Source organism: Leptolyngbya sp. FACHB-321 (assembly GCF_014695975.1).
GTDB lineage: Bacteria > Cyanobacteriota > Cyanobacteriia > Leptolyngbyales > Leptolyngbyaceae > Stenomitos.
Genome location: NZ_JACJPI010000081.1, coordinates 115343 through 173013 on the forward strand (window position 1 = coordinate 115343; position 57671 = coordinate 173013).

Annotated in this window: 54 protein-coding genes and 1 riboswitch (2 of these 55 running past the window's edge); of the genes, 27 read left to right on the plus strand and 27 right to left on the minus strand. The window is 51.0% G+C overall.

Annotation, left to right across the window (positions count from 1 at the left end; all coding sequences use genetic code 11):
- A protein-coding gene (locus H6F76_RS23930; protein WP_190512040.1) for an alpha/beta hydrolase crosses the window boundary here: on the plus strand, positions 1-274 show its 3' end. 527 nt of this gene lie to the left of the window's left edge; the window shows 274 of its 801 coding nt (coding positions 528-801); its start codon lies beyond the left edge, outside the window; the stop codon is at positions 272-274.
- Positions 275-278: 4 nt separating this feature from the next.
- Here the strand turns inward: H6F76_RS23930 and H6F76_RS23935 are convergent, their stop codons facing one another.
- Complete coding sequence (locus H6F76_RS23935; protein ID WP_190512042.1) at positions 279-1103, minus strand: pantothenate kinase; 825 nt, start codon at positions 1101-1103, stop codon at positions 279-281.
- Positions 1104-1344: 241 nt separating this feature from the next.
- Here H6F76_RS23935 and H6F76_RS23940 point away from each other — a divergent pair, with 241 nt between their 5' ends.
- The 4 genes from H6F76_RS23940 to H6F76_RS23955 all read left to right on the plus strand — a co-directional run bounded on the left by H6F76_RS23940 (position 1345) and on the right by H6F76_RS23955 (position 6568).
- A complete protein-coding gene (locus H6F76_RS23940; protein ID WP_347276106.1) occupies positions 1345-2256 on the plus strand; it encodes an EamA family transporter in 912 nt (303 codons plus the stop codon).
- A gap of 59 nt (positions 2257-2315) precedes the next feature.
- Positions 2316-3041, plus strand: a complete 726-nt coding sequence (gene nfi / locus H6F76_RS23945; RefSeq protein WP_190512044.1) for a deoxyribonuclease V — start codon at positions 2316-2318, stop codon at positions 3039-3041.
- A gap of 154 nt (positions 3042-3195) precedes the next feature.
- Complete coding sequence (locus H6F76_RS23950) at positions 3196-5169, plus strand: family 10 glycosylhydrolase (protein ID WP_190512046.1); 1974 nt, start codon at positions 3196-3198, stop codon at positions 5167-5169.
- 265 nt (positions 5170-5434) lie between these two features.
- A complete protein-coding gene (locus H6F76_RS23955; RefSeq protein WP_190512049.1) occupies positions 5435-6568 on the plus strand; it encodes an AAA family ATPase in 1134 nt (377 codons plus the stop codon).
- A gap of 85 nt (positions 6569-6653) precedes the next feature.
- Here the strand turns inward: H6F76_RS23955 and H6F76_RS23960 are convergent, their stop codons facing one another.
- From H6F76_RS23960 to H6F76_RS23970, 3 genes are read right to left on the minus strand one after another with little or no spacing between them, the layout of a single operon-like run.
- Entirely contained in the window at positions 6654-6899 is a 246-nt protein-coding gene (locus H6F76_RS23960) for a hypothetical protein (RefSeq protein WP_190454027.1), read from the minus strand.
- Positions 6900-6930: 31 nt separating this feature from the next.
- A complete protein-coding gene (locus H6F76_RS23965) occupies positions 6931-7719 on the minus strand; it encodes an ABC-2 family transporter protein (protein WP_190454424.1) in 789 nt (262 codons plus the stop codon).
- Positions 7720-7760: 41 nt separating this feature from the next.
- The gene (locus H6F76_RS23970) at positions 7761-8744 is read right to left on the minus strand and encodes an ATP-binding cassette domain-containing protein (RefSeq protein WP_190512051.1); all 984 of its coding nucleotides are present in this window, start codon (positions 8742-8744) and stop codon (positions 7761-7763) included.
- A 165-nt stretch (positions 8745-8909) separates the two neighbouring features.
- On the opposite strand from H6F76_RS23970, the gene H6F76_RS31615 reads away from it, so the two are divergent.
- Positions 8910-9899 (plus strand): GNAT family N-acetyltransferase, encoded by a 990-nt coding sequence (locus tag H6F76_RS31615; protein ID WP_199322361.1) that lies wholly within the window; start codon positions 8910-8912, stop codon positions 9897-9899.
- Between the two features lie 198 nt (positions 9900-10097).
- A complete protein-coding gene (locus tag H6F76_RS23980; RefSeq protein ID WP_190454022.1) occupies positions 10098-10844 on the plus strand; it encodes an SIMPL domain-containing protein in 747 nt (248 codons plus the stop codon).
- A gap of 80 nt (positions 10845-10924) precedes the next feature.
- Here H6F76_RS23980 and H6F76_RS23985 read toward each other — a convergent pair whose 3' ends face one another.
- Entirely contained in the window at positions 10925-11290 is a 366-nt protein-coding gene (locus tag H6F76_RS23985) for a single-stranded DNA-binding protein (protein WP_190454019.1), read from the minus strand.
- A gap of 659 nt (positions 11291-11949) precedes the next feature.
- Here H6F76_RS23985 and H6F76_RS23990 point away from each other — a divergent pair.
- From H6F76_RS23990 to H6F76_RS24030, 9 genes are all read left to right on the plus strand, one after another.
- Entirely contained in the window at positions 11950-12951 is a 1002-nt protein-coding gene (locus H6F76_RS23990; protein WP_190454419.1) for a rod shape-determining protein, read from the plus strand.
- A 127-nt stretch (positions 12952-13078) separates the two neighbouring features.
- Positions 13079-13873, plus strand: coding sequence for a rod shape-determining protein MreC (mreC, locus tag H6F76_RS23995; RefSeq protein WP_190512053.1), 795 nt, complete (start codon positions 13079-13081; stop codon positions 13871-13873).
- Positions 13870-14427 (plus strand): rod shape-determining protein MreD, encoded by a 558-nt coding sequence (mreD, locus tag H6F76_RS24000; protein WP_190454014.1) that lies wholly within the window; start codon positions 13870-13872, stop codon positions 14425-14427. Before mreC ends, mreD begins: the two co-directional genes overlap by 4 nt.
- Before the next feature lie 176 nt (positions 14428-14603).
- On the plus strand, positions 14604-14906 hold the full coding sequence (locus H6F76_RS24005) for a hypothetical protein (RefSeq protein ID WP_190512055.1): 303 nt from the start codon (positions 14604-14606) through the stop codon (positions 14904-14906).
- An 85-nt stretch (positions 14907-14991) separates the two neighbouring features.
- Positions 14992-15414, plus strand: coding sequence for a heavy metal-responsive transcriptional regulator (locus tag H6F76_RS24010; RefSeq protein ID WP_190512057.1), 423 nt, complete (start codon positions 14992-14994; stop codon positions 15412-15414).
- A 113-nt stretch (positions 15415-15527) separates the two neighbouring features.
- Positions 15528-16691 (plus strand): GuaB3 family IMP dehydrogenase-related protein, encoded by a 1164-nt coding sequence (locus H6F76_RS24015; RefSeq protein ID WP_190512059.1) that lies wholly within the window; start codon positions 15528-15530, stop codon positions 16689-16691.
- A 168-nt stretch (positions 16692-16859) separates the two neighbouring features.
- On the plus strand, positions 16860-17240 hold the full coding sequence (locus H6F76_RS24020; protein ID WP_190512060.1) for a translation initiation factor: 381 nt from the start codon (positions 16860-16862) through the stop codon (positions 17238-17240).
- Positions 17241-17660: 420 nt separating this feature from the next.
- A complete protein-coding gene (locus H6F76_RS24025) occupies positions 17661-19775 on the plus strand; it encodes a serine/threonine phosphatase (RefSeq protein ID WP_190512062.1) in 2115 nt (704 codons plus the stop codon).
- Positions 19776-19844: 69 nt separating this feature from the next.
- A complete protein-coding gene (locus H6F76_RS24030; RefSeq protein WP_190512064.1) occupies positions 19845-21155 on the plus strand; it encodes a protein kinase in 1311 nt (436 codons plus the stop codon).
- Between the two features lie 213 nt (positions 21156-21368).
- On the opposite strand, the gene H6F76_RS24035 is transcribed toward H6F76_RS24030, so the two are convergent.
- Both H6F76_RS24035 and H6F76_RS24040 read right to left on the minus strand, forming a co-directional pair.
- Entirely contained in the window at positions 21369-21590 is a 222-nt protein-coding gene (locus H6F76_RS24035) for a DUF4327 family protein (RefSeq protein WP_190454416.1), read from the minus strand.
- Positions 21591-21841: 251 nt separating this feature from the next.
- Positions 21842-22429 carry a GNAT family N-acetyltransferase gene (locus H6F76_RS24040; RefSeq protein WP_347276107.1) on the minus strand — a complete coding sequence of 196 codons (588 nt, stop codon included), beginning with the start codon at positions 22427-22429 and terminating at the stop codon, positions 21842-21844.
- 99 nt (positions 22430-22528) lie between these two features.
- Here H6F76_RS24040 and dprA point away from each other — a divergent pair, with 99 nt between their 5' ends.
- Entirely contained in the window at positions 22529-23659 is a 1131-nt protein-coding gene (dprA, locus tag H6F76_RS24045; RefSeq protein ID WP_190512066.1) for a DNA-processing protein DprA, read from the plus strand.
- Between the two features lie 84 nt (positions 23660-23743).
- Here the strand turns inward: dprA and H6F76_RS24050 are convergent, their stop codons facing one another.
- The 6 genes from H6F76_RS24050 to H6F76_RS24075 all read right to left on the minus strand — a co-directional run bounded on the left by H6F76_RS24050 (position 23744) and on the right by H6F76_RS24075 (position 29464).
- On the minus strand, positions 23744-24829 hold the full coding sequence (locus H6F76_RS24050) for a sll0787 family AIR synthase-like protein (protein WP_242036827.1): 1086 nt from the start codon (positions 24827-24829) through the stop codon (positions 23744-23746).
- Positions 24826-25431 (minus strand): MSMEG_0567/Sll0786 family nitrogen starvation N-acetyltransferase, encoded by a 606-nt coding sequence (locus H6F76_RS24055; protein ID WP_190453992.1) that lies wholly within the window; start codon positions 25429-25431, stop codon positions 24826-24828. The genes H6F76_RS24050 and H6F76_RS24055 overlap by 4 nt, the downstream gene beginning before the upstream one ends.
- Before the next feature lie 74 nt (positions 25432-25505).
- Positions 25506-26603, minus strand: coding sequence for an MSMEG_0568 family radical SAM protein (locus tag H6F76_RS24060; protein WP_190512068.1), 1098 nt, complete (start codon positions 26601-26603; stop codon positions 25506-25508).
- A gap of 90 nt (positions 26604-26693) precedes the next feature.
- Positions 26694-27704: a Nit6803 family nitrilase gene (locus H6F76_RS24065; RefSeq protein ID WP_190512070.1), complete on the minus strand. Its 1011-nt coding sequence runs from the start codon at positions 27702-27704 to the stop codon at positions 26694-26696.
- Between the two features lie 93 nt (positions 27705-27797).
- The gene (locus tag H6F76_RS24070; protein ID WP_190453983.1) at positions 27798-28280 is read right to left on the minus strand and encodes an MSMEG_0572/Sll0783 family nitrogen starvation response protein; all 483 of its coding nucleotides are present in this window, start codon (positions 28278-28280) and stop codon (positions 27798-27800) included.
- Positions 28281-29017: 737 nt separating this feature from the next.
- Positions 29018-29464, minus strand: a complete 447-nt coding sequence (locus tag H6F76_RS24075) for a hypothetical protein (protein ID WP_190512072.1) — start codon at positions 29462-29464, stop codon at positions 29018-29020.
- A 394-nt stretch (positions 29465-29858) separates the two neighbouring features.
- Here H6F76_RS24075 and clpS point away from each other — a divergent pair, with 394 nt between their 5' ends.
- Together clpS and H6F76_RS24085 are read left to right on the plus strand one after the other, a co-directional pair.
- Positions 29859-30140 carry an ATP-dependent Clp protease adapter ClpS gene (gene clpS, locus H6F76_RS24080; RefSeq protein WP_190512074.1) on the plus strand — a complete coding sequence of 94 codons (282 nt, stop codon included), beginning with the start codon at positions 29859-29861 and terminating at the stop codon, positions 30138-30140.
- A gap of 14 nt (positions 30141-30154) precedes the next feature.
- Positions 30155-31042, plus strand: a complete 888-nt coding sequence (locus H6F76_RS24085; protein WP_190512076.1) for a CPBP family glutamic-type intramembrane protease — start codon at positions 30155-30157, stop codon at positions 31040-31042.
- Between the two features lie 68 nt (positions 31043-31110).
- On the opposite strand, the gene H6F76_RS24090 is transcribed toward H6F76_RS24085, so the two are convergent.
- Entirely contained in the window at positions 31111-32046 is a 936-nt protein-coding gene (locus H6F76_RS24090; RefSeq protein ID WP_190512078.1) for a J domain-containing protein, read from the minus strand.
- Between the two features lie 660 nt (positions 32047-32706).
- Here H6F76_RS24090 and H6F76_RS24095 point away from each other — a divergent pair.
- Together H6F76_RS24095 and H6F76_RS24100 are read left to right on the plus strand one after the other, a co-directional pair.
- Positions 32707-33102 (plus strand): SHOCT domain-containing protein, encoded by a 396-nt coding sequence (locus H6F76_RS24095; RefSeq protein ID WP_190453967.1) that lies wholly within the window; start codon positions 32707-32709, stop codon positions 33100-33102.
- 70 nt (positions 33103-33172) lie between these two features.
- A complete protein-coding gene (locus tag H6F76_RS24100) occupies positions 33173-33709 on the plus strand; it encodes a ComEA family DNA-binding protein (protein WP_190453964.1) in 537 nt (178 codons plus the stop codon).
- A 59-nt stretch (positions 33710-33768) separates the two neighbouring features.
- On the opposite strand, the gene lepB is transcribed toward H6F76_RS24100, so the two are convergent.
- The 4 genes from lepB to rimI all read right to left on the minus strand — a co-directional run bounded on the left by lepB (position 33769) and on the right by rimI (position 39368).
- On the minus strand, positions 33769-34380 hold the full coding sequence (lepB, locus tag H6F76_RS24105; RefSeq protein ID WP_190512080.1) for a signal peptidase I: 612 nt from the start codon (positions 34378-34380) through the stop codon (positions 33769-33771).
- Between the two features lie 134 nt (positions 34381-34514).
- Positions 34515-35222, minus strand: a complete 708-nt coding sequence (locus H6F76_RS24110) for an FAD-binding oxidoreductase (protein ID WP_190512081.1) — start codon at positions 35220-35222, stop codon at positions 34515-34517.
- Between the two features lie 31 nt (positions 35223-35253).
- Positions 35254-35477: riboswitch (cobalamin riboswitch) on the minus strand.
- Positions 35478-35909: 432 nt separating this feature from the next.
- The gene (locus H6F76_RS24115) at positions 35910-38384 is read right to left on the minus strand and encodes an ATP-dependent Clp protease ATP-binding subunit (protein ID WP_190453957.1); all 2475 of its coding nucleotides are present in this window, start codon (positions 38382-38384) and stop codon (positions 35910-35912) included.
- A gap of 231 nt (positions 38385-38615) precedes the next feature.
- Complete coding sequence (gene rimI / locus H6F76_RS24120; protein ID WP_190512083.1) at positions 38616-39368, minus strand: ribosomal protein S18-alanine N-acetyltransferase; 753 nt, start codon at positions 39366-39368, stop codon at positions 38616-38618.
- A 96-nt stretch (positions 39369-39464) separates the two neighbouring features.
- Here rimI and lysA point away from each other — a divergent pair, with 96 nt between their 5' ends.
- The 3 genes from lysA to uppS all read left to right on the plus strand — a co-directional run bounded on the left by lysA (position 39465) and on the right by uppS (position 42830).
- Positions 39465-40940: a diaminopimelate decarboxylase gene (gene lysA, locus H6F76_RS24125; protein WP_190512085.1), complete on the plus strand. Its 1476-nt coding sequence runs from the start codon at positions 39465-39467 to the stop codon at positions 40938-40940.
- A 146-nt stretch (positions 40941-41086) separates the two neighbouring features.
- Positions 41087-41977, plus strand: a complete 891-nt coding sequence (cdaA, locus tag H6F76_RS24130; protein WP_242033744.1) for a diadenylate cyclase CdaA — start codon at positions 41087-41089, stop codon at positions 41975-41977.
- Between the two features lie 103 nt (positions 41978-42080).
- On the plus strand, positions 42081-42830 hold the full coding sequence (gene uppS / locus H6F76_RS24135; protein WP_190453949.1) for a polyprenyl diphosphate synthase: 750 nt from the start codon (positions 42081-42083) through the stop codon (positions 42828-42830).
- Positions 42831-42847: 17 nt separating this feature from the next.
- On the opposite strand, the gene arfB is transcribed toward uppS, so the two are convergent.
- Complete coding sequence (arfB, locus tag H6F76_RS24140) at positions 42848-43261, minus strand: alternative ribosome rescue aminoacyl-tRNA hydrolase ArfB (RefSeq protein WP_190512086.1); 414 nt, start codon at positions 43259-43261, stop codon at positions 42848-42850.
- Positions 43262-43503: 242 nt separating this feature from the next.
- On the opposite strand from arfB, the gene H6F76_RS24145 reads away from it, so the two are divergent.
- Positions 43504-44181 (plus strand): ATP-dependent Zn protease, encoded by a 678-nt coding sequence (locus H6F76_RS24145; protein WP_190512087.1) that lies wholly within the window; start codon positions 43504-43506, stop codon positions 44179-44181.
- Positions 44182-44395: 214 nt separating this feature from the next.
- Here the strand turns inward: H6F76_RS24145 and H6F76_RS24150 are convergent, their stop codons facing one another.
- The 5 genes from H6F76_RS24150 to H6F76_RS24170 form a co-directional block, all read right to left on the minus strand.
- Positions 44396-45292: an alpha/beta hydrolase gene (locus H6F76_RS24150; RefSeq protein WP_190512088.1), complete on the minus strand. Its 897-nt coding sequence runs from the start codon at positions 45290-45292 to the stop codon at positions 44396-44398.
- Between the two features lie 95 nt (positions 45293-45387).
- Complete coding sequence (lexA, locus tag H6F76_RS24155) at positions 45388-46023, minus strand: transcriptional repressor LexA (RefSeq protein WP_190453934.1); 636 nt, start codon at positions 46021-46023, stop codon at positions 45388-45390.
- Positions 46024-46272: 249 nt separating this feature from the next.
- Positions 46273-49293, minus strand: a complete 3021-nt coding sequence (locus H6F76_RS24160) for a CHAT domain-containing protein (protein ID WP_190512089.1) — start codon at positions 49291-49293, stop codon at positions 46273-46275.
- Between the two features lie 696 nt (positions 49294-49989).
- The gene (locus H6F76_RS24165; protein ID WP_190512090.1) at positions 49990-50220 is read right to left on the minus strand and encodes a hypothetical protein; all 231 of its coding nucleotides are present in this window, start codon (positions 50218-50220) and stop codon (positions 49990-49992) included.
- Positions 50217-52001, minus strand: a complete 1785-nt coding sequence (locus H6F76_RS24170) for a S8 family peptidase (RefSeq protein ID WP_190512091.1) — start codon at positions 51999-52001, stop codon at positions 50217-50219. Before H6F76_RS24170 ends, H6F76_RS24165 begins: the two co-directional genes overlap by 4 nt.
- A 301-nt stretch (positions 52002-52302) precedes the next feature.
- On the opposite strand from H6F76_RS24170, the gene H6F76_RS24175 reads away from it, so the two are divergent.
- Together H6F76_RS24175 and H6F76_RS24180 are read left to right on the plus strand one after the other, a co-directional pair.
- Positions 52303-52716, plus strand: a complete 414-nt coding sequence (locus tag H6F76_RS24175; protein WP_190453924.1) for a hypothetical protein — start codon at positions 52303-52305, stop codon at positions 52714-52716.
- 147 nt (positions 52717-52863) lie between these two features.
- Complete coding sequence (locus H6F76_RS24180) at positions 52864-55239, plus strand: hypothetical protein (protein ID WP_190512093.1); 2376 nt, start codon at positions 52864-52866, stop codon at positions 55237-55239.
- 49 nt (positions 55240-55288) lie between these two features.
- Here H6F76_RS24180 and H6F76_RS24185 read toward each other — a convergent pair whose 3' ends face one another.
- The 3 genes from H6F76_RS24185 to H6F76_RS24195 all read right to left on the minus strand — a co-directional run.
- Positions 55289-55843: a hypothetical protein gene (locus H6F76_RS24185; protein ID WP_242036828.1), complete on the minus strand. Its 555-nt coding sequence runs from the start codon at positions 55841-55843 to the stop codon at positions 55289-55291.
- Between the two features lie 64 nt (positions 55844-55907).
- Positions 55908-56615 carry a hypothetical protein gene (locus H6F76_RS24190; protein ID WP_190512095.1) on the minus strand — a complete coding sequence of 236 codons (708 nt, stop codon included), beginning with the start codon at positions 56613-56615 and terminating at the stop codon, positions 55908-55910.
- A 158-nt stretch (positions 56616-56773) separates the two neighbouring features.
- On the minus strand, positions 56774-57671 hold the 3' portion of the coding sequence (locus H6F76_RS24195; protein WP_190512098.1) for a fatty acid desaturase. It continues 152 nt past the right edge of the window; 898 of the gene's 1050 nt are visible here — the last part of the coding sequence; the start codon falls outside the window, past its right edge — the gene reads right to left on this strand; it ends in the stop codon at positions 56774-56776.

Genomic DNA, 57671 nt, shown 5'->3' on the forward strand with positions numbered 1-57671 from the left:
GCTCACATTTCCCGTTGCCTGCAAGCTCTTGTTTCAACGACGACGCGCCGAAATTCGCGCTGAGCAGCTTCAGGAACGGTTGCAATGGCTGAAGGTGCCGATGTTAGTGCTGCAAGGTGACCATGACAAACCTGCGGTGTCGCTTTTGGGACAGACGTACGCTCAACTGGCTCCCGATGCAAAGCTGCAACAACTTCACAGCGACAACAGCACGCCGGAAACCCAAGCCGATGAAGTTGCTCAGGCAATTCGAGTGTTTGTTGAGAACGGCTGAATTTTTAGCCTTCAGCCTTTAGACTTTCCCCTCTCACCGATCGCATTCCCCAAAAAATCAACTGCGGTTCAACCGTTAGCTTGCTTGCCATTGCAGGCATTGTAGCGGTGAGATAAGCATAGAGGCGATCGCGGTCTCCGCCCGTTAGCAACACAGGGCTAGCCGGAAACTGTTGCCACCAATCGTTCACAAATGCTTGTAGCCCTGCTACCAGGGTATAGATAATGCCACTAGCGATCGCGTCGGTTGTGTTGAGTGCCCAACGAGGCGGCAAAAGCTGGGGCGCAACTCGTTCTTCGCTAGCAGGAAGGGCTGCGGGAAGCGCATTCGGAAGGGCTGCGGTTGCTTGCTGGAGCGTCTGAAACTGTAGCCCTAATCCCGGCAGAATCGCGCCACCGATCAACCGTGCGCTATCCACGCTAGTGAATGTGAGCGCAGTACCCGCATCAATTACGAGCACGGGACTATGCATGAGCGCGATCGCACCCAGGGCAGCTAGCGCTCGATCGATGCCTAAGGTTGGATATAGTCCTGCTAACGGCACTTGCTCTAATGTGATGAAGGTTGCGGCATCATACTTCTGCCAAAGCAAACTTTGCTGGGAGACAACAGAAGCAATCCACAAAGGCATGTGAGCACCGTCAGCATTATCGTGGAGCGAGGGATGAAACGCGCTTTTTGTAAACTGTGTGGCGATGAGTTGTTGTACGTCAGTGGCAGACAAATGTGGTGTGTCCCACGTCTGCTGAAGATCATTGCCGCTAAACTGTGCCCAGTGCAAGCGCGAGTTGCCGATCGACAGTGCTAACCAGCGATCGAAACACGACATAACGTTTGCTTCCTTGAATTAATTGCACCAAAGGTAATGCTGTCTACTACTTCAGCAATGGTTAGTAGCGCTTAGGACCTTGCTTTTACCAGCCCCATTTACAAGCATACATTTTGGGATGGCATTGGCTACTCGTGTCCGTCGGCTGAAAACAGCATAGACGACGATCATTTCGATAGTCTCCTATAGTTTAGAAGGCGAGCATCGTCAAGAAGTCAAACCCCTGCTGGAGAAAGCAATTGTGACTAAACCAGAACCGGCACGTTGGGCTTCTCTGCTAGCGCTCCTCGCGTTGGCGTTGATCTGGGGCTACAACTGGGTACAGATGAAAATCGCCGTACAGTATGCGCCGCCAATGCAATTTGCAGCGCTCCGCATTACATTAGGTGCCTTGAGTTTGCTGCTAGCGCTCGCATGGTTGCGGAAGCCCTTGCTGCCTAAAGAAATGACGGCAACCTTCTGGGCAGGCGTGCTGCAAATTGCGGGTGTATATGGGTTTGCAACGTGGGCATTGGTTAGTGGCAGCGCTGGCAGAACGTCTGTGCTGGTGTATATGATGCCGCTGTGGACGCTGCTCCTTGCCTGGGTGTTTCTGCACGAGCGAGTGCGCGGCTTACAGTGGGCGGCGATCGTCCTGAGTGTCACCGGGCTGCTGCTCATTCTGGACTTACAACATCTGCATGGCACCCTCGCTAGTAAAGTACTGGCATTGCTGGCAGGTGTCTGCTGGGCGGGCGGTGCAGTGATTGCCAAACAAGTCCGTCAAACCGTTAAGCTCGATTTGTTGTCGTTTACCACATGGCAAATGATCGCTGGTGCAGTCCCCTTAATTCTGGTAGCCTCTTTGGCAGCGGTGCTTGAGCCTTCAACGCCGATCGTCTGGTCGGGTCCTTTCATCTTTGCTTTGGTCTACAACGTCATTCCAGGGACGGCGATCGCTACTCTGCTGTGGCTTTATATACTCAACCGGATGTCTGCTGGCACGGCGGGTTTAGGTATCTTGCTTAATCCGATCGTCGGTGTGCTGGCTGCCTGGATACAGCTTGGTGAGCAGCCAAAGCTGATTGAAGCAGCAGGCATGGCGTTAATTGCGATCGCCCTAGCACTCAACGCTATCCAGTCAATGAAACCGTTACCCGCAAGCACCTCATAGAGACAAACGCCTTTTTTCCCTGCTCCCCTTTTTTCCCTGCTCTCCTCACTCCTCTCCCCATGCACATTGTCCAACGTCACGACTGGGTGCTGACAGCAGAAGAGGCAACTGCCATTCAGCAAGACCTCCGCAAAGAAATCGTGACGATCGATGACTTTGACACGATTCGCCATGTTGCAGGTGTCGATGTCGGTTTTGAGGCAGATGGAACCGTGACTCGTGCCGCGATCGCCGTGCTCGATCTAGAGACGTTGCAGGTGCTGGATCGCGCGATCGCGCGTCGTCCCACAACCTTTCCCTACATTCCTGGCTTCCTCTCCTTTCGAGAGGTGCCTGCGGTGCTGGATGCGTTGGCAAAAATCACGATAATTCCTGATTTGCTGCTGTGTGATGGTCAGGGGATAGCCCATCCACGCCGCTTTGGGATTGCTTGCCATATTGGGCTTTTAGCAAATGTGCCTGCGATCGGCGTTGGCAAATCCATCCTAGTGGGTAAACATGCAGAGTTAGCGGACGATCGCGGCACTTGGCAACCCTTGATGCACAAAGGCGACACGATCGGCGCGGCACTGCGAACTCGTCCCGGCACTAAACCACTCTATATTTCGCCGGGACATCGAGTGAGTTTAGAAACAGCGATCGCGTATGTGATGCGCTGCACCACCAAATATCGGTTGCCCGAAACGACCCGCCATGCTCACAAATTGGCGTCGGGTCCGCCGATCGACCAGCCAGCACCACCAGTGGCACCGACGCAACAAATGTCTCTCGATTTTGATCTCTAAATTTTAGGAAATCTGAGTTTGGAGGATAATAAATTGCCTGCATGAATCCACCCTTACCCTAGTCTTTCCTCAAAAGGAGAGGCAATATTCTAGCTTCCTTCTCCCCATCGAGGACGGCTGGAGCTGAGGGCTATAAACTCAAACATTGCTGTGTATGGTTGCTTCTCCTGGTTTCCCTGATATCCAAGTGCACTGGGCGCGTCCGTTTATTGAAGGACTAGCGCAGCGCAAGATCATGCGTGGGTTTGAAGATAGGTCGTTTCGCCCCGAACGCGCGATGAGTCGGGCAGAGTTTGCCTCTGTGCTGCAAGCAGCATTCAATCCGTCTGTTATCCGTCCCTATGTGCCGTTTGTGGATGTGCCGACGACTCATTGGGCAGCGGGCGCGATTCGCCGAGCGTATGAGAGCAGTTTTTTAACGGGCTATCCAGGGCAACAGTTTCGTCCAAATGAGAATATTCCTAGAGTGCAGGCATTGGCATCGCTAGTGGGCGGGGTGGGCTTGCCGCCAGCAGCTTCCGTCCCGCTAGCACAGATCTATCAAGACAGCGCTCAGATTGCTAGTTGGGCGATCGCCGCGATCACCACCGCTACTACAAACGAAATCGTCGTCAATCACCCCGATCTGAAGCGACTACGACCAACGCAACCCGCCACTCGCGCTGAAATTGCTGCCTTTGTCTATCAATGCCTGGTTGCCCAGGGCAAAGCACCTGCGATCGCCTCTAGTGCGATCGTCCGTTGGGTGCAAACGGTCGCTGTGTCGCATACGCGAGAATTTCGTGCCCTCTGGGTTGCTTGCGTCTGGAACGGTGATTTTCCCTCCAAGATGGGTCTCTCCACTCAGCAGCAGCAGGCAGAGCTAATCGCCATTCTGGATCGAATGCAATCGTTAAACCTGAATGCGTTGATCTTACAGGTGCGATCGGAGGGGGATGCGCTGTATCGCTCATCGCTAGAACCCTGGAGTTCTTGGCTCACGGGCACACAGGGCAAAGCTCCCGATCCCTTTTATGACCCACTGGAGTTTGCGATCGCCCAGGCACATCAACGCAATATCGAACTGCACGCCTGGTTCAATCCCTATCGCGCTCGTACCTCTGAACGCATTGTTAATGTCAGCCCTCATCTCGCGACGACCAATCCAGAGGTGGTGTATCGCTGGGATACACAACTTTGGATGGACCCTGGCGCAAAGGTCGTGCAAGACCGGACGGTGAATGTCATTCTTGATGTGGTGCGTCGTTACGATGTGGACGGCATTCATCTGGATGATTACTTTTATCCCTACCCGATCGCCGGACAAGCTTTTCCCGATGACAAAACCTATCAGACCTACAAAGCGGGTGGTGGGTCGCTAGCCCTCGCAGACTGGCGACGAGACAACGTGAATCGCCTGGTGCAGCGCCTTGCTACGGAGATCCATGCTGCGAAACCTCACGTCAAGTTTGGCATTAGTCCCTTTGGCATTTACCGCCCTGGTCAACCGCCACAAGTACGAGGGCTGGATGCCTACAACCAGCTCTACGCCGATGCCCTTAAATGGTTGCAGGAAGGCTGGGTCGATTACCTGTCGCCTCAGCTTTATTGGCGAATTGAGCCGCCCGCGCAAAGTTATCCAGTCTTGCTGCGCTGGTGGGCAGAGAATAACCTTAAGCAGCGCCACCTCTATCCCGGCAATAACCTGAGCGCTCTGGGTGGCAACCAATGGGATCTGTCCGAAATCCTGAACCAGATTAATCTGACCCGTGAGCTTTCGCCCCAACTGGCGCTAGGCAATGTGTTTTTTAGCTCGAAAGCACTGGCGGCGAACCATCAAGGCGTAGGCGATCGCTTTCGCACGACGACCTACGCCAACCTTGCCCTACCTCCTGCTATGCCCTGGATGCCGACCGCCACACCTGCTATTCCTACAGGCGTTCGCTATAGCAACGGCAAGCTCACCTGGAATGCCGCGACTCCAGAGATCCGTAACTGGACACTCTACCAACAAAACGGCAATACCTGGACGCTTCGCCAGGTTCTCCCCGCTACAACAACGGCTACCACCCTGTCATCAGGAACGTATGCCCTGTGTGCCGTCGGGCGATCGATCGTAGAAAGCAAAGGCGTTGTGGTGAAGGTGTGAGAGGGGCGATCGCTCCTCACTACAGCTTCGATGGAGCATTGCGAAACCCAACGTTAGGGTTGAAAGCATGCGACCGGCTGTAAAGAGTAAAAGCAGGGTTGTGAATGGACAAAAGGGGCGATCGCGCTGAAGGTACGAACCGATAGGCAACGTAGCACCAAGACAATTCCTCAGTGCGTAATGTAGAAAATAGCGCTTTTCTACCCGGCAGGTTTGGGCTACTCTCTAGTAGCGGCTGTCCCTATGCGCGATCGGTGCAAACTATATGACCCAGTTCGAGAACACCTCCGCTTTTAAGGCAGTCCTCCTCCAGCAGTTTGAGCAAGACGGCTGGACGGCGACCCTTGCCCCACCCAATACGCTGGGCTACGACATTGAGCTAGTACGCGGTAGCGAGTATGTAGCGGTGCAGGTTAAGCATCAGCGGGCAAAAGTCCATGCAGGGCAATTGGAGAAATTTATTGACTTTTTAGAACGTCCCGCCGCCGCTAAATTCACGCAGGGCTTCCTCCTTTCGGCATCGGGCTTTACCGCCTCTGTCTTTACCTACATGCGGACAGAAGAAGTCGTTGATGTAGCGCTGGGCAGCTTTAAGGACAATCAAATAGTCTGGGAAGATGGCGACATTCCCCAACCGCCACCACGAGCACAGCTTACCTACATTGGAGTGTTTACCTGCAAAGGTGGAGTCGGCAAAACGACCATTAGCGCCCATCTTGCAGGAGCCTTTGCGCTCAATGGGTACGATGTCGTGCTGATTGACCTCGATCGCCAGAGCAACCTGCGAAAGCTATTGGGCGATGGTGTTTACATCCCCGGACGACGTGGTGGTTTGGGCGCAACGATTACCGTTCTCAACCATACCGAATGGCGTGAAGAAGAATACCCTGACACCCGCGTTGTGATTTGCGATTGCAGCCCAGAGTACGACGCAAATCCTGAGGCATTCATCGAAAAGTTTAACTATTGCTTGATCCCAACCACGCTAAATCCGCTGGGAATTAACAAGAACGCCGATGTAATTCGACGTACCTTTGCCGCCGTGCGGCGGATTAATATTAACGCCGAGTTGTTTGTGATTGTGAACAACTATCACAGCGACGAATCGAGACGCAACGAAGTCTTGAATCGTATTTTGAAGACTGAATTTGAGACTTTGATGGCAGATGATGCCAAATGCCATTACATCGATCCTGAAACAGTTGCGATTCGCTTTAGCAAGCAGTTGCTCTATTGGGGCTATCACATCGTTGAAAATGACAAGCCGCAGTTGGCATTTCGGGAAGTGGGCGGACGATCGCTCCCGCGTACTGATTTCTTGAAACTACTCGATTACCTCGAAGACCATACCAATATCGAAGCCGCCAAAGAAAAGGAAGCAAAAGCGGCTGTAGGCTAACGTCATGAATGGTCAGTAATTAGCTTTCAAGTGGCTTGCCTCACTTTTAGTGGGTTAACGGCATCTTTAAGCTGATCGCTGACAGCTACTTGGCAAGCGGTCGTTTGAAAATATAGAGATACGTTAGCGTACGAATGCGACTCTGTTCGCCGCCATGTGCCTCATCGATCGCATGGACAGCCGCTAACTCCCATTCTTGCTGCCCTAAAAAATCCAAGCCTTCCCGAAGTTTGTAGTCCTGACCATTGACCGTCAGCACTCGGTAGCCGTTTTTATTCAGTTTCCCTACAATTTTGACGGAAGAATAGGCTTCAAGGTATTGCCACTTCATCGGCTGCCTCGCTGCACCATTGAAACTCCTTTCATGCCCCCATTCCTGAATATTGCTTTAATCCCTTATGCCACAGCCAGCGATAGAGTGCGAAAAAAATTCCACTCCAGCCCAGCATGACCAACAATCCTTGCCCTAGGTTGACAGGCAACCCAACCAGTAGACTGGCAGGAAAGTGGATGAGGTAAGGAAAGGGTGTCCAGAGGACGATCGCCCGCATCTGCGGTGGGTAAACTTCCAGCGGTGCCACCATGCCTGACAGAAACAGGTAGAACAAAAACCAGAACTGTTCTAGCGCACTGGCACGCTCCGTCCAAAAGGCGAACATCGACAGCGTATACTGCATCAAAAAACGTAACGCAAAGGCAAAGACAGCGGTCAGCAAAAACAACAGAAAGCCGCTGAGGCTAGGCACCCAGAAGGACTGCGGGTAAAGCCAGAAAAAGAGGACAATTAGCCCAAAGGCAAGCGGCAAACGGGCAAACCGTTCTGCAAAGTGAGAAAAGAAGTAGTGCCACGCCGGATCAAGCGGCTGTAACAACCGAAACGACAGCTTGCCTTCGATGATCTCGCGCTCAAATTCCCAAATCACCCAAACAACGGTGAACTGACGAACGATGAAGGCAGCTAAAAAGTAACGAGCAAAATCGACGGGCGTTAAGCCAAAGTTTCCCGTCTGCGCGGCTTCCACCCAGATGCCCATCAGAATGATCGGCAGTGAACCCGACAGTACCCACAGCAGTAACTCAGCCCGATACTCCACCATGTAGGCGTAGTAGACCGAAGTCATGGTTTGAGCAATCTGAACCAACCGCTTCAAACCACTTCTGCTTTTTGCCTTTTGCCCTTTGCCTTCTTCCGTCACGATGCCACCCCCGATCGCAAGACTCGTCCAATCACTTCTTCGATCAGCGGCTCTGTCACCGATAAATCCACTACCTCTAACTCCGATAGCAGCTTGGCAACCGTGCGAGTGAGGCGTTCTTGCGGCACCAAAAATTTGGCGATCGCGCCATCCACTGACTCCAAATCGCCATACAGGGAAAGCGTTTCGGCAGGATGAGGACGCACCAGTTCCACATTGACCTCGCGACAGGGTGCAAAGCGATCGACCAACCCATCCAGGCTGCCATCGTAAATCAACTGTCCTTCGTGGATTACCAATACTCGCTGACAAAGCGCTGTAATATCTGCCATATAGTGGCTGGTTAGTAGAACCGTTGCCTGGTAGCGCTGATTGTACTCGCGCAAAAATTCGCGGACGCTGACCTGAGCATTCACATCCAGCCCCAATGTCGGTTCATCCAGAAAGAGGACGTGGGGCTGATGCACCAACGCTGCCAGCAGTTCGGCTTTCATGCGCTCACCAAGAGAAAGTTTGCGGACAGGTTGGTTCAGCTTGTCGTGCAGAGAAAGCATGTCGGTGAGTTCGCCTACACGCTGCTGGAAGTCGCGATCGCTGATTCCATAAACCGCCGCATTGATTCGCAATGAATCTAGCGCAGGCAAATCCCAAATCAACTGCTGCTTTTGCCCCATAACCAGCGTAATTTTCTGCAAAAAGGCAAATTTGCGCTGAAACGGTACGTGTCCCGCTACATTAATGCGTCCCGCTGATGGATGGATTAACCCCGTCAGCATCTTTAGTGTGGTTGTCTTGCCCGCGCCGTTCGCACCTAGAAAACCCACCACTTCCCCTGGCTCAATGGAGAACGAGATGTTCTGCACCGCTTTGATTTGACGATAGGTTCGCTTAAAAAAGTGCACTGCGGTGCCTTTCAACCCAGGCTCTTTCACAGCAACGGGATACATCTTGCTCAGGTTCTCAGCCAAAATTACAGGCATTTTTACTCTTGCTACGAAACTGCCTCAGTCCAACGTGTAGTTATGCAGGTGCAAATGACTGTTACGCGATCGACACCTCTTCTTTATAGTGCCTGTTTGCGATCTGTAGTGCCTGTTTGCGATCACCCTTAGCCTCTTGCGACTGAAATTAACGGAGTCCCCACCGTGTCTACTTTACTATCTTCAAACATCATCATGCGTCCCTATGCAGGTGAAGCGGATTTGCCCGCGATCGCCCGTTTGATGAATGCCTGCGAAGCGGTCGATCGCGCCGATATTGGCACGTCGGTTGACGAACTACGTCAAGAATTTGCTCACCCTAATTTAGACGCTGCTCGTAACATAAGCCTGTGGCAGAGAAATGACGGAACGCTGATCGGCTTTGGTGCCTTATCAATTCCTCAACCGACCGAAACCCATAGCGGCTTCCTCAACTTCCACGTTCACCCCATAGCCCGTAACAGCGACATCGAAACCCAGATTTTTGCATGGGGTGAGCAACAGTTACGTGCCGTCGGCGGTAGCGCTCCACTTGAATTGCAGGCAGTCTCCCGCCCTAATCAAGGCGATCGCCCTCGGCTTTTAGAGCGTTACGGCTTTACTGCCAAGCGCTACTTCTTTCAAATGGCGCGCTCTCTGGCAGAACCAATCCCCACGCCCCAACTTCCCGTTGGGTTTACGCTACGTCACGTCGTCAGTGAGCTGGACGCAGCAGACTGGGTGGCGCTGTTCAATGAATCGTTCATCGATCATTGGAACCATCATCCTATGGCCGTTGAACAGTTCCATTACCACAACCAAGACCCTGATTATGATCCAGCGTTAGACCTGGTTGCGATCGCGCCTGACGGCACCTTCGCTGCCTTTTGCACTGGCTGCATCTACCCAAACGACAATCAACGCAGCGGACGAAACGAGGGCTGGATCGAGGTGCTGGGCACTCGTCGAGGCTTCCGTCGCTTGGGCTTGGGTCGTGCCATGCTGCTCTTGTACCTACAGCAGTTGAGGTCGATCGGTGCCGAAACTGCCCTCCTGGGTGTAGATTCCGATAATCCCTCTGGCGCACTGCGGTTATATGAATCAGTCGGCTTTCGTCAGCTCCATACAACGATTGTCTATACGAAAGAGGTGAGGAGCGAAGGGGTAGAAGGGTAAAGGGGTAGAAGGGTGAAGAGGTACATCAATTCTGCCTCTGCCTCCCCTGCTTCCCTGCTCTCGACTTCCCAACTCCCAACTCCCGCCTTCCCCGCAAGTTGCTAAATCTGTAACCAAACATACCTTCCTGTAATTGGGTGTCACAGTGAAGACATCAAACAATTTTCACTTCATCGTTCTTTGTGAGGAGAACTTAGCATGATTCATTCAACTTCTTCGATCGACAAATCTGTTTCCTGGCATCGCTTCAAAGCGCTGCTTATAAGCGCTGGCTTATTGAGTCTTACTTTTGCTAATCCGGTACTGGCACAAGAGAAAATGATGCGAACGCTGACTGTGAGTGGGCGCGGTACAGAAATGGTTGCAACAACCATTTCTCAGGTTCGCCTCGGTGTAGAGGCGCAGGGTAAGACAGCAAATGCGGTACAGCAAGAAGTAGCACGGCGATCGAATGCTGTGATTAACTTGCTCAAAGCGCGTCAGGTAGACAAACTTGAAACGACAGGCATTAACCTCAACCCCTCCTATCAGTACGACAACGGCAAGCAAACGCTAACGGGCTACTCTGCCAGCAACATTGTTAGCTTCCGTATTGCAACTGAGAAAGCTGGAACGTTGTTAGATGAGGCAGTTAAAGCGGGTGCATCCCGCATTGACGGTGTGAGCTTCATTGCTACCGATGAGGCGATCGCGGCAACCCAAAAAACTGCTCTCCGTGAAGCAATACAGGATGCCCAGGCACAGGCAGATGCCGTCTTCAGCGCCCTTAACTTTACTAAAGGGCAGATCGTCAGCATCCAGGTCAACGGTGCATCTGCACCACCACCACGCCCACTGGAAGACTTTCAAAATATGCGGGCATCTGCGGCTTCTAAAGCTCCCAGCCCAGTCATTGGTGGCGAACAGGAAGTGCAGGCATCGGTAACATTGCAAATCAGCTACTAGCAAGCGTTTTGAGTGTTTAGTTTTGAGTTTTGAGTTGTCTAAGAGGATCTTCTAACTTAAAACTCAAAACTCATAACTCTTTAAAACTCGTCATCGTACCCGCCGCTACTTGCGCCTGCTTCATTGTCGCGCTTGGAACCTAACAAATCGAGCCGCTCCACACGGATGATTGGTTTTGAGCGATCGTCACCTGTACTACGATCCTTCCAGGTATCAAACTTGAGTGCGCCTGTCACACCAATAAGACTGCCTTTGCGGACATAGTTAGCGGCAACCTCAGCCGTCTTACCCCACAGCTCTAAATTGAACCAGTCAGGCTGGTCATTATTGCGCGTTTTGCGATTGACTGCCAGGGTGAGGCTGCACTTAACACTGCCAGACTCAAAATATTTCACATCTGGATCGCCACCAACACGACCGACTAGGGTTACAGCATTCAAACTCATAACTTTTCTGTTAACTCTTTTCTAGGGACTAAGATTGCAATGCACTCCATCATTCCATCTCATCTTAGGAGCTGAGTCCCAAAATATCGATTGGTACAAATGTATTTTAGCAGCCCTGCTAGCGGTGCGATACGTTTCACTTGTCGATCGATCTTTAGCTTTTGAATCATTACTAAAAGATGAACAGCTTTTAATAGCGTGAGGTGGCAGTAGCTGCAAGGCAACGTCTCTTTAGCTAACCTTAGCTATGAGGGCAGAACTCCCCTGCTTGACCGAAGCTCTAGATCAAGCCCGCGTAGCAGGATTGCTTCTGTAGGTTTATCTATATCTTGCCAGCTACAGAAACTATTTAGTCAGGACTTCAGGCGTTTTTCAGCCAGCGACCGACTGACCACTAATTGCTGATTATTGCCACAATTGCTACACAAGTCCAAGCTAAAGTCCGGTAACATTACTAAGGTTGGCTGCTGCATCCTAATGAGCCAATTTTTTATCGTTAAAATCCTGTGCCTGCTGGACTCATAGCGAAAAACATAATAAGATCCAACCTTGATTGCACGTATAGTTGTGTAGGTGCAAGATCATCCAGCAATTCATTCGTTATTTGAGAGGCATAGAGGCTAGTGGGACTTTTTAGTCGCTTTTCCCTATCGCGGGACATGGGCATTGACCTTGGCACAGCAAATACATTGGTTTATGTGTCAGGCAAAGGTATTGTCCTGCAAGAACCGTCTGTCGTTGCCATGGATCAGGATACGAAGATGCCATTGGCAGTGGGAGAAGATGCCAAGCGAATGCTGGGACGGACACCTGGTAACGTGGTAGCACTACGTCCGCTGCGCGATGGTGTTATTGCTGACTTTGACACCGCTGAGCTGATGCTGAAGCACTTTATTGCACGAGTGCATGAGGGCAGAACGCTAGTATCGCCTCGAATCGTGATTGGTATCCCTAGCGGCGTAACGGGTGTTGAGCGCCGTGCGGTGATGGATGCTGCCTCTCAAGCGGGTGCGAGAGATGTTTATTTGATTGATGAACCTGTAGCTGCGGCGATCGGCGCTGGGTTGCCGGTTGCCGAGCCTACTGGCAACATGATTATTGATATTGGTGGCGGCACTACTGAGGTGGCGGTACTGAGTTTACAAGGAACTGTTTTGAGTGAGTCGGTGCGTGTCGCAGGCGATGAGCTGAGTGAGTCGATCTCTCAATACATGAAGAAAGTACACAATCTGGTGATTGGTGAACGTACCTCTGAGGAAATTAAAATCACGATCGGTTCTGCCTATCCAGTTGATGACGACACCACAATGGAAGTTCGGGGTCTACACTTACTGTCTGGTTTGCCGCGCACGGTAGCTGTGAAAGCTCCCGAAATTCGTGAAAGTATGTCAGAGCCATTAGCCGTTATTGTGGATGCAGTCAAGCGTACTCTCGAACGCACTCCGCCTGAGCTGGCTGCGGATATTATCGATCGCGGCATCATGCTAGCGGGTGGCGGTGCTTTACTTAAGGGCATTGATACCCTGATTAGCCATGAAACAGGCATTGTGGTGCACGTAGCGGCTGACCCTCTGAGCTGTGTTGTGCTCGGTACTGGGCGTGTTCTAGAAAACTTCAAGCAATTGGAGCGTGTCTTTAGTGGTCGATCGCGCAACTTTTAGTGGTTGCTTAACGTCAAACGCCTTGAGGAACTGTGCTACTCAGTTTCTATCCCTCCTGAATCGTTCCTTTGCTTTTTTGCAACTGCTGCATTTGGTCAACCGCTCGTTTAACGCCTAAAACGCCTGCATGTATACCTTGCGCCGCTGGTGGGATCGACACCAGCTCAGAATTATCTTAACGAGCATGGCTGTTGGCTCTGCTTTGATCCTGCGGCAGACGCAGGCAACGCCCTTATTTGAGGGCTATCAACTGCTCACTCGTGTCTTTCAGCCTAACGTTGCCCAGCAAAAGCTACTTGAAAATGCTCAATTCCAGGAATTGCAGCAGCGGCTTACGGAACTCGAAAGCCAGAATCAGCGGTTGCGTGAACTGGTAGGTTACGTTTCGGAATCTAAAAAAGCTGGCATTACTGCTCCCGTTGTTGGACGGAGTGCAGACCACTGGTGGCAGCAGCTTATTTTGGGTCGAGGCAGCAGTGACAACGTGAAGGTGGGCTATATTGTCATGGCTCCGGGTGGTGTGGTCGGTCGCGTGACCAGCGTGACACCTAACACTAGCCGCGTTTTGCTGCTGAGTGATCCATCCAGCCGCATTGGAGTGACCATTAGCCGTAGCCGCTTTATGGGTTATATGCGTGGGCAGTCAACGAGCCATGCAGTCATGGAATTTTTTGATAAAGTGCCTGATGTCCGGCGAGGCGATGTTGTTTCTACGTCATCCTTGAGCCAACTGTTTCCTGCGGGTATGCCAGTAGGGCGGGTAGAGTCGGTAAACCTTAACAAAAGCCCTGCTCCAGAAGCCACGATCGAGCTTTCTGCACCGGTTAGCTTTTTGGAGTGGGCAGTAGTGTATCCCCATGATCAGGACGCTGCTTCCGTCGAGATTCCAGGCAAAAAGCCTGCCCCCCAGCCTGTGCCATGAAAAGCGATTCTTTAGTAGGTACCTGGCAAAGCCAGCCCCTGCAACGGCTTGTTGTAAATGCGGCAGTGACGATCGGTTCGCTGCTTTTGTGCTTGCTACTTTTGCCGACCCGCTTACCTGGCATGGAGCTAGCGGGCATTGGACCAAATTGGCTTCTCATCTGGGTAGTTGCCTGGAGCGTGAATCGAACGATGTTTCAGGGAGCGCTGGCAGGGCTGGTATTGGGCTTGATTCAGGATGGCATGACGGCTCCTATGCCAACACATACCTTAAGCTTGATGGCAGTCGGTATCCTGACGGCACGTTTGCGTAAGGGGCGCTACATTCAGGAGGACTTTATTTCGGTGGCGCTGATTGCTTTTGGTACAGCGGTCATTGCCGAAACTATCATGGCGATTCAGTATAGCTTCCAAGCCGAGCGCTCTCTCGTAGAAATTTGGAACTATCATCAGCTCATTGCTCTGAGTTCTGCCATCCTCAGCAGCTTGTGGGCACCTGTCGTTTACTTTCCGCTGAATCGCTGGTGGCAGTGGGTCGAGAACCTGGAGCAATAGTAGTGGTTAGGATTTAACGTACTCCAGCCGCCAGCCAGCCAAGCAGAGTCGATGGCTCTCCCTTCTTGCTGTTAAAAGGTAAAATGCTCTGCAAGTTGAGTGCCCCTGCGAGGGACGCTTTCTAGCTGCCTGCCTAGCACCTTAAAATAAAGAAAGTACGGTAAGGATGGTTGGGGATGAATTTAATCTGGACACGCTTTCTGCGATCGGCGTATCGAAGCGAACCAATTACCAGTTTTGTGATTACTGCTGGAGTCGTTGAAGCGACAATCGGCGGGCTAGGAGAACACTGGTCGTTAATGACGTTTGGGCTGGGTACGGTTGGGGCTGCGATCGCGCTGCGCTGGTGGCAGCATCAGCGTCGTCATCTATCGACTGTCAGTGAGCGATCGCCAGTTTACGCCTTGCCGCCCGATTCTTCTCGTCCAGTGCTGCCTACCTTACGCCTGTCTCAAAAGCCACCCAGCGGCAAACGCTGAGTCCTCATCACTGTCCAGCGGTTGTCAAAACAGTTTGTTTGAGCCGGTGCCCGTTTGATGTCTTGGCAATGAAGGTAATGAGAATATGATTACTACTGCGACAAAACAACTCCTTAAAATTGGCGAAGTGGCAACCAGCAGCGGGCTACCAGTCAAAACTATTCGCTACTACGAGGAGATTGGGTTGCTGACACCAACCGTTGAGCGATCGCAGGCAGGCTATCGGCTCTTTAACACAGAGGTATTGAACCGACTGGCGTTTGTGAAACGGGCACAGTCGCTTGGTCTGGCGTTGAACGAAATTAGAACGATCCTGACTGTTCATGATGAGGGCGAGCTGCCTTGTTATGAAGTGAAGCAACACCTTGAAGATAAAGTGGCGATTGTCAGCCAGCAGATTCAGGCGTTAGAAACCCTCCGCGCTGAGTTAAACGGGATTCTCTCCGGTTGGCAAGAACATCCACCCGCACATGTGATTGAGCAAACGATTTGCCCGAATCTTCAATGAGGAACGAGGAGGCATTAAAACTTCCGTCTTCTGTCTTTTACCTTCTCTCTCCAGCCAAACGCGCCAATCCGCGTCGTGATTTGATACCCTAACTAAAAGACGTGGGAAGAACGGTGGACATTCAAATTGGTAGGGGCAAAACCGCCCGACGGGCATATGGTATTGATGAGATTGCGCTTGTGCCTGGGCAGCGGACTCTTGATCCAAAGCTGGCAGATACACGCTGGCAGCTTGGTGGCATTGAGCGCGAGATTCCCATCATTGCGAGCGCGATGGATGGTGTGGTTGATGTTGGCATGGCGGTGCGCTTGTCTCAGTTAGGGGCGCTGGGCGTGCTGAATCTGGAGGGTATCCAAACTCGGTATGCAGACCCCAATCCAGTGCTTGATCGCATTGCGTCCGTAGGCAAAAGCGAGTTTGTCACGCTGATGCAAGAACTCTATGCAGAACCAATCAAGCCAGAGCTGATTGAGCAACGGATTCACGAAATCAAGCAGCAGGGTGGGGTTGCAGCCGTCAGTGCAACGCCGATCGGTGCGACGAAGTATGGTGCAGCAGTTGCCAAAGCTGGCGCTGATTTGTTTTTCATACAGGCAACAGTTGTGTCTACGGCTCACTTAGCTCCAGAGTCGGTCGTGCCGCTCGATCTGGCTCACTTTTGCCAGGAAATGCCGATTCCGGTGATTTTGGGCAACTGCGTGACCTATGAAGTGGCACTCAATCTCATGAAGGCTGGTGCGGCTGGTGTTCTTGTTGGCATTGGTCCTGGAGCAGCCTGTACCTCACGGGGTGTGCTGGGTGTAGGGGTGCCGCAAGTAACGGCGATCGCAGACTGTGCTGCGGCTCGCGATGAGTATTATCAAGAAACGGGCAACTACGTCCCTGTCATTGCCGATGGCGGCTTGATCACAGGCGGTGACATCTGCAAGTGCATTGCTTGCGGTGCAGATGGTGTGATGATTGGTTCTCCCTTTGCCAAAGCCAAAGAAGCACCGGGACGTGGGTATCACTGGGGCATGGCAACGCCAAGTCCAATCTTGCCCCGTGGCACTCGGATTCGCGTTGATACCACTGGTACATTAGAGCAAATTCTTCGTGGTCCCGCTCAGCTAGACGATGGTACGCACAACTTGCTGGGCGCACTGCAAACTAGCATGGGGACTTTGGGGGCAAAGAATATCAAAGAAATGCAGCAAGTTGAAATTGTCATTGCTCCTTCTTTGTTGACAGAAGGAAAGGTCTACCAGAAAGCGCAACAGTTGGGAATGGGTAAATAGAAGCCAGGTGTGAAGCAGCTTCTGTTGGTATTGCTGCATCAAGGAATGATTGCTCTCATCCTTTGATGCAGCAGACCTCCTTTAGGTGCTGAAGGAAGCGTTGCGTCAGCCCAAACCTTACCGTCATAAAGTACTCACTTACACATGAAAGGCTAAAGGAACGGCTCTATGTCCTCCAAACAAAAGCCCGCTAAAGCGAATGTTGCCAGTGCAAGACCGCTCGATCGCGGGCGGGTTGTGTACTCGGAATTTGGCAATGCGGACAATACGGATGCGCTTAAACGAGCCGTTCCCGACCTACCGCCTAATCAGCAAAGCTTGAGAGTAGAGGCATCGCGCGCTGGGCGAAAAGGTAAAACAGTGACGATCATTCGTGGCTTTCAAGCAAGCCAAGAGACGCTAACAAACCTGCTCAAAACGCTCAAAGCACATTGCGGTGCCGGCGGTACGCTGAAAGAGAATGAACTTGAGCTGCAGGGCGATCACAAGCAAAAAATCGTTGAGTTTCTGTTGAAGCTGGGCTACAAGGCAAAAGGCAGCGGTGGTTAGGCCAGCAGCGCATTCGGATTCTCCAGAACCAGGAGCAAGTGCCTGAGAATGAGCGAAGTATATGCGAAACTCTCCCCTGCTATATAGGGTTTTACGCTATTAAACAAGGTGCAGATTATTGCTGCAAAAGTTGTCTGTCTTGACCTTGTGAACCGCAGTCGCGTGAGACGTATAGTCTTACCCGCCATGGTGGATCTGTGAATCCCTAGCTTGTGGGTGCTGAGTAGCAAACATTCGGATAAGCTGTACACAGCAGGGACGTTTTTAGGAATGCTGCTTCAATAGGCTACAGTTCTGTCAGTTAGAACTCGATCGTCCTCGTCGCAGTGTCTTGATTCAGCACCAGTGCTTGGCGCTGATGCGTTTCTGTCGCTGAAGCCCCACCCTGAGCCTCCCAGACGGGAATTTAGGAAGCCCATCATGCTTGTCTGCCCTCAATGCCAGTTTGAAAATCCCAACACCAACAAGTTTTGTCAGGAGTGCGGCACCTCACTCACTCAAAATACTTGCCCTGAATGCGATAGCCTGGTTCCTTTTGACAGCGTAGAGTGCCAGGAGTGTGGCGCGATCGCGGGCGTAATCTGGTGGGCGCTGGTAGTTGGTGATCATCAACTTTCTGAGATCTCCCTGTCAGCTAACACGACTGCAACCGTAGAGGAGTCAGTATCAGTCGGTGGCACTTGTACAGCGGTCTACCTTGATCGCCATCAGCGCTATCAACTGTTGGAGGTTTTACACTCGCCAGAGCCAGAGGCAGCTAACCAGCAAGCCGCAAATGAAAGGCATGTACTGGTTTTAGACTGTCAGCCACTTCAAATGTCACTTTTAGAAGCACTTGCAAAGCAAGCATCAGAAGCATCAACAGGTTTATCTAGTAGCGATCCGCTGTTGGCTACGGCAGAGGCGGGTGAAGCAGCGCCGTCCGAAGCTAATCGTGGGCAGTCGGTGCAGTCAATGGCAGTACCGTCCATCGCCCAGCCTTATCTGGCTTTGGGCAGCAAATTTCATCAAGCGTTGCCCGTTATTCATGATGCATGGCAGCAAGAGGGGCAGCAAATCCTTGTGTTGGAAGATCGATCGTCGCTACCACGGCTGATTGACTTGTGGCTGGATCTAGATCTCGCGCTACCGGCTCTCCAACTGTTGCATTGGCTCTATGAAATGACAGAGTTGTGGAGCGCACTAGAAACATGGCATGCCTGCCAGAGTTTGTTAGAAATCAACAATCTGCGGGTCGATGAAGACCAGGCGGTTTGCTTGCAACGTCTGTATGTTGACCCAGTAGAGGCTCCGCTGACCTTGCAAGATCTAGGGCAACTGTGGCAAACTTTGTTCGCTCAGTCACAGCGCACTCAAATTGGTGCCATTTATGTACTGCTAGCAGACATAGAGGCTGGCAAATTGACGACGATCGCTGACTTGCGATCGCGCATTGAGGAAGTCGCCCACGAACTTCAGGCAAACCAACCCGAGACCGAGATGATGTCCGATTCTGAAAGCTTTGAGTTGACTGATACGTCTGCTGATAATCCAGCGATCGCAGCCGACTTGTCCTCTGCCTCTCCTCCTGCTGACGTGAGTGCATCTACAGCCTCAACCCGTTTAGAAGTCCCACTGACCGAGCCGCCAGCGTCAGATGACGATCGTGATAGCGATGACTTGCCCACGGTTGTCTTGCCAATGCAGCTGTTTAACCTAGAGGATGCAGGACGCACTGATATTGGGCGGCAACGGGATCATAATGAGGACTACTTTGGGATCGAAACTCAGGCAACTAAGCTAGAAAGCCCTTCTGGTAAAACGGTTCATGCCCGCAACCTCTACATTCTGTGCGATGGCATGGGCGGGCACGCAGGCGGAGAGGTTGCTAGCGCTCTCGCGGTCGATACGCTGCGGCGCTACTTCAAAGAGAAGTGGCAGAGTGCGCCCTTCTCAGTTGATGGTGCTAATACTTTGCCGGGACCTGATGTGCTGATTGAAGCTGTGCAGCTTGCCAACAAAGCAATCTACGATGTGAACCAGCAAAATGCCCGTTCTGGCAGTGGGCGTATGGGCACTACGCTGGTTGTGGTGCTCATTCAAGACACAGAAGCGGCTGTAGCTCATGTGGGCGATAGCCGTCTCTATCGCTACACTCGCAAGCGAGGACTGGAGCAAATCACGATCGATCATGAAGTGGGTCAACGGGAAATTCAGCGAGGTGTTGATCCCGACATTGCCTATGCTCGGCCTGATGCCTATCAGTTAACCCAGGCTTTGGGACCTCGCGACGAACACTTTGTTAAGCCCGATATTCAATATGTTGAGCTAAACGAAGATACGCTGCTGCTCCTGTGTTCCGACGGGCTGACCGATAACGACTTGCTAGAGACCCACTGGCGTACGCATGTCGAACCCATGCTTAGTTCGCAAGCGAACTTGGAGCAGGGTGTCTGTCAATTGGTCGAGCTTGCCAATCAATTAAACGGGCATGACAATATTACGGCGATCGCCATCCGTGCTAAAGTGCGCCCTAACCTCGATCACCTGCGGTAAACCTTGTGTGTGCTAAGTTTTTGAGTTGTTTCTCGTCACCTATAATTCATCACCGCAACTCAAACGCCAATGGTCATCCTGACCCTCCTCCATCCGCAAGACAAAACTCCCTTAAAGCAATGGTGCTTCAAAAGTGAAACGCTGATTCGGATTGGTCGCGCTCCCGACAATCACGTCATACTGGACGATCTACTGGTTTCCCGTCATCATCTAGACCTACGGCAGGTTGACGATAGTCGACAAGGGAATGCTGCCACACCGATAGAACAGCGCTGCTGGCATTTAGAAAACCATAGCGCTAACGGCACGTTTGTCAATGGTGCTGTCATGTCTCAAGGACTAATTGCTGAGACTGCGTTGCTGCAACTGGCGCAGGATGGACCGTTGCTGAAACTACAAATTCTGGCAGCAGGTACTGTATCAGCTCAGCAGCCAGAGAGCACTAAAACGCCCCAACTGCCAATGTTGCCAAGTGTATTGCCATTAACCAAAGCATTGCCGCAGCGCCCCTGCACCCATAATGATAATCCGAGCAATACGCTGTTTTGCATTCACTGTGGGTTGCCAGTCAAAGTCGAGAAAACGATCCGCCAGTATCAGGTTCTGCGCGTGTTGGGTCGGGGCGGTATGGGTACAACCTACTTGGTGTGGCACCCAAGCCCTTCGGTGCTACCGTCCGGGAGACCACAAGAGGCGCTACGAGTGCTCAAAGAAATGAATGCTGACATGGCTCGCATTCCCAAAGCACGAGAGTTGTTTGAGCGGGAGGCGAGCACCCTTCAAACACTGGACCATCCAGGTATTCCCAAATTTTACGATTTTTTTGTTGAAGCAGGCAAAAAGTATCTGGTGATGGCGTTGCTGCATGGTCAAGATCTGGAACATCGCATTCGCAAGCAAGGTGCTGTTTCAGCACAACAGGCGATCGATTGGATGATGCAAACCTGTGACGTACTGGACTACCTCCACCACCATCGCACGCCCATCATTCACCGTGATATTAAGCCCGGCAATCTGCTAGTGCAAACAACGAGCAATCGCATCGCCGTGCTGGACTTTGGAGCCGTCAAAGCAGTCGGGATGCCTTCTAGCACACGCATTGGTGCTGAAGGCTATGCTGCTCCCGAACAGGCCCAAGGTCGCCCTGTCACCCAGTCTGACCTGTACGCGATCGGACCAAGCCTGATCTTTCTCATCACAGGCGAAAACCCCAGCCGTCTTTACAAAAAATCTAGCCAGGGCTACCACTTTCTGCTGGACGGCTACCCAGCGATTACGCCGCCTCTGCGTCATGTAATTGAGCGCGTCACTGCCTTACGTGCTAGCGATCGCTACAGCACTGCAAAAGAGTTAGCGCAGGCGTTGTCACGCTGCCTTTAAGAAGGCTGGGGGCTAAAGGCTTATTTCAGCATGATGTATGAGCGTAGAAGTAATTGAGCAGTAACGAAGCAGCAAATATAGCCGTCGAAGAGAACGTTAAGACAGACATAAACCTTGAAACGTCCTTCAAGCAAGGGCTTCTATTTATCCTTCATCCTTTTGCTGTAGCTTCTCACATCACCATTTCATCCTTCTACCGTTTGCTTTCTGCTACTAGTCTTCTTCTTCCCAGCTTTCCACCGCTAGCAAGTCGCTAACAGGATCTTGCATGGTGAATTCAAACGAAAGCAGTTCTTGCTTCCAATAAGACCAGTCATCGCCATAGAGCAAGGCAATTTTCCAAATGCTATCTGTTGGTTTTAGCAGCTTGCCTTCGACGAGCGATCGCACTTGACGCTGCAATTTAACCATTGGGTGAGCAACCTGCTGGTTCATAACGTTCTGGGTCATGTCCTTAAATTGTGTAAAGCTTAAGTTGTGTAAATACTGCGTTTGATGCTTCCCAAAGTGGCTTTCGGCAACGTGTAGATGAATGCTATCAGGGGGAAGCAGCCTTTCCAGCCATTGATACTAGCATACTCCAATACGATGATCAGCGTTTCCTAAAATAGTCGTTGAAAGAGGTCGTATTACCGAACCTCAACCGTCCTTATAGCACGCCTGCAACTGCTGATTCCTTCACCTATTCAGACTTCAGGCTGGCTCAACCGCTTTTTCATCTTGATGTGGGGAATGTCCGCTTCAATAAAAATGCTGCCTTCTGGCTCAAAACCAAGCTGTTGGTAGAAGCCCTGTACAGCTGTCTGCGCGTGGATATGGGCTTCTGCCATTTTTGCCTGGGTAAGCAATGCCAGCGCTTCGACCATTATGCTTTTGCCAATGCCCAACCCTCGTGCTGCTTTCAACACAGCAACCCGTTCAATTTTGGCAGTTTGGGCATCAAGCGTACGAATTCTTGCTGTGCCGATCGGCTCACCATCCAACAATGCCAGCAGGTGTGCGGCAGCTTCGTCCTTACCGTCAAATTCTAAATCAACCGTAACTCCCTGCTCACTCTGAAAAACAAGCGATCGAATCTGCTGGATTGCGGGGAAGTCGCTCGAGAAGTTTGCAACTTTGATCACCAAATTGTTCATAATGACTGCTACCAGCGATCGCCGTTGCTCCTTAACGTGAGCAGGCGTGGAAAAGTATTGGAAACGTATAGCGCGAGTATAGCGGCTAGGCAATCGTGCCGTCTCTACAGCAGCGGCTAAGCGATCATCATCAATCACTGGGAATACTGGCAGCAGACTTCTATCGCTTTAGGGGCTAATAGGGTTTAGTAGTTGCAGCCTACACTTCCATCAGGGGCATCACATGAGGAGAGAACATTGGTAGAAGAACGTGCCTTTTGGCTTGCCTGGTCACAGATGAATGGCGTTGGTCCAGTTCTGCTCAGGCGATTGCAGAAGCACTTTGGTTCCTTAACAACGGCATGGGAAGCAGACGCGACTGCACTGATCGAGGTGGAAGGGGTTGGGTTTCAGACCGCAGAGACGATTGTGGCAGAGCGCAAGGAACTCGATCCGGTGGCGCTGCTTAACCAGCATGAACGCGAGAACCCCAACTTTTGGACACCTGCTGATGCTAACTATCCCCGCCTGTTACTAGAAGCGCCTGACCCGCCTGCGCTACTGTACTATCGCGGCAAGGTGGAACTGCTAGAGAATCAGGGCACAACACCGATGGTAGCGATCGTTGGCACCCGTGATCCGTCTGACTACGGTAGACGCTGGACTCGTCGTCTCACTACAACACTGGCACAAAGCGGCTTCACTGTTGTCTCCGGTCTGGCAGAAGGCATTGATACAGAAGTCCATCGAAGCTGTATTAGCTTGCATGGACGTACTCTAGCGGTGCTGGGTACTGGGGTTGATGTCGTCTACCCCTGGTCAAACCGTGATTTGCACCAGGAGGTAATGCAGCACGGGTTGCTGTTGAGCGAATATCCGGCAGGGACACAGCCCGATCGCACCCACTTTCCGCGCCGCAACCGCATTATTGCAGGACTCAGCCGCGCCACGATTGTTATGGAAGCGCCGTTGCGATCGGGTGCCTTGATTACGGCACACGTTGCCAATGATTATGGGCGCGACGTCTATGTGCTGCCTGGTAGCCTGGATAACCCAAAGGCGACCGGTTGTCTTCACCTCCTTAACAAAGGTGCTCAGGTCATTCTCAGCGAAGCTCACATGCTCGAAATGCTGGGCACTCTACCACCACTCGTACCGCCCACAACAGCCCATCAAACCGCTATTCCCTTAGATCTGGCACCTGACCTCGAAAAAGTCCTGCAAATCCTCACCAACTTTCCGCAGGACGGCGGCATTGACGCTTTGCCGTTCGATTTGATTGTGCAGCAGTCAGCGCTCCAGGCTGGTTCTGTCTCTAGTGCGTTGCTTCAGCTTGAACTCATGGGCTTGGTTTCGCAACAACCCGGAATGCGCTATCAGCGCCAGTAATTGATGGCTCATGCCGATCTAAGCTATGAACATTGTAGCGAGCGACATTTTAGCAACTTAAGGAGAGACAACGCTCCAACAGGTCTAGGTAGGCGAAAACCCTGTGAGAGCTTGTGTGGCGAGATCCCAAAAGACGGCTGATTGGTCTTGGGCTTGAAGTACAAGCTGTGGGCTTGACTGGACTTCGCCGATCGCCTCGCACACCAAATGACGCTTATGGAACTGAGATCGTACTGCATCGACTTTATCCGGGTGGACGCTCAACAAAAAGCCATAGCTAGGAAAGCACAGCAGCCACTGTTCCAGCAGCAATTCTGGTGGACAAGGAATAGCATCGAGATCCAACACTGCGCCGCACTTTGAGGTTTCTAGCAGCATCAGCAAGGAGCCTACAATACCGCCCATGCTGACATCTTTACCTGCCTTACAAACCCCTGTTTCTGCCAAGTGCGGCAAGATGGCTAAATCGTCACGCAATTGGATGGGATCTGCCATTGTTGCGGCATTCCAAAAGGGATGCTTGGGGTGGGGCGTACCGCGAAAGTCGGTTGCTAATAACAGTCGATCACCTGGTTGTGCGTCAAAGCTGGTGATGAGTTGGTTTGCTCGTCCTAGAATGGCGACCGAGAGAGCATTGTAAGGACTACGACCGTTCGTATGTCCACCGACGATCGGCACGCTGTATGCTGCTGCTGCTGCGCGCATACCGTCTAAAAGCGGTTCACTAATAGCTGTTGTCTGGCTCCAAATCGTGTCAACTACCGCAACCGGACGACCACCCATTGCGTAAATGTCGCTGACGTTAACCATCACGGCACACCAACCTGCAAACCAAGGTTCTGTGTCTACCAGTAGCGGCAGCATACCCTCTGCGGCTAAGAGCAAATAGCCAGAGCCATCAGGGATGGCAGCGCAGTCATCGCCGAGAAGGATAGGGAGTGGGGTATGGGGAGTGGGGAATGGGGAGTGGGCTTCGACGTGAGCGCCTAGCGGAACCGGAGTGGGGAGAGTTTTGAGTTCTAAGTTCTGAGTTAACTCTAACTCCTGACTCCTGACTTCTGGCCCCTGTCTGCTACTTCTCCCTAACAGCCGCGCCGCAATCTGAATATCCTGCTTATGCAAGATGCCCAGTGCTTGCTGTAAGTGTGTAACGAGGTCTGCCAGTATCAAGAGGCTTCCCTGGTAAAACTAGAGAGGGCTGGACGCTGTTCGGTGCTGGGGGGATAGTAGTTCAAGTCGGCTTCCATTAAATGATGCGGCAGCCCATGAATGGTTAGTTCTTCGAGGGAGTGCCAGTGCTGTCGCTGAAAGAATCGGACGTTTTGAAGCTGCACTGTGGCAAGAAAGCGATCGCAACCCCACGTATTTGCAGTCGTCACAGCTTTGTAGATTAACCCCTTACCAATCCGAGCGGCACGACGATGCGCCTCATGGACACCAAGCCTGCCGCCGTACCATAAGCCCGGTTCTGGCTCATAAATTCTTACAACACCCAGCACAGGCGTATTCTGTGTGGGGTAAGCATGATGTGTTGAGAGTACAGGATGATGTGTGAGCGGCAAAACAAGCTGACCGACACTTCTGCGCCTCTGCCTCTCTGCAGTTTCGGCTGCCAGCGCAATAATCGGGTACGCGATCGCATCCATCGCATCCACATCACAGCCTTGAAACAACTGCTGCTCATCCACAAAAATCGAGTGCCGTAAGGCGAAATAACCGCTTACTTCGGACGGTGCTGTTGCCAGTTTAAAGCAGTAAGAAGGCGTAGACATAAGAAGAGGGGGTAGAAGTTTTAAGTTTTGAGTTTTGAATAGCTTGCGTCTCTACTCCGTACTGCTTACCTTCTCTAACAACCAACAACTTCTTCAAATGTTGAAAGAGCAGAACAGGCACCGCACTTAGCACAGCCTGCTTTAATGTCATTAGAAGACAGACCCGCGCGTGCAAGCATTGCACCCACCTGACGATAGAGGGGCAGCATAAAGGCGCTAGTTGGTGGCGCATGGTTTGCCAATGGGGTGCCACTGATGGGTACAAACGGCACAACAAAGGGGTAAACCCCGATCGCCACCAAGCGCTCACAGGCTGCCAGTAGCGTTGGCAAATCGTCACCCAGCCCTGCCAGCAGATAGGTGCTGACTTGTCCCCAACCAAAGACCTTAACGGCAGCAGCAAAGGCTTCGTAGTAATACGCTACGGGCACCGTTGCTTTTCCAGGCATGATTCGGGCACGCACCTGTGGATCAACAGCTTCTAAATGCATGCCCAGCGTGTCAACGCCAGCAGCCTTCAGTCGTTCAAACCAGATGAAGTCGTCCGGTGGTTCGCACTGTGCCTGTATTGGCAAATCAACTCGGCGCTTAATCGCTCGGGCGCACTCGGTTAAATAGGCGGCACCCCGATCGCTCGTGTTTGGCGTGCCGCTTGTCATGACCATGTGTTTTACTCCGTCCAGCCGCACTGCTGCTTCTGCCACTTCTGCTAGCTGGGCAGGCGTTTTACGGGCGATCGTCCGACCTGCCTCTAAGGACTGTCCAATCGCGCAAAATTGACAGGAGGTTGCTGCATCGCTGTGGCGCATACAGGTTTGCAGCACTGTGGTTGCTAGGACCTCATGGCTATGCAGCAAGGCAATTTTCCAGTAAGGAACGCCATCCGCTGTCGTCAGGTTGTAAAACTTTGGCGCTTGCGGAAAGGTGATTGGTGCCACCGCTTCATCATGACAATGCAGCATGACTGCTTCTGTGGCTGCATCAAGGGTTGCCGTATAAGGCGATCGTGCTGCCGTACCTGTATAGATCGGCACCATAACCGTTGTCCCTTCAACTGTAACGGCTTTATGATCCGACGGTCCTGCGCCACCTTTGCGTCCAGCCGCGCCAGTTTCTTCTACTAACCTCAACCCATTTGTCTGGAGGTCTGTAATTAACTGCTGTTTGTTCATTGGTCAGGGAGTAGGGAGTAAGGGGGAAAGGCTAAAGGCTAAAAAGCTGACCGCTGACTGCTGATAGCTGATAGCTGACCGCTAAACCACTTATGGTTCCAGCGTAAGAAATTCAGGTTGGGGGATGTTGAGAGGAGGTGTTGCCGCTGACTGTTGGGTGCTTTCATCCTGCAAGCCACTCACGACTGCCCACTGACTCGGATTCAGCCGCAGTTGCAGTAAGTCAGGGCGTGCGTAATGACCGACGCAATCCATCATGCGCTTACGTTTTGTGATGAGCGAAAAGTCTAAATCGGCGATCGCCATCCCCTCGCCCTCGGTAATCGGCGGGCAAAGATGTGTACCTTCTGGACTAATAATTGCTGTATGACAGCCACCGCTCAACACTTTTTGTAGCGTCTCATCAGCAGTGATCTGCCCCACTTGCTCCGGTGATAGCCAGCCTGTCGCATTAACGACAAAACAGCCTGCCTCCAGTGCATGATGGCGGATCGTCACTTCAATCTGGTCAGCAAAAATTTGACCCACCATTGAGCCGGGGAACTGGGCACAGTGAATCTGCTCATGCTGAGCCATCAGGGCAAACCGAGCCAACGGGTTGTAGTGTTCCCAACATGCCAAAGCACCCACTTTGCCCACGGCTGTATCCTGAACGGTTAAACCTGCGCCGTCACCCTGTCCCCAAACCATGCGTTCATGGTACGTGGGGGTGATTTTGCGCCTTTTTAGCAGCAGCGAACCATCGGCATCAAAAATGAGTTGCGTGTTGTAGATAGAGCCGCGATCGCGCTCATTGACCCCCAAAACAACGACGATTTCGTAGGAACGGGCTGCACGGCTCACCGCGTCCGTCACAGCACCCGGAATTTCGACGGCTTCTTCATACAGCCGCATATGCTCTTTGCCCATTAGCACGGGTGGCTGTACGAAGGAGAAGTAGGGGTAGTACGGCACAAACGTCTCAGGGAAAACGACTAACTGTGCGCCTTCCTTAGCAGCGCTGGCGATCGCCTGCAACACTTTTTCCGTTGTCCCATCGCGGCTAAACAGCACCGGACTGATTTGTACTGCCGCCGCTCTCACTATGCGGGAATAATCCACAGCGCCTCCTAACAAGTTAATCGTTCTAAGTTTTGAGTTCTCAGTTGAGCTTTTTGTCCAACTCAAAACTCAAAACTCATTACTTAAAACTTCCTAAACTGTCCATGTGTCGAGAATAAAGGCATTATCCTTACGGTGCAGCAAGATTATGTCCAGTACATCCAGGGGACTAATGGGGCGAATGCCGGGAATCAGAGAAGGCTCGCCATGACCATACAGTGCTTGGAGAGCAAAACGGCAAGCATAAACCTTGCCGCCTTCCGTCATAAATTTGCTGAGTTGATCGTTGAAGTTCTGGTGCCCCGGAAACGCTGCATCACCAATCTTTGGGAAGCCGCGCTGCACGCCCAGCGTTACACCAGGACCATAGAGCAAAACAGAGGTTTCAAAACCTTTCCGTAACAGGCGTAGGGCTTGCAGGAGGTTGACTAACCCGATCGACCCTTCAAAGGCAACTGTGTGAAACGTCACCAGCGCTTTTTCGCCTGGATCGGCTTTGACATCTTCAAAAACTTTCTCTTCGTAATCAACGAAAAAATCGCCAACTTGATGAGCAGGGGTCGTTACTTCTGGCATGGTTTTGTCCTCAGTAAAAAGTTAATAGATGGTAGCTCTAAGTGCCAGCTACGCTTGCTAAGGCAATCAAAAAGCCGACGCTTTTTCTCGCTTAAAAACCCAAATTGGTTGGATTTATTGCTTCGCAGTCTGATTCATTCAAGCTGAAAGCATTTCAACATCAACAGCAAATGATTCCTTGCTTCTTTGCGATCGCAGCATGGCTCTCCATCAATTTCACAGCTCTACAGAGTGACAGACTTGGCGGCTGCTTCATCATGCAACTCCATAACTGAAATAGGGGAAAGACAGCAGGATGCAAAAAAACAGAAGTCAAAAGCCCGATTATTGAAAGCTCAACAATCATCACTTTTGACTTCTGACTCCTCCTTAAAACCAGTACTTTTCAACCGACAGGGTTAAGTGCCTGCTGATGTGCAGCTTAGAAGCACGCTCTGATGCTACTTGTGTACTCTGCTACAAAGTTTCTAGGTTTAACAGTATTGGCAGGGCTGAACTGACCATCGCTCAACGCTGACAAAAATTTGTTGAAATGACCTGTCGGTTTAAACAGGTGCAAGTAAAGTTGAAAACGCCTAATCAGTCCCTTGATCAATAGCTAGGCGTTAATAAACTAAGGATATTTTTGTGAGTGGAAGGGTAAAACCCTCTATCCAAGGGCAAAGCCCCTTTAACCCCTGCCTACTTGTCAGAAGGGCTATGTGCTGGATATTGATTGTGAGGCGATCGGCTAAAAATTAAGTCTTCTTCAGTCGTGAGGGGGCTTGAAACACCTCTGGATGAGCCTGCCAAACTTGCTGAATAAACTCTTTGAATAGCTGGTGCCCGCTTGCCTTTTTTTCAGAGTCGGCTACGTCGCGATCGTCTATGTAAAGGTCAGCTAGCCACGGTAGCACTTCTACATCCAGTGCTACTCGAAACAAGGTCAGTGGTAAAAGCAGATCAGAGTCATGGCGTAAGTCGTAGCACGCTGCCATTGTTGCCAGCGCACTATTCTGCCTTTGAGTTGCCTCTGACCAAAATACCAACATCAGAGGACGTACCCAGCAGCTCTGGCGACTCTCAATCACCTGCACCACTTCGGCATAAAGGCAACTAGCTTCGTGTTCCAGCCCAACAATCTGAGACGGTTGAAAGCAGGGAACCGCAGGACTGCCACACCCGTGATTCAAAGGAAAACCCATAGGGTAAGCGTTTAGTTTCCCTTGATCTTAGACGGTCGAGTGCCTCTCTCGCCGCCGCCATAATACTGAAAGCAGCACTATCTCTAGAGTTTCTAAGTGTACAGACTCTATACATTCGGTCAAAGGCTTTCGTATTGGTACAAACCTCTTGTCTTAGAGACGGATGCCGAAAGCCACTATTGAGTGTTATAAGTGATGTTAAGTAACGTCAGTATGGTCTCTGTGTTTTGACCTAAATTAGCAAAGCACAGCCATCTAAATCTTGGCTTTAAGGTGCGTTAGAGTTTGACTCATTGCACCGCTGTCTTTAAATATGAAGTCAAGGTCGCAACTGCCATCAAGTTGCCTGACCGGGTTCAATTTGTTGTTAACTTTTTAATGAGAGGATAGAAACGTGTCTGTCGAAACCATTGAACAGCGTTCAACGGTTCGCAAGCTTGCGCCCCGTTACCGCGTATTGCTTCACAATGATGACTACAACTCAATGGAGTACGTAGTGCAGACCTTGATGACAACAGTGGCTAGTTTGACTCAGCCACAAGCAGTTGACATCATGATGGAAGCGCATACTAATGGGATGGCTTTAGTCATTACTTGCGCTCAAGAACACGCAGAGTTTTATAGTGAAACGCTTAACAGCCACGGCTTAAGCAGCACGATCGAGCCAGACGAGTAAGCATTGAGAGCACTGTGAAGCTGACCTTACCTAAGTTAGTACGTGCTCCGGCTCCTATTAGGATTGGGGTGTTTCTGGTCGTCCTGCTGCTACTATGGGTGCCGATCGCGGTCCCACTGTATCAGGTGATTGAGGATAGCAACACAGTCAGCATCGTGACGCTTGTTATCCTCTACGCCGAGTTCCTTCTTTTAGTAAACTTTTGGGGGCGATGGGTTTACCGTCAGCCCAACTTGTTGCAGCGCTATGGACTCGAGTTTTCTTACCGGATGGGGCTTGAAGTGCTAGCTGGTCTAGCGCTTGGTATTGCCAGTCTATTCGCTTTGTTTGCAGTACAGAGGGTCTTTGGCTGGGTGATCTGGCAGCCTCCATCGATCGCGTTCTGGCGGTTGGTTGTAGAAGGCTTGCTGGTCTCTCTAGGTATTGGTTTCGCCGAAGAGTTGTTCTTTCGTGGTTGGCTGCTGGATGAACTTCAGCGTGATTATCGCCCGCAGGTTGTCCTCTGGGTCAATGCAACTATTTTTGCACTAGTACATGGGCTAAGACCACAGTTTCCGGCACTATTGCTGCTAGGGCTAACGTTGGTGCTGGCAAAGCGAGCCTGTGGTGACGTTGGTGGTAGATTGCCCTCTAGTTCGCAACCTGCGCCGCAACACAATCTGCCTGCGAACAGTTTTCGAGGACGTTTGGGTTTGCCGATGGGGTTACATGCTGGGTTGGTCTGGAGCTATTACATTGTTAATGTTGGCAAACTGGTTGAGTATGCTCCACACGTGCCTGAGTGGTTAACGGGCTTCGATCGCAATCCCCTTGCTGGTGCGATCGGTGTTTTGTTTCTTGGCATTCTTGCGTTCGGTATGATTCTCTATGCTGAACGGCGAGTAAAAACAACGTTACTGTGATTCTTTGAACAGCAATCTTTAACGGCAATCGCTGGATGCCGCTACTTTTGAAAGCTATATTGCTGGTGTCATTTCTTCGCTCGAAATAAACCAAACAGCCCACCATTTCTGTCAGGTTGTTTTGCTGGCTGACTTTTAGGTGGGTTGTCATTGTGCTGTTTAGACTCCGAAGCCGGAACCTCAATGCCGAGCTTAGAGGCAAACTTAAGCGCCAACGGGTCTTCAGCATTTAGCTTCAGCGCTTGACGCATGTAAACCTTCGCCATACTTTGCAGGTTTTGCTGTAGATAGGCAACCCCTAGCAGCGCATGGTATTCACTTTTGCCTGCCTCAATTTTAATGGCATCCCGCAGCTCTTGCTCTGCCGCCTTCCAGTTGCTCTTCTTCATGTATTCCTGTGCACGACGATAGTGCCGTTCAGAATAAGTGGGGGGAGCAACTTCTGGTGGCGGCGAAAAGATGGGCACCTTTGGCTGCGTCGGGCTAGGCACAATTCCAGTAGGCTTCTCGCGAATCAGTGTTTCGCCTACTTTTAGTTGCGAATAAACTAGATTGAGTTCACCAAGCTGCTGTGTCAGCGATTCAAACTGCTCTAATGGTTCATATTGAGACTCGGCAAGTTGGGTAATTGCCTGCTCATAAAACACATCAACCTCGCTGATGGGCTGTTGGATAAGTTGACGTGCCAGATTGCCCTGAGGGTTGAGGGAGGTATCGCGGTAGAGTTGCCGTGCTCGTAACCGCAGGAGGGATGCATTTTCCTTGCGCCCTTTTTCTTGTTTCAACTTTTGGTAAGCAGGGTTGACTAACCGAGCAAAAAGCTGACTAGCAAGTTCTTTGGTTGTATTGTCTTCAAGTGTATAGCGATCAGGATGCAGTAGTTTTGCGATCGCCCGGTAACGCTTAAGGACACGACGATCGTCCGCAGCTACTGAAACTCCCAAGACGGCATAGGGATCAGAAAAGTTAGTTAGCCATTTTGAGGGAAGCACATTCTGTGACATGAACCAAGGAACTCTTCAAGTGACCTGAGGAAACTTCAATATATTCTGAACGGTAAAAATACGTACAGTACGACTGCAATGAGTAAAAGCGATACGTTAACCTGAACTACCCGCTGCCCAGCTAATGTAACTTTTATTTTACTTCTGTGAGAAAGTTTTGTGTGAAGTTGCTTTTTTGAAACAACGTTATAGGAGCGAGTCACTTTCTAACAAACTGCTGAAAATCAATCTAGGATAGGGTTCCTACAGCATTAACTTGTAGCAAGCGACTGCTCATGACCTTGAAGCTGACAAAAACTAAGAGTGGTCAAAAAGTAGACTCAGCAACTCTGACTAGATATTTTTTCGATCGTAAGGCTCATTACTCTACTGTACTTTGCCCTAAAAGACTGAACCGGATAGATTTGACAGACCTTAACGCTTTTCGCTGCCTCATATTTCTGTTACCAAACGATCGCGGTGACGGTAACGACCCCACATCTGTTTCAACAAAGGCATGCGGTTGCAGGCACAATTTTGCGGTCATCAACGCTGGAGAGTCAATATGATAGATGTAATGGCACTAGGGTAGATGCTAATCGCTGCGCTGCTATAAACTAACAGTCGTCATACCACTGTTCTGCCATTGTAAAGTCTGAGTACGGATATTGTGGGGTTGGGATGGTAGAGAAACTAAGAGATCGTAAAATTGCGGCTGCATTGGCATTTGCTGGAGCTGTTTCACCGATCGGTGCAGGGTTGCACAAGTTTTATGTGGGGCAGCCACTTTGGGGCATTTTCTATCTCTTGCTATCTATGACCCCGATTCCCAGGGTTGCGAGTGCGATCGAAGGCATTTGGTATTTGTCTCAAAACGCCGACGAATTTGATCTGAAATTCAATGATGGCGTTGCGTCTACAGCAACCATTGTGTCGCGTGCAGAGGTGGTTGACTCTGACCAAATTGGTGCAGTGGCAGATGCCGTTCGCCATCTCGATCAGCTTCGTGCCGATGGGTTGCTTTCTGAATACGAATTTGAGCAAAAGCGCCGTAAATTGCTCGATCGCATTGCTTAGTTGTTGGCTGTTAACAAGACCACTAGCTACCTAAACGTTTCTCCTTCATCCCTCACATCCTTCATCCCCAATGCCGCTTCCTCACTGGCTATCAACGGCTGCCCAATCCCGTCAACCGCTGCGATCGCAGCTCTTAAACGATCCCTATTACCGCTTTCAATCTGTAGCAGAGCTAGTGCTAGCTGCCAGTTTGGGTGTCAAGATTGATGTAAATCAGGCGGGCATTGATGATTGGCTGCGATTGCCAGGAATTTCGATTCATCAGGCGCGATCGCTGGTTGAGTTGACCCAATCAGGAGTCCAATTGCACTGTATTGAGGATATAGCTGCTGTGTTGAGTCTGCCTGTACCAAGACTCAAACCGCTCGAACCAGTGCTCCAATTTTGCTATTACGATGCTGCTAGTGTCGATACCGTCAAGCCTGTGAATGCAAATACGGCAACGGTCGAAATGCTGACCAGGATTCCCGTTGTCGATACGTATTTAGCACGAGCGATCGTTGCCAATCGCGCAGTAAGCCCCTACCGCAATTTAATTCATCTCCAACGGCGGCTCTCGCTGTCTGCCGAAGTCGTCTCAGAACTGATGCATTACCTTCGGTTTTAGCTTGAACCAAAAAATAACGGCTATGGGCAAGTTTCAAACTGCAAAGCTCCGGCATTGCTTCAGTACCCAGCTTCCTGATCCTTCCTTTCTACTAGCCCAAGGCGATCGAATGGGTAAAAGCGAAACCAGGCACGACCAATAATGTTTTGCTGCGGTAGAAAACCCCAAACGTGAGAATCATTGCTGTTGTTGCGGTTATCGCCCATCACAAAAAACTCATCCTCTGGCACAGTGACCGGCGGCAGGGTGTAATTGGGAGGGGCGGCTATATACAGTTCCTGAAGGGGCTGCTGGTTAACAAAAACGGTGCCATTATTAACCTGTACGGTTTGTCCAGGCTGACCAATAATGCGTTTGATAAATGCCTGGTCTTTGGTATAGCCCTGAGTTTGAAGTTGCTGTGGCGGATCAAACACAACGATTTCGCCAAAGGCTGGGGGACGAAGGCGATAGGAAAGCTTTTCGACTATGAGTCGATCGCCAACTTCCAACGTGGGCAGCATGGAATCAGAAGGAATAAAGCGCGGTTCTGCCACAAAAACCCGGATTAACAGTGCCAGAATCAGAGCAATGATGAGAATTTGAATGTTTTCCCACCAGGCTCGCCAACGCGGTGGGGCAGAGGTTGCCATAACAGGAGCCTGGGGTTCGGAGGTTTCTTCAGAAGTCATAAAGATGTGGCTTAGACAGCAGACATTAAACGCTAGACACTTAACAACAGCCCACCCTTGCAGTTAAGGATAGTCTCTAGCCCAGAATCTTTAGTCTACTGTCCAGATACTCCTTATACTCGCAAGGGCAGTGGTTAGAACGCAATAAACTTTTCTGAGCACAGTTGATCCAGTCGTGCCCCTAGAGCCAGAACAAAGGCTTGAAGCTGGTTAGAGCGATCGCCCACTGCACAGATGACAATATCAAACGCTGCCAAGTCGAGCCGCAGTCCTGACAGAACGACTTCTGGGCATTGGATGATCGCCTCACGATAGTGAAAGTTTTTCCAGCTTTGTTGCAATTGCTGCCAGTACTGCTGATAGGGCAACTGATCCGTTGTTTCGGGATTAGCTTGCACTAGCCACACGGGTTGCCGATAGCCACATTCATGCAGCCAGTCAATCTGGCTTTTTAAGGGTGCAATACCTGAGCCTTCAGTAATGTAGAGGCGAGGGCGTTGAGGAAGTTCGCTAAGGGTCATCAGCCCATAAGGACCACGTAACGGTAGCACTTGCCCGATCGCTAGATCTTGCAGAAAGGCAGAACTCCAGCCGACGCGCGAGACGCAGAGTTCAACTTCAGGGCAGTGGGAGGGTGAAGAGGCGATCGAGTAAATTTTGCTAAATTTGCGCCCGTCTCGTTCAAACTTGGGCCACACGGACTGTCCTGGCAAAAACTGAAAATCATTGCGATCTAACTGCAATCGAATCGCTTTAATGGTTGGGGTTAGAGCGACTGAATGGATAACCGTAGCAAGATAATCCGCCGTGGGCGATCGGCGCAGAACGTCTAAACTTTGCATGATAAACCTTTGCCTGTGAGTCGCAGGCGTAATGTTGTAATTGGCTTCAGGCGGGCATCCTGGCTTGGAAAAGGATGGAGGATAAGGGATGAAGGATAAAAGTGAGAAATCTGTCTCAATTTTTTAGCCTTCAGCCTTCAGCCTTTCTTTCACAGTTGCGTCACAGCACCGGCTTCTCACCGGATTTTCCCCAGGTCAATTTTTCTGACCTCATCTGGGCTGATCCCCCAGACAACCTGAACTAGCTTGGGTATTGTAGCCTATGGTTATCTAAACTTGATTAAGCAGTTTATTTTGAGCATATCTAAATGATGAGTACACTCAACCCTGCCCTTATTTGATTACTGCTCTTTGTCGCAAACGCCTTCCACCCCTGTTGAATAGAAAAGCAAATAAGTAGGAGGGTCAAATTAAGCACTGCTTAGAAACCGGGTTTTGGCTGCGCTCAACCCGCTTACTTATAGGACTGAGAGCATTGAAACTTTGACGTTGAGCGCAGCCGAAACATCGAACGCGAAGTCGAGATGCATTTATATTAAATAACTATGTCCAGCTACTTACCTGGGTTTACAGCGTTATTCCTATGATTGATGCAGTTAACCTCTTATTGTTGCAATTCATAGCAAAAATAAAAGCGGTAGAGAATAACTACTCTCTACCGCTTTCAAACTATGAGGCTAAAGCGCTTTACTCAACTGCTTGGGGCAGTAGCTCCCGCTTTTCACCTTGTAACACTTTGACTTGACCGTCTGTATCCACATCAACGACAGCAGTATCACCATCCTTAATGCGGCTAGAGAGGATTTCCTCTGCTAGCGAATCTTCCAGTAAGCGCATAATCGCTCGACGGAGGGGACGGGCACCATAGCTAGGGTTATAACCTTCTTCAACCAGGCGATCTTTAAATCGATCAGTGACTTCTAGGGTAATGCCCTGTTCGCGCAAGCGACCAAAGACCTCGTTGAGCATGATGACCGCAATCTCTTTCACCTCGTCCTTCGACAGTTGGCGGAAGACAATGATTTCATCCAGACGGTTAAGGAATTCAGGACGGAAGTACTGTTTCAATTCCTCGTTAACTAGCGAACGAATGCGGTTGTACTGAGACTCAGCCGCATCACCTGCTGCCGAGAACTCGAAGCCCAAACCGCCGCCGCCCTTTTCAATCACCTTAGAACCGATGTTAGAGGTCATAATCAGCAAGGTGTTCTTAAAGTCCACCGTGCGACCCTTAGCATCAGTCAGGCGACCGTCTTCCAGGATTTGCAGCAGCATGTTGAAGACATCAGGATGTGCCTTCTCAATTTCATCGAACAGAACAACGGTATAGGGACGACGACGAACAGCTTCGGTAAGCTGACCGCCTTCGTTGTAACCGACGTAGCCTGGAGGCGAACCAATGAGCTTAGAAACGGTATGGCGCTCCATGTACTCCGACATATCAAGCCGGATCATAGCTTCTTCCGAACCGAAGAAGTAGGTCGCTAACGCCTTGGTTAATTCCGTCTTACCAACCCCAGTAGGACCGGAGAAGATAAAGCTCGCAATCGGTCGGTTGGGGTTTTTCAAGCCCACACGTGCCCGACGAATTGCGCGAGAAACAGCTCGGACGGCTTCTTCCTGACCAATCAAACGCTGGTGCAGGGTATCTTCCATGTGTAGCAGTTTCTCGGACTCGGATTCCGTCAGCTTATTAACCGGAACACCTGTCCATGAAGCAACGATTTGCGCAATGTCCTCTTCATCCACAAGAGGAGAAGCATCTTCGCTAGTCGATTCGTTCTTCTTCGTTTGAGCAATCGCTCGGATCTCGGCTTTGATCTCCATTTCGCGATCGCGCAACTCACCCGCTTTATCAAAGTTCTGAGAACGAACCGCATCGTCTTTGTCTTTAAGGACTTGACGCAGTTCTTTATCCAGTTCTTTCGCGGCTGGCGGAAGTTGCGAGTTAAGCAGGCGAACCCGCGAACCTGCTTCATCAACCAAATCGATCGCCTTGTCAGGTAAGAAGCGGTCTGAAATATAGCGGTCTGAAAGCTTTGCTGCGGCTTCCAGCGCTAAATCGGAGATCTTCAGCTTGTGGTGTTGCTCATACCGTTCACGTAGACCACGAAGGATTTCGATCGTTTCGTCAACGCTTGGCTCACCAACCATCACAGGCTGGAAGCGACGCTCAAGGGCAGCATCGCGCTCAATGTGCTTGCGGTACTCATCAAGGGTTGTAGCACCAATGCATTGAAGTTCGCCTCGTGCCAGCGCTGGCTTAAGGATGTTGGCAGCATCGATTGCACCTTCAGCCGCACCAGCACCAATCAGAGTATGAACTTCGTCAATAACCAGGATGACATTTCCGGCAGAGCGGATTTCATCCATGATTTTCTTCAGGCGTTCTTCAAATTCACCCCGATATTTGGTGCCTGCAACCAGGAGACCAATATCAAGTGTGACGACACGCTTGTCTTCTAAAATGTCGGGAATATCATCATTGGCGATGCGTTGAGCCAGACCTTCAGCGATCGCGGTCTTACCAACACCCGGCTCTCCGATGAGGACGGGATTATTTTTCGTACGGCGACCCAGAATCTGAATCACGCGCTCAATTTCTTTTTGGCGACCCACAACTGGGTCTAACTTGCCGTCGGCTGCCATTTGGGTCAGGTTTGAGCCAAATTCATCCAGCGTTGGTGTTTTAGTGCGACCCTGGCTACCACCAGACGTAACCTCGGCGGTTTCGCCTAGCATCCGGATAACCTGAGTGCGAACCTTGGAGAGGTCAACACCGAGATTTTCCAGGACTCTAGCTGCCACCCCTTCGCCTTCGCGGATCAGACCGAGAAGCAAGTGTTCAGTACCAATATAGTTATGACCGAGCTGACGGGCTTCTTCTAGAGACAGCTCTAGAACCCGTTTTGCCCGTGGCGTAAAGGGAATCTCAACGGCAACGAAGCCAGAGCCTCGACCGATGATCTTCTCTACCTCAATCCGAGCGTCTTTAAGATTAACGCCCATGGATTTCAGCACTTTGGCGGCGACGCCGGTCCCTTCTCCAATCAGACCCAAGAGGATCTGTTCAGTACCCACAAAGTTGTGTCCCAGGCGGCGTGCTTCCTCCTGGGCAAGCATGATCACCTTAATGGCTTTTTCTGTGAAGCGTTCAAACATGGCGTATTCTTGTCACCTGCTGCTTGCCGGTAGAGTTGATTCTATCATAGACGATCTAGCTAGCAGCTTGAATAACGCCGCCAGGAGATCAGTGATCACCGTACCTGCAACAGTGATTCGCCACTGTATAAAACTATTCCGAAGGGTGATTGTCAGTGGAAAGGGACTCGTAAGTCAAGCAGACTTTCTTAATCTCTTCATCATTAATCCATCATGCAACTGGTTCACTATTTACCGATCGCTGTCTATGTCTAATTGCCAGCCTGCCTTGCATAGACGGTCATAGACCTGCTGCTGCCAGTCTCTTAGACGCCCAGAAAACTCAGGGGTTTGTATACCACCTCGCCATAGCACCAGTGCATCTTCGCCATTGTCTGGGTAGTAGCGTCGCCGCCGTCCTGCTTCACGAAAATCAAACTTTTGATAGAGAGCCAGAGCTGACGCATTAGAAACTCTCACCTCTAAAGTCGCTCGTTCTAGTCCGCGTGCATGGGCAGACGCAATCAGAGCATAGAGCAACGTTTGCCCTAAGCCTTGCCGCTGATAGACGGGATCGATCGCCAACATAGTGATATGAGCTTCTTCAAGAATTGCCCAGTAGCAGCCGAGACCGACAAGGGGAGTGGGGAGTAGAGTGTGGGGAGTAGAGCGTGGGGGAGAAAGTTTTGAGTTTTGTTCGCGAAGCGTCTCCGAAGGAGATATTTCAAGTGTTGAATCTAGATGTTTTTGCTCCTTCGCTCCCTCTGCTTCCCTTGCTCCCTCTGCCTCCTGTCTCCTGTCTCCTGTCTCCTGCCTCCTGTCAGCTGACGCTTTAGGAAGCCTGCCCTCCGCCTTCTCAACTACAACAAGCAGTTCACTATTAGGACTCTCTAGCTCCCGTTGGTAACCGTCTAGCGTCCAAAGTCCGCCGAAGCAGCGTTGATCAAGTGCTACGGCAGCGGGTAGTAAGTCTAGCGAGAGCGGCTGAAGTGCAAGAAAAGTCACAAAAGTGCGTTATTTTCTGAGGATGCGCGAGAGGCAATTGTAAACTAGAGGTTACGACATAAATTACGTTACGAATCAACACTCAAGGATGACGCAATGGGATCGACTCACGCTACTGCCATGCATACTACTGGTCGTCAATATTTGGCTGCTGCGGCAGAGACCTTAGACGCACGATCGACTAGCAAGTCGCCCAATCAACAGCTTTTACCGCTGACGGCAACGGTAAACCAGCAGGATCATCTAGAGATTGGTGGTTGCGATGTAGTCGATCTGGTGCAAAAGTTTGGTTCGCCTCTCTATATATTGGACGAAGAAACGCTGCGATTAGCGTGCCGTCAATACCGTGATGCTTTCATCCGCTATTATCCGGGCGAATCGCAGGTGTTGTATGCCTCTAAAGCCTGGAATTGTTTGGCAGTCTGCGCGATCGTTGCCAGTGAAGGGTTAGGGATTGATATTGTTTCAGGTGGCGAACTCTACACAGCGTTACAGGCAGGCGTTGATCCGACCAAGCTCTATTTACATGGTAATAATAAAGCGCGTGCAGAGCTGCTGATGGCTGTTGAAGCGGGCTGCACCATTGTTGTTGACAACTGGCATGAGTTGAAAACCCTGGTAGCGATCGCAGCAGAGCAAGTAAGGAGCGAGGAGCGAGGGGAGAGAAGTCAGGAGTCAGAATTAACTCAAAACTTACCTTATACCGCACCGCCGACGCGCATCATGCTCCGTCTTACACCAGGTATCGAGTGCCATACTCATGACTACATTCGGACTGGTAGCATTGACAGCAAATTTGGGTTTGGGCTGGATCAATTAGATGAAGTCTTTCAATTTATCAGTCAGCAACCCAGCCTCATGTGCATTGGTCTGCACGCTCATATTGGCTCCCAAATTTTTGAGCTAGAGCCTCATCATGATCTAGGGGCTGTGATGGTGCAGTGGCTGAGTAAAGCAATGCACCATGGTCTACCAATTCAGGAGTTGGACATTGGTGGGGGGTTAGGCATTCGCTACACCGAATCGGATGATCCGCCCAGCATTGAAGCATGGGTAAAGGTGGTCAGCGAGTCAATTGCGGCAGCGTGTAAAGCGCAAAACTTACCCCTACCAAAGCTTTTAAGTGAACCAGGGCGATCGCTCATTGGGTCTGCTTGCGTCACCGCTTATACGATTGGCGGGCAAAAAACGATTCCTGACATTCGGACCTATGTCACAGTTGATGGCGGGATGTCTGACAATCCACGTCCCATTACCTATCAATCAGTGTATCGGGCAGTGGTGGCAAACCGGATGTCAGCACCGCTTACTGAGGCAGTGGCGATCGCCGGTAAACACTGTGAATCGGGCGATATTGTGATTAAAGAAGCGGCTCTACCAACGACGCAGCCTAATGACTTACTCGTAGTGATGGCTACCGGAGCTTACAATTACAGCATGGCTTCTAACTACAACCGCATCGCTCGACCCGCTGCTGTGCTGGTTCAGGAAGGAGAAGCCAGCATCATCCTACAGCGAGAAACCTATCAAGATTTGCTTCGACAAGACCGCTTGCCAGAGCGACTGAAGTAGTTACAGGCAGTAAGCGATTGCATAACGCAACCTCTTGCCTCACTCACGACTTAATACTCAACACTCAACACGTTGTAGAAGCGCAGGGTTAATCCAGATCAATGGGATATCTATGGAGGCAATGGCTGCTGACGACCCCTAGCTGGATGCAGACCCTACCGCTTCTCTTCGTTCAAAACCTGAGGTTTTTCGTTGATGTTGGGCTAGTGCTTGCCCTCACTTATATGATGCTGGTCATTATTGGCGAGCGGCGTACCCTCTGGATGGTGCGTGGTTTCATTGTGCTGATGCTAGCAGCCGCGCTCAGCAGACGATTGGAATTGACGTTACTCAGTTTTGTACTGGGCAATTTAGTAATTGGTTCTGCCGTCGCTATGGCGTTTATTTTGCAGTCAGAGTTTCGCCGTTTTTTGGAGCAAATTGGTCGAGGCGAGTTGCTTCAGTTGTTCCAATCTTCACGAAGAACCACATTGAAATCTGGTAGTGTCACTGATGAAATTGTTGATGCAGTCAAAGAGCTGTCGCAAAACCGCATCGGTGCTCTGCTGATTTTAGAGACAGGTATCCCTATTGATGAGCGTGATTTTTCTGTACCAGGAGTAAGGATCAATGCCGAAGTTTCAAAGGAACTGATTCAAACTATTTTTCAAACAACAACCCTATTGCACGATGGCGCTGTTTTAATTCGTGATAACCGTTTGATTGCAGCAGGGGTTATTCTGCCGTTATCAGAGCGTACTGCTTCTCGCCAGTTAGGTACCCGTCATCGAGCTGCTATGGGTATTACCGAACGGGTAGAAAACTGTATTTGTGTGGTGGTTTCTGAGGAAACAGGGTCAATTTCGCTAGCAGAACGGGGTACTCTAAATCGCCCATTGACCAGCAGTAAACTTAAGGACTTGCTGGGGGCACGCTTTGCTCAAACGGCTGAACGCGACACTGTTGCTCCGAATCTCCGTAGCCTTGTACATCAGCTTGGCACTCAAGTTTTAACGCTAACTGCACGGATTCTGGGTCGGCGGAAGGGTAGAAGTTAGGGTAGAAGTGAGAAGCGAACGATCGCAAGCGTACGGCTCCTAAGCATCCATCTTTACCGTCTGATCGAACTATTTACATAAGCGTTTGCTGCTGGGAGAGACTATGACCGTAAAGCCAACTGTTTTGCAAGAGTTGCCTGTTGACCTTGAGCGCGAACGGCTGCCAAGACACGTTGCTGTCATTATGGACGGCAATGGACGCTGGGCAAAGCGTCGTGGTCAGCCGAGAATTATGGGACATCGGCGTGGTGTCGATGTGTTAAAGGATCTCCTCCGCTGCTGCCGTGATTGGGGCATTCAGGCGCTAACGGCGTACGCATTCTCGACCGAAAACTGGGGGCGACCCTCAGAAGAAGTTGAGTTTTTGATGACGCTGTTTGAGCGGGTGTTGCGCCGAGAACTGCGGGAGATGGTGCAGGAAAATGTGCAGATCCGCTTTGTCGGCAATCTACAAGCACTGCCCCAGTCGCTTCAGGAAGAAATTGCTCGCTCGGTTGAGGCAACGCAGCATAATCAGAGCATCCGGTTTACAGTGGCGACAAATTACGGTGGACGGCAGGAAATTCTTCAGGCGTGTCGTGCGATCGCTACTCAAGTGCAGCAAGGGCTGCTTCAGCCTGAGCAAATTGATGAAGCCATTTTTGAACGCCATCTTTATACCACTGGCATCTGTGATCCTGACCTATTAATTCGCACAAGTGGCGAGATGCGGTTGAGTAATTTCCTGCTTTGGCAGATGGCATACGCAGAGCTGTATGTGACGGATACGCTATGGCCCGATTTCGATCGCGCTGCGTTTCACCAAGCCTTGACTGCTTATCAGCAACGCGATCGACGCTTTGGTAAGGTTTAGCGGCTCTACGACAGCTATTAGTCTACAACCTTACCTCGCGCTGCCTTGATTTGACTCCGCTTGCTTTTGCTATCGAGCCGTTTCTGCTGGGAACTGCGCGTTGGTTTGCTAGGTCTACGTCGTTTCGGCACGATCGCCACGCTTTTAACCAATTCTTGCAAGCGCCTTAGTGCTTCCTCGCGGTTTTGTTCCTGGCTACGATGTTCCTGCGCTTTAATGACAATCACACCATCTTTCGTCAGCCGCTGATCGGTCAACTGCAACAGCCGCTCCTTGTAGCGATCGGGCAGAGAAGAAGCTCCAACGTTGAAGCGCAGATGAATGGCGGTTGCCACTTTATTGACGTTTTGTCCGCCTGCACCTTGAGCGCGAATGGCACTTAGTTCAATCTCATGTGCTGGAATGAACACTGTCTGAGAAATTTGTAGCATACGATCTATAGCGTTTTTGTGGCGCAGTCGGGACGCAAGATGAAGACGCGCCGCTACTCTACTATCCCTTACCTAAGAGGCTAACAGCAACATGCCGTTGGTTACGCGTAGGTACTGACTACACATAAGCTTTGCTGACATCCTGTTAAGCATTTTTTTGCTTCTTAGACGCAGTGAGCGATCGCCATCACCGATTCATTGCTAGGCTAGAAAGCAGTCATAAATATTAACAACTTGCTTTAATGAATCAACTTTCGCTTAACTTAGTAGCGATCGGCATCTTTACAATCACGATGACGAGCTTGCTAGGACCTTTAGTCAATTTATCGCCGTTGGTACCGACGATCGCCACTGCTGGGGTGCTAGGGCTAGCAACGCTCGACACCTTAAGCTGGCGGGGGCAAGGTTCAACACTGCTGCTCGACTGGCTGGCTGGCTTTTCAGCAGGACATCGCGATCGCGTGATTCGTCATGAAGCAGGGCATTTTCTGGTTGCCCATCAGTTAGGTATCCCTACCACTGGCTACACGCTGAATGCATGGGATGCCCTAAGGCAAGGTTATCCCGGTCAAGGCGGCGTGCGGTTTGACTCCACTGAGTTAGAAACTGCCATGCAGAAAGGGGAGCTACTTGATCGCTACTGCACGATCTGGATGGCAGGCATCGCGGCTGAAAGATTAATTTATGGCAATGTCGAAGGTGGCGCAGACGATCGTCAAAAGCTGAGAGGCTTACTCGCGCAACTGGGCTTGCCGCCTACTGAACGAGAACAGAAGGAACGCTGGTCGCTCCTCCGCGCTAAAACTCTGCTGGAGGCGCAGATCTCTGCTTATGAAGCACTGATGACAGCGATGACACAAGGCGCATCAGTCGAGGTCTGCAATGAGGCGATCGCACAGCACTTGCTACAAGCCGCTTAAGAAGATGAAGGGAGAGGGCTAGAAGGGCAGAGGGCAGAAGCGGGGATGTGAAAGAGCCAAACAAGAGCCAAACAACCTTAAGCTTCAACTTGAAACTCAAAACTTTCTACCGCAAAAGCTGTTGGCATTAAAGAAAGCGGAGCATGTCTAAGAGACTCAGCGGCGCAAAGCGCTACTTAGAACTTATCTGCTTCTGCTACCCCCTGCCCTCTTCCTACCCCTCTAGCTCTTGTAGAAACTGACGCAATAGCCCAATGACGATCGCGGGCTGCTCCAGATGTGCCAGTACACCTGCATCAGCTAAGCGTAAAAATGCCTTCACCGCAGACGGGTTCAAGTTTGCTAGTCGTTGACCCAAAGCAGCGCTGGTAAACTGCGTCTGTTCACCCCACAAAATAACGGTCGGCGTAGAAAGCTGGGGCAAGTAGCGGGCAAGGTCAAAGTAGAGGTCGCCCCGCAAAAAAGCCAGTGCTGCGTATTGAGCGTTCGGCTGTTGCGCAGATTCTAGATAGGCTTGAACCATTTCTTGAGAGACGCGATCGGCTTGGGCAAACAAAAAACGCTCCAAGAAACTGCGTACAGAAACATCAGTTGTTGCACCCAGTGTGTAGATGAGCTGGTCAAGTAGTGGTGTGTTGATAACTTGCAGTGGTAACCGTCGACCAGCATCCTGCCCAAAATCAGCAAAGCCTGATGGTGAAATGAGAAATAAGGCTTTCACTAAGGTCGGTTGCAGAATGGCAAGACGAATGGCGATCGCGCCTGTGAGGGAAGACGCAACGATCGTCACTGGCGCGGTACAGGTTTTCTGGATAAATTCTGTCAGCGTAGTGAGATAATCTGCCATCTGATAATCTCTTACAGGGTGATCTGACTGTCCCCACCCCAGCAAATCGGGAGCTAAGACGCGATGTGAATCCAAAAAGGTAGGATATATCTTCGACCATTCATAAGCTGATGCGCCTCCACCAAAGCTATGCAGAAAAAGTAGCGGCGGTGCTTCGAGTGATGGGATTGACCACGGCTGACCTACAGGTGTGTAGTAGACCATCGCCCCTAGCGAAGTCTCGACTACTCGTTGACCGATTCCAGATGGATGAAATTGCAGCATTATTAGTAGCGTTTAGCTTCAGCGGTCAGCCTTCAGTTTATCTAAGCTATAGCCTCAAAAGCCACGCTGCTTGCTGTTGGTTTAGGAAGCGATCGCTAGACCAAACCCCTCAGCAAACCGACATAAACGCCTTGAATGTCTACCTCTTCGGTACTGGTATCAATGACGGTTGGCTTATAGTTGGGGTTAGCAGGCTGAAGCGTAATTTGCTGCCCTCGACGATAGAGGTATTTCAGCGTCGTCGCACCATTTTGTCGAGCCGCGACGATTGTGCCATTGCGAATCGCACGGGGATTGGACTCGCGCCGCATAACAACCAGATCGCCGTGATCAATTAAGGCACCGATCATGCTGTCACCCTGTACTAGCAGCGCAAAATGCTGAGAACGCTCATGCTGAGAAAGATGTGCCAACTTCGGCAGGCAGGACAACTCTAGATGCTGCACGTCCTGATCCGCAAAGTTTTCGACCAGGCTATGAGCCGCGATCGTGCCCACTAGTGGAATCCCATCACTGGGTCGCAGAATTTTGAGAGAGCGAGATTTTCGAGGGGCGTGGCTAATGAGCCGCTTTGTCGTTAACGTCTCGATGTGAAGCTGCACGGATGCCAGCGATCGATAGCCCAACCCTTTCTGAATTTCACGATAGGTTGGCGACATACCATGTTGAGCTGTAAAGTCTTCAATCCAGGTGAAAACCCGCTGCTGTGGCTGTGTGAGTAACGATTGCATAAGGCGACAAAGGACATACCATGTTGAGCTGTAAAGTCTTCAATCCAGGTGAAAACCCGCTGCTGTGGCTGTGTGAGTAACGATTGCATAAGGCGACAAAGAGCGTTTGTACTACTTTACATCGTTGCGCCCTTGCTTACATCGGTATGCTAATAATCTTCCTCTGCCAGCCTTGTCAGAAAGTAAGCTGGAGCATATTCCTTGTCTGAGAGGAGCGAGTTGGTGCGGCGGATGCCTCGGCTTGTTGACTTACTTAAGGGCAAGGGTCGATCGCCAGTCTTTAATAGCTGTCTCAGACCACAGCCAGTTTTTGGCGAGTTCTTCTGGCTGAAAGCTAACTGGATCATCAGCAAGGACGGTTTGGCGGAGCTTGATCGCCTCGTTTTGCAGGTTAGCTTGTTGGCTAGGTGGCTGATTAGCAGCAGATTTTGCCGCCACTAGAGCGAGTCCAGCGTAAGCCGTGAGAGTGTGTGATGCTGACGATGAGCTTACCTGTTTTGCGGCAGGTTGATTGCTCTGTTGCTCCCTTGACTTCAGCGCTTGCATCCATGTGCGACTAGCACGATCGAGCTTGCCTTCGGTGTAGTAGGCAAAGCCCAGAGCATTCTGATATTCCGCAATCGGTTTTTGCTTAACGGCAGTCTCCCAATACCGCCGCGCATCATCAAGGCTATAGTCTTTGTTGCCTACATTAACCGACTGCCACGCAAGGCGACCCATCAGAAAGTTAAGAGTAGGGTTGCCTGCCTCTTGGCTTAGGGCAGGGGTGAGGACGGCCGCTGCCTGGGTCAATGCGCCTCGATCGAGCAGGGTTTCGATCGCTGCCTCAGCATCAGCAAAATTCCCCTTATTAAGGTGTTCGGTTGCCAGAGCCGTCACGACGCTGGTACTAACGCGCTGCAAATCGCCAGTGCTCTTAACTGTATTAAAGGCAGCTTCGGGGAGTTGGATTGAGGGTGTTGGCAACCAGCGATCGCGCAAGAACCAGCCGCCCAACGCCAGTGCAGCTAAGATGCCAGCACCGAACCACACCAACGTCCGATAAGGCGACACATTACGTTGAGCAATGACGGCACCAGTATGACCTGCTAACAGCTTGCTTCTGGAGTGATCGAAGGCTTTTTGTTCTGTGGTATGTTGTTGGTCAAAGAGTGAACCTTCCAGCAGTGGCTTTGCAGGACCAACATTGCCTTGCCGGAGGAGCGCAATTTCGAGGTTGCGTCTGGCAGTAGTCAAGTTAGGATCAAGCTGAATGGCATGGTCATACGATCGTATGGCTTCGCTGAGATTGCCCTGCTGCGAGAGCGCCAACCCTAACTGATTGTGAATTTCAGCTAGAGCAGGATTAATACTTAATGCCTGATGATACGCCGCGATCGCCTCTGCGACATACCCTTGCTGGTTGAGCGCCATGCCCAGACGATAGTAAGCATTGGCATCATGAGGGTTGTCTTGCACGGCTTGATGGCAGGTCGCGATCGCCTCCGTCAGCTTCCCTGTTTCTGCCAGCATCCTTGCCAACTCTGAGTAGACTTCAACTCCACTAGCATCGGCTGCCGTGGTTGTAAGTGCCCCTCCATTCTGTACTGGTATCTCAGGGCTATCTGCCGTTTCTGAGGCTGCTTCCAACGAGTCTAGCTCTTTGGGGTAGTCAGGCAGAATGAGATAATCATCTGTGTTGAAAGTGTATTCGGCTTCGGGCAACAGATTTTCTGAAGCAGAGGCTGGCAGGAGGTGATCATCCTCAACTGCATCGGTTGTCGCACCATACGAAAGCTGATGCACCAGATGAGCCACTGATTCCAGATCGTTGTGGTACTCCGGATCATCAAATTCTAGTTCTAGATCCTCCAAATCCATCGCGTCATCATCAAATGCCTCATCCGGTAAATCATACCGTTCTCGGTTTGGCACGGTGGCTAGAACAGGGGGTGGTAGCGCTACCGCTGGTTCTTCCGACGTAGAAAGGGTTAGCTCGGCTTGGGGGACAGTTGGCTGGCTCGATCGATCGCCACGCTCATCGATCGCCAGTTCGCTAATCGGCTGTGTGCCGTTCACTAGTCCGCCCCGAGCATCCAGTGACTGAAGATTGCCATCAAACTCTGGATGAAGATAGAGAATTGGCAGCGCCCAGTAAAGCTGCTTGGAACTGTAGGAAGAAATTAGTCCTTGACGAGCGCGATTTAGACTGAGATCAACGGGGTAAACCTGCTTCAGATTGCGATAGAACAAGCGGCTCAGATTCAGCGCTACATCATCTGGAATGCGTTCTGCCATTGCCAGCACTGCCGGGATGCCGCGTCTGACCAGCGCCTCTGCTAGATTGCCATCGCCAACATCACTGATTACCTCAGTCGTTGCCGTGTAGACACCCCGGCAGGAGTTGAAAACCGCCATCCGAATGCCGTTGTTGACTAGCAGCCCTGCCAGATCGTCGCCGCTTAAGGTTTCAGTCAACCCCGTTTTGCGGCTAACTAGATAGAGCTTGCCGCCAGCGGTGCCTAGATTGCTGTGTCCCGCGTAGTGCAGTACATGATAATGGTTGTGTTCCAGAGCTTGTGTTAGCTGTTCGCGATCGGGCTGCTCCAAAATCGTTAGCTGCACGTCTGAGTAACGGCTACTGCCATTCCGATTGCCGTTTTGACCAGTGGTTTGTAGCTCTTCTTGAAGATGCAGCGCCTCTTGCTTAAGCGCCAGCATTTCTTGATCGGTCGGTGCGGCTAGCACCATAAGAATTTTGAGCGGTTGGTGGGCATCGATCGCGGCGGTCGTCTGAAACTGCGCCAGCGATGCCATCGTTGCAAAACTGGAGTGATAGCGGGAGAAGACAACATCTGTTCCCGTCGCGATCGGGCGATTGCCTGCATATAGCACCTCCCACGGCAAACGCGGCAGGCGTGTGTCTTTTAGCCCCAACCGTAAGCGCAGCACTTCCTGACGATGCTGGGCAATGCCCTGTGCTGTCATCCAGCTATCACGAATCGTTCCTTGAAACAATGCGCTGTGAAGCTGTTGCCCCAGCGCAACCAAATTGCCCTGTGCCTCGGTTTGCTCAGACGGTACGGCATCAGGAAATGAGTGGAGTGTATCGCCACGCAGCAGCCCTTGCAGTGGGTCATTCATCAACACACTTGCCTGAGCCAGCCATTCATCTACAGGCCATGTAACTTGTTCTTCTGCCAATGGCACACCAGGCGCTACCTTTTCTGTCCGTACAAGGTAGTCGTCTTCCCCTATCGGAGTCACAGAAATATGAAATTCCTGGGTCACAATTATTCTCCAAGAAGACTATAGATGCATTTCCCTGGTTATCTCAGACCCGATCGCACAGGTCTAATCTTTATAATCAACGATCGTACGTAAGAATCAGGGAAAAACGATTGTGATCTTGATCATGCTCACTCACACTTAGATTGCCCTAAAGAGCCAGATATAACGCTGTTAACTCACGTCTTATCAAAAAACATGTGTCAAAACTGACTTGATAGCTTTTAGCTCTAGGTAGGAGATCAGAGGTTTCGGTAAATGCACTGAGTCAGAAGCTTCAGCTTTGTTAATTCTTGTTGATCATGGCACGGGCTACTAATGAAGACGTGCGTCAAGATGAAAAGTTACCGAAACTTCAAATAGCCTTCAGCATTCTTCAAGTTTCCAACATTCCTCAAGGCGTTGGCACAGACTTGCTTCGATCACGGGCAGGTTTGAATGCGATCGCAATCAGAAGTTTGCTTCATTCAAGTTAAATAATTCTTCGTAACGTCACCGTTACCTTAAGCCGACAACTTCATTCTAGAGAGTCAGAGCGCCCTTTTAAGCATGTCAATCTATAGACAAAAATTAATAGTGGACAGCCGTGATCAAGCTGGTCGTAACCCATCCCCGCCAAAAAACGAGCCAGACCGGGACAAGGCTAGATCTTTTGAACCAAGTCCCAATCTGACTCATCGCTTGCAACGATTCAGTTACTTAATCAACAAGCTCAAAGTGTTTGACTTCGAGAACAGGACCAATCATCGCGATCGTCATCACATCTTTGCGGATTTGACCTTCGATTTTGACGGCTAGCCCTGCTTTTTGTAGCTCTTTCGGCGCTTTATGCAGTTCGTAGGTCTCGCCACTATTGCTGACTAGTGCCCAGGTGCCAGGACCTAGACCCTTGCGCTCGATTTTCCCTTCTACTTTAATGCTGTCGCTCATGTTGATTGCACTCCTGGTTTAAGGACAAGACGCGCCAGTGCTAAACAGAGCAAGGCGTTGACGATCAGAAAGCCACGAGCGATCGTACCATCGCCTAACCACATCATTGATGGAGACATAACAGCACTCACGCCAAGGCAAGCTGCAACACCGATCGTGGTGCCAATGGCAAACCACTTCCACTGCGCGTGTCCCAAGAGCAGCGCAATCAACGCCAACGGAATCAGCACACTGGCAAAGATTGGGTTCAGCGCACTGGTTCCCTGCACAGCGCCACCCCACTCTGGAATCGAGCTACCCAGAAGCCGGAATGGAAACTGAGGCGCATCAAAGAGGTAAAAGCCTTTCAGGAAGAATAGACCAGAACTGCCTGCAACCAATCCCGTGGAGAGCGACCATCCCCAGGCAAAGGGGAAGTAATTCCGCAAGAACCACGCTAGCAGGTAGGAGCCAAGCACCATTGCCAGTTTGGGCCACAAAGCAATTACGCCACCATCAATCCAGAAGCGTGGATTGAGATAACCGTTATCGCGCAGCCAGCGGAAGAAATCACGGAAGGTAATTTGCCCACGGGCTGCTAATTTCACTGCCGCCGCCGCATCCAGCTTGCCTGCACCGTAATGGTTCAGCTCGTCATCTTTGACCTGCAATGCTGATTGCTTCAGCACGTCTTCAATAGCATCTGGCTCTTTAACACCTGCGGCTTTAACCAGCGCTGCCACACCTGCAACATGAGGCGCTGCCATACTAGTGCCTTGATAAGATTCAAATACCGATTCGCCAGTCTCAGGGTTGATCGTATTTTGTAGGATGCCACCAGTGGGGTCTTCGCCTTCCTTAGCGCCACCAGGAGCCGACAGGTCAACACCCGCACCAAAGTTGGAGTAAGGCGCTTTTGTACCAGTTGGACCCAGTGCAGAGACGCCAATGACATGAGGATACCGAGCAGGGTAAGACGCTGAATTATCGCCAGCATTACCTGCTGCTGCAACGATGACAACTCCTTTCCCATGGGCGTAGTCGATCGCCTCTTGCATTAACTGGCTCTCGCCACCACCGCCCAGGCTCATATTTATGACATCTGCGCCATTGTCTGCTGCAAAGCGAATTGATTCTGCAATATCTGCTACTGTGCCGCCACCGCCTGCTGACAGCACTTTGAGCGGCATGAGGTTTGCCTTATAGGCAATGCCCGCTACGCCAAACTCATTATTGGTCGATTGGGCGATTGTGCCTGCAACGTGGGTGCCATGACCATTGTCATCGTTGGCATCTGCCTGATCATTTACAAAGTCGTAGCCTTTGACAAACTTGGTTTCGTTTAGATCGGGAACTTGGCTGATGCCCGTGTCGATCACTGCGACTGTCATGCCCTCGCCTTGGGTATCATCCCAGGCAGATTCAACGTTGATACTCCGCATGTTCCATTGCTTGCCGTAGTCAGGGTCGTTCGGCGGAGTGAACGTGCTGTAAACGTAGTCAGGCTCAATAAATTCTGTATACTTCTTGAGCTCAGATTTTTTCAGCGCCTTTAGTAAGGCGCGATCGCCCTTCACAATAAAAACGTGATCTTGAAAAGAGAAGGCGCTGTTTAACCGGGGTGTAACGTTATACTTTTGAGCGATTGTCTGTACCTGACTCTCGATCTGTGCCGCGCCAATATCTTCACGAAAATCTAGAATTAGCGAGTCGTAAGTGCCTTGCGCCGCCAGTCCGCTAAAGTTAGAAAGCGCCCAGCCCAGCCCAATCAGGAACAACCCCAGCAGCAAAAGTTTTCTCATAACGTCCCGTAACGGTCAAGATTTGACTACCACCATAGCTTAAGCTCAGGTTGAATGTAGAGTGCTGAATGTTGCAGATGGTTAAGAAAGGCAAAAGGTAAAAGAAGAAGGCAGAAGGTAGAAGAAGGTGAGTATAAAGACAAAATTGACAAGGAGTTAGTCATCAGTAGTTAGTAGTCAGAACTAATTCAAAACTCTTTAGCACAGCAACGCAAAGTGCTACCCCTGCTGCCCCTGCCTCCTCTGCTTACCCATCTCCTTATCCCCCACTCCTTGCCCATCTCCTCACTCCTTACCCTTTATGGAACGCGGTCTTTTCTGGCTCCCCCTACTTGTACTCTTCTTCTGGCTTGCCTGGGCAGGTTGGAATGAGTACCAAAAGCTGGAGGCGTACAAAACCTGGGCAGAACCATTTGAGCGAGCAAAGTACGACATTTACGCCGTGTTGGGGCAAAAGGGACGTGAACTGACCTGGGGCTTGCCGACTCGCAAGGGACCAGTAAATTTGGAAACGGTTTCGCTTGATGGTGTACAGTCGATTCGCTTACTGGTGAACGAGAAAGCAGTGGCGTTAGATGCTGCACCGACGAAAGGACGAGCGGTTCTAGAACTAGCGTGTGCTGATCGCCCTCAGCCCGTTCGTATTCCCTTCACCGAACCACCGCTAGCTGCAAAGTGGGGACATTATTTGCAAGAGAATCTGCAAGCGCAATAGGAATCTAAACTTTCAGCAGTCAGCGGTCAGCCTTCAACCCTTCTCCTTCTCTCAAAGATTGCGTGACGCTACTGGTAATCCCGGTTACAGTAATGTACGTCATCTACCAGCATTGTTTCAGGCTGTTTTGGCAGAGGCTGTTTTGGCATGACCATGAACCCACGCGATCGCGCCCTTAAGCACCCCAAAACAGGCAAAAGCTTTAAGCCAGTGCCTCCTGTAGTGCCGCAGGTTGTGCCACCCTCGAAACAGAAGCGCTTGAGACGTGCGTTGCCTGGGATGTCTTCTTGGTCAGCGCTCGTTATCATTGTGCTGGCTGCGGGTGGGCTTGCAAGCGCGGGTTGGCTCGGAGGTCAGCTCATTGTCGATCCGCAGACGCTTTTGTGGGTCAATCGCTTTCTGCCAGATTGGATTCCGATTCCCGTAACGGGGTTAAAGCCGCCTCAGACGATGGAGGCAATTCAGAAAGAGCTTACCCAGGCAGGACGCATGCTTGGCGAACCGATCCAGTTGGGTAAGAACATTAGCTTTCTTGACCACAAAACGACTGTTTCTGACGTGCTACTGCCTGTGCTGGCGCGGCGATCGAACTGTCAGAGTAACTGCGAACAAATTGTGCAACTGCGGGTATACCAGACTATACCTGGAACGCAGCGTGAGCAAACCTTTCAGTTGTTAGAGCAGCAGGCGATCGTGGGACCGGATGAAACGTTTGTGCTAACACCGCTGATCAATACTGGTGATGAGAATCAAGGTTCAACGCGCTCATTGCCGCTGATGACGTTAAATCGGTTTGAGGGTAAGGTGCCAACTCAGGGCATTTGGTTAAATCTGAGCGGGCGTTGGCTGCGGGGCGATAGCACGATCGCCTATGGACAAGTGCTGCACTACAACCCCAGTCGGTTTCATCTGCATCAAATGCTGGAATGGAGCAGCCCTGTAGGGCAAGAACCCGTTTGGCAAGAAATGTTTGGTGGCGGTTCGCCGGAGTTGGTTCTCGATCAAACAGTGGGTATGGAGCCTCAGTTTCAAATCTATCAGGTTAAACCGCGTAACTTTTTACCCAGCCCGCTTCAGCTAGAGTCACTTTCTTTACTAGAGCCAGCGATCGACGATCATGCTTACGAACAGGGCTTAGTGCTGGCTCGCAGTGGGCTATGGTCAACTGGCTTACAGTGGTTAGAATCGGTACGTAGTAAAAGAGGTCGATGGTCAGACGCTGCACAAGCACAACAAAAGCTAATACAACTGCACGCGCAGGCAACGCAGACGCAAGCGAATAAATCCTGGGCAAGCCCTGGTCAGCAGGTGCTAGCGAATCTGGTTGATGGGCGTTGGCGGCGAGCGCTAACGGTTTTTACTGCCAATGCTGAAAACAGCTTGGAAACTGCCGCCGTGCTCAAAGCCGATTCTGGGCGTTTGCAAAATCGAGTTGATGCGACACTACGCGTCAGCCCAGCGCAAGCCGAGGCAAGAAGTTGGGGCGCGTTGCTCATTGCCGCACAACAGGGGAGTAATGCCGCGATCGCCTGGTTAAAAAAACAGCCAAAAATGACCAGCCAGGAGAGAAGCCGCATCACAGCTCTCATCCAGCGCTTGGAGCCATCAGCAGCTGAAGACACGGCAGCAATAACTTTTTCACCAGGACAAATTGTGGGTGTGGCAGAAACCTTGACCAAGATCAACGCCGCTACCTGGTTGAAGCCAAAGCAAGCAGAGGCACTCAAGCTAGGTGAACAGCAAGTATGGTATCGGGTGCAAGTAGCAGGCTTTCAAGATGGTAAGCGCTGGCGTTTGGCTGATGCTGGATTAGAACTGCCAGCCAATACGCCTGTTGATCGCCTCTGGAAATTGCTGGGTCTTGCGGCTGAGCCGCCCTTATCGATCGTCGTTTGGTTGCCCGATGGTGAGCAGCAAGTAGCGTCTGCCAGCATCAAAGCCGTTCGAGTGAATGATGGCAAGCTAGAGCTATTAGCGGCTGGAGATCCTGCTCTAGCCATTGCCAAAGCAGGTAATACAACACATCAACCGCTAGCATTTACAGATTCAGCGCTGCAATGGCAAACCCCAGAGACAATGCCACTCGCTGACCTGGTGCAGCAACAGCCAGAATGGGCAGTCGACATCATGCCTATTCTGGTACGCGAACTAAAGCGCACAGGGCTACTAGCCTCTGCAACCGCATCAACTTGGGATGCGCTGGAGCCGCTAGGTTTTGGCACGCTCCCAGTGCAGCTAGCGACACTAACTGGGGGCAAACTGCCTGACATTATACTCACCGTTGAGCCTGAAGCCCTGACTGATTCAACCGAACGTAAAGCGCCTAAGCAACGAGTTAGACCCCGAACCCTTATTTTCTCAGCTACAGGCAAATTGTTGTATAGCGAAAGCTCTAGCGAAGCAGACCTAACCTATTTGGCGATCGCTAGCCTGGGCAGCAGTGGCGACAGCGCGATCGTCGCTAGCGGGACCAGCAACTATAGCCTGTTGCGCTGGTCTGCTAAACGTCAACGCTTTGAGTAAAAGGCTTAGGGCTGAAGGCTAAAAGCTAGAAATAACTTTTGGCTTGCCATCACCGTCTACCCAATGCTTCACGCAACCTGACTTTGTAGGTGATGTAAAAAGGCACCTGATAATGTTCCGCTAGCAACCAGGCTACAAACGTCAAGTGAGCGGCAAAGGTCAGACCAATCCAAACGGAGGGAAACCATGCCCAGGCGCTACCTTGTAGCGGTGGAAAGGTGTGAGAAGGTAACCAAATAAGCGCCGGTGGTAACAACACAAGCGCCACACCAACTAACCAGATAACAATGGTGAGATCCGTATCTAGTTGATTCGCCGCTTTCCAGTTATGCCCGTTCCAGCGCCACGTCATGGGCTGGGAGCTGTCTTCTACATGAATCGACTGCTCTAACAAATTTGCAGTAAAAATATGGCGGCAGAAATCGCACGCAAAGGCATCCATTAAGGTCAACGCTGTAATTTGCCCATGGCGGCAAACGGGGCAAATGTAGGTTTCCTGATAATTCAGGCTGCGTCGATCAAGTGCCCGTTGCAGTTCTCGGTTAGAGAATGCTGCTAATTTACCACCATCGGCTGCATGGCGTTGGTTACTCAGTCCTGGCATCAGAGCGCTCCATGATGGGGGCATTAACCTGTTCCCCTTCACTTGAGTTTAGATCACCAGCCCATTACTTGCTGGCAAGACGATCGCTACCGCCACCGATCGCTCGCGTAATCTCCACGCCGTTCTGTTGCAAAACTACGATTGGATCAGAGCCAGCAGTTGCTACAATCCGCTTCACCAAGACCTGTCCGTTTGCTAGATAGCTGCCTGGATGTACATAGCGACTGGTTTGAGCCTCTGGCTCTTTAACAATCACACTCCATTTGCTGCCAACTTTAACGACACCGCTGATCTCAATGGTATCTGCAAGCGAAGTAGGAGAGACGGGTACTGATGGTAACGATGGTAACGATGTCGGCGGTAATGAGGTTCCGTTAAGAGGCACTGTTGCAAGCGGCGGCGTCTTGAACGTTGGTAGCCTATTTTGAGTCGGTGCAGGTAACGGGCTAGGCAACGCGACCGCTGGCTTGTTGGTAGAGATAAGTTTGATGGGCGCAGTGGCGATCGCAGCAAACGGATCAGTCCGTCCTGTAACGATCGTTGGTACACGCATACGGGCATTTGTCGGCGTAATTAAGCCCGGTACCGAAGGCACTGGAATCACCGCCATTGGGCTGACCACAGGCTTCGGAAAATTTTGCGATTTGTTAGCAGACAGCGACACTACGCCATCAACCGGTGACGGTGGCGTTGCTTGCTCGCTTTTGGGAGCACCAGAGCAAGCCGCTAACAGCAGCACAGAACCCAAACTGATTAGCGATCGTGCGCGCATTCCTGATTCTTCCTCTCGCTAAGACTATGAATCAGGATAACGCCACTCAGCAAGAATGATTCACCTTGTTTGAAAAAAAAATTCTTGGGAAGTCAAAGAAAAGGAGTTTTGAGTCAGAATTGACTCAAAACTCCTCAAGAACTCAAAGCTTTTAGCCTTTAGCCTTTTAACTGATGGTGTGCCTTAAACGATTGGTAGCACTCCTCAGCATGATACAAGTGACACTGATCAGTAATCGTCTTCATCAACGACCAGGAAAACCGAGATTCGTAAAGATGCGCGCCCCAATTTGCTCGCAGGCTTTCGTGTGCCATGCGAAGGTTGTACGACGGAATCGCGGTAGAAAGATGATGGGGAACATGGACGTTGATTTGATGGCACAACCATTCGACTCCTAAGGGGTAGTCGCAGTGAACGGTTCCAGCAAGCTGTGCTTTCGCTGCGTGCCACTGTTCAGGTTCCTGAAAATCAATGTCAGGGGCAGTGTGGTGTACCAGCGTAAAGGTGCTCATCCAGAAATGGTAGACAAGCCAGGGCATCAACCAAAATTTGACCAGACCGACAAAGCCAAGCGTAGCGATTAACAACGGAAAGGCGATCGCTGCAAACCCAACAACAACGGCAACCGAAAGCTTGATTTTATTGCGATCTTTCGCTTCGACTCTGGATGGGTCGAAGTGCATGATAGCCCAGTGAACGATCGAAGCCAGCCACCAAAGCCGTCCGCGCATTCCTTGATAGGCTTGTTGGATCAGCTTGGGCATCCCGTCATACAGTTCGGGGCGGAACGGCTGCCATGCATTATCCACATCCATCTTGTTTGTGTGGTTGTGGTGTAGGTTATGCAAAAGGCGCCAGCTATGAAACGGATAAATCAGCGGCAGCATGAAGATGTGTCCCACCAAGTCGTTCACCCAACGCCGCTTGGCAAATGATCGATGTCCGCAGTCATGAGCAATCACAAAAAAGCCTGTCAGCGCTGTGCCAGTAAATATCCAGGCAAGCGGCAGCAAAAACCAGGGCGCGATCGCGATACTTGCGTAACCTAAACCAACC

What these genes read in the sequence shown, in the direction of transcription:
- H6F76_RS24145 (WP_190512087.1), top strand. Translation starts at nt 43,504, where the DNA reads ATGAATCAACTTTCGCTTAACTTAGTAGCGATCGGCATCTTTACAATC.
- H6F76_RS24150 (WP_190512088.1), bottom strand. Translation starts at nt 45,292, where the DNA reads ATGCTGCAATTTCATCCATCTGGAATCGGTCAACGAGTAGTCGAGACT.
- H6F76_RS24025 (WP_190512062.1), top strand. Translation starts at nt 17,661, where the DNA reads ATGCTTGTCTGCCCTCAATGCCAGTTTGAAAATCCCAACACCAACAAG.
- mreD (WP_190454014.1), top strand. Translation starts at nt 13,870, where the DNA reads ATGAAAAGCGATTCTTTAGTAGGTACCTGGCAAAGCCAGCCCCTGCAA.
- lexA (WP_190453934.1), bottom strand. Translation starts at nt 46,023, where the DNA reads ATGCAATCGTTACTCACACAGCCACAGCAGCGGGTTTTCACCTGGATT.
- H6F76_RS24090 (WP_190512078.1), bottom strand. Translation starts at nt 32,046, where the DNA reads ATGTCACAGAATGTGCTTCCCTCAAAATGGCTAACTAACTTTTCTGAT.
- H6F76_RS24190 (WP_190512095.1), bottom strand. Translation starts at nt 56,615, where the DNA reads ATGCGCGCACGATCGCTAATCAGTTTGGGTTCTGTGCTGCTGTTAGCG.
- H6F76_RS23955 (WP_190512049.1), top strand. Translation starts at nt 5,435, where the DNA reads ATGACCCAGTTCGAGAACACCTCCGCTTTTAAGGCAGTCCTCCTCCAG.
- H6F76_RS24060 (WP_190512068.1), bottom strand. Translation starts at nt 26,603, where the DNA reads ATGAACAAACAGCAGTTAATTACAGACCTCCAGACAAATGGGTTGAGG.
- H6F76_RS24180 (WP_190512093.1), top strand. Translation starts at nt 52,864, where the DNA reads ATGACCATGAACCCACGCGATCGCGCCCTTAAGCACCCCAAAACAGGC.
- H6F76_RS23935 (WP_190512042.1), bottom strand. Translation starts at nt 1,103, where the DNA reads ATGTCGTGTTTCGATCGCTGGTTAGCACTGTCGATCGGCAACTCGCGC.
- H6F76_RS24170 (WP_190512091.1), bottom strand. Translation starts at nt 52,001, where the DNA reads ATGAGAAAACTTTTGCTGCTGGGGTTGTTCCTGATTGGGCTGGGCTGG.
- H6F76_RS23985 (WP_190454019.1), bottom strand. Translation starts at nt 11,290, where the DNA reads ATGAGTTTGAATGCTGTAACCCTAGTCGGTCGTGTTGGTGGCGATCCA.
- H6F76_RS24100 (WP_190453964.1), top strand. Translation starts at nt 33,173, where the DNA reads ATGCCGCTTCCTCACTGGCTATCAACGGCTGCCCAATCCCGTCAACCG.
- H6F76_RS24075 (WP_190512072.1), bottom strand. Translation starts at nt 29,464, where the DNA reads ATGGGTTTTCCTTTGAATCACGGGTGTGGCAGTCCTGCGGTTCCCTGC.
- H6F76_RS24005 (WP_190512055.1), top strand. Translation starts at nt 14,604, where the DNA reads ATGAATTTAATCTGGACACGCTTTCTGCGATCGGCGTATCGAAGCGAA.
- H6F76_RS24035 (WP_190454416.1), bottom strand. Translation starts at nt 21,590, where the DNA reads ATGAACCAGCAGGTTGCTCACCCAATGGTTAAATTGCAGCGTCAAGTG.
- cdaA (WP_242033744.1), top strand. Translation starts at nt 41,087, where the DNA reads ATGCAGACCCTACCGCTTCTCTTCGTTCAAAACCTGAGGTTTTTCGTT.
- H6F76_RS24020 (WP_190512060.1), top strand. Translation starts at nt 16,860, where the DNA reads ATGTCCTCCAAACAAAAGCCCGCTAAAGCGAATGTTGCCAGTGCAAGA.
- H6F76_RS24165 (WP_190512090.1), bottom strand. Translation starts at nt 50,220, where the DNA reads ATGAGCGACAGCATTAAAGTAGAAGGGAAAATCGAGCGCAAGGGTCTA.
- uppS (WP_190453949.1), top strand. Translation starts at nt 42,081, where the DNA reads ATGACCGTAAAGCCAACTGTTTTGCAAGAGTTGCCTGTTGACCTTGAG.
- arfB (WP_190512086.1), bottom strand. Translation starts at nt 43,261, where the DNA reads ATGCTACAAATTTCTCAGACAGTGTTCATTCCAGCACATGAGATTGAA.
- nfi (WP_190512044.1), top strand. Translation starts at nt 2,316, where the DNA reads ATGCACATTGTCCAACGTCACGACTGGGTGCTGACAGCAGAAGAGGCA.
- lepB (WP_190512080.1), bottom strand. Translation starts at nt 34,380, where the DNA reads ATGACTTCTGAAGAAACCTCCGAACCCCAGGCTCCTGTTATGGCAACC.
- H6F76_RS24175 (WP_190453924.1), top strand. Translation starts at nt 52,303, where the DNA reads ATGGAACGCGGTCTTTTCTGGCTCCCCCTACTTGTACTCTTCTTCTGG.
- H6F76_RS23950 (WP_190512046.1), top strand. Translation starts at nt 3,196, where the DNA reads ATGGTTGCTTCTCCTGGTTTCCCTGATATCCAAGTGCACTGGGCGCGT.
- H6F76_RS23960 (WP_190454027.1), bottom strand. Translation starts at nt 6,899, where the DNA reads ATGAAGTGGCAATACCTTGAAGCCTATTCTTCCGTCAAAATTGTAGGG.
- H6F76_RS24115 (WP_190453957.1), bottom strand. Translation starts at nt 38,384, where the DNA reads ATGTTTGAACGCTTCACAGAAAAAGCCATTAAGGTGATCATGCTTGCC.
- H6F76_RS24095 (WP_190453967.1), top strand. Translation starts at nt 32,707, where the DNA reads ATGGTAGAGAAACTAAGAGATCGTAAAATTGCGGCTGCATTGGCATTT.
- H6F76_RS24110 (WP_190512081.1), bottom strand. Translation starts at nt 35,222, where the DNA reads ATGCAAAGTTTAGACGTTCTGCGCCGATCGCCCACGGCGGATTATCTT.
- H6F76_RS24010 (WP_190512057.1), top strand. Translation starts at nt 14,992, where the DNA reads ATGATTACTACTGCGACAAAACAACTCCTTAAAATTGGCGAAGTGGCA.
- H6F76_RS23990 (WP_190454419.1), top strand. Translation starts at nt 11,950, where the DNA reads ATGGGCATTGACCTTGGCACAGCAAATACATTGGTTTATGTGTCAGGC.
- H6F76_RS24070 (WP_190453983.1), bottom strand. Translation starts at nt 28,280, where the DNA reads ATGCCAGAAGTAACGACCCCTGCTCATCAAGTTGGCGATTTTTTCGTT.
- mreC (WP_190512053.1), top strand. Translation starts at nt 13,079, where the DNA reads ATGTATACCTTGCGCCGCTGGTGGGATCGACACCAGCTCAGAATTATC.
- H6F76_RS24055 (WP_190453992.1), bottom strand. Translation starts at nt 25,431, where the DNA reads ATGTCTACGCCTTCTTACTGCTTTAAACTGGCAACAGCACCGTCCGAA.
- H6F76_RS23970 (WP_190512051.1), bottom strand. Translation starts at nt 8,744, where the DNA reads ATGCCTGTAATTTTGGCTGAGAACCTGAGCAAGATGTATCCCGTTGCT.
- H6F76_RS23980 (WP_190454022.1), top strand. Translation starts at nt 10,098, where the DNA reads ATGATTCATTCAACTTCTTCGATCGACAAATCTGTTTCCTGGCATCGC.
- H6F76_RS24030 (WP_190512064.1), top strand. Translation starts at nt 19,845, where the DNA reads ATGGTCATCCTGACCCTCCTCCATCCGCAAGACAAAACTCCCTTAAAG.
- H6F76_RS24185 (WP_242036828.1), bottom strand. Translation starts at nt 55,843, where the DNA reads ATGCCAGGACTGAGTAACCAACGCCATGCAGCCGATGGTGGTAAATTA.
- lysA (WP_190512085.1), top strand. Translation starts at nt 39,465, where the DNA reads ATGGGATCGACTCACGCTACTGCCATGCATACTACTGGTCGTCAATAT.